The 49,277-nt window shown below is 46.4% G+C and carries 57 protein-coding genes, 1 tRNA gene and 2 pseudogenes; 29 read left to right on the forward strand and 31 right to left on the reverse strand.

Annotation, left to right across the window (positions count from 1 at the left end; translation table 11 throughout):
- Window positions 1-192: 192 nt before the first annotated feature.
- Window positions 193-1,239 (reverse strand): aliphatic sulfonate ABC transporter substrate-binding protein, encoded by a 1,047-nt coding sequence (locus QUB70_RS03290; RefSeq protein ID WP_332978305.1) that lies wholly within the window; start codon window positions 1,237-1,239, stop codon window positions 193-195.
- A gap of 357 nt (window positions 1,240-1,596) precedes the next feature.
- On the reverse strand, window positions 1,597-3,174 hold the full coding sequence (locus QUB70_RS03295) for an adenylate/guanylate cyclase domain-containing protein (RefSeq protein WP_332978306.1): 1,578 nt from the start codon (window positions 3,172-3,174) through the stop codon (window positions 1,597-1,599).
- Window positions 3,175-3,261: 87 nt separating this feature from the next.
- Here QUB70_RS03295 and QUB70_RS03300 point away from each other — a divergent pair, with 87 nt between their 5' ends.
- From QUB70_RS03300 to QUB70_RS03340, 9 genes are all read left to right on the forward strand, one after another.
- Entirely contained in the window at window positions 3,262-3,522 is a 261-nt protein-coding gene (locus QUB70_RS03300) for a hypothetical protein (RefSeq protein WP_332978307.1), read from the forward strand.
- Between the two features lie 294 nt (window positions 3,523-3,816).
- Complete coding sequence (locus QUB70_RS03305; protein ID WP_332978308.1) at window positions 3,817-4,647, forward strand: prepilin peptidase; 831 nt, start codon at window positions 3,817-3,819, stop codon at window positions 4,645-4,647.
- Between the two features lie 59 nt (window positions 4,648-4,706).
- On the forward strand, window positions 4,707-4,928 hold the full coding sequence (locus tag QUB70_RS03310) for a hypothetical protein (protein ID WP_332978309.1): 222 nt from the start codon (window positions 4,707-4,709) through the stop codon (window positions 4,926-4,928).
- A 206-nt stretch (window positions 4,929-5,134) separates the two neighbouring features.
- Window positions 5,135-6,085 (forward strand): acetyl-CoA carboxylase, carboxyltransferase subunit beta, encoded by a 951-nt coding sequence (gene accD, locus QUB70_RS03315; RefSeq protein ID WP_332978311.1) that lies wholly within the window; start codon window positions 5,135-5,137, stop codon window positions 6,083-6,085.
- 380 nt (window positions 6,086-6,465) lie between these two features.
- Complete coding sequence (locus tag QUB70_RS03320; protein WP_332978312.1) at window positions 6,466-6,657, forward strand: translation initiation factor IF-2; 192 nt, start codon at window positions 6,466-6,468, stop codon at window positions 6,655-6,657.
- A gap of 145 nt (window positions 6,658-6,802) precedes the next feature.
- Window positions 6,803-7,291, forward strand: coding sequence for a photosystem II cytochrome c-550 (gene psbV, locus QUB70_RS03325; RefSeq protein ID WP_332978313.1), 489 nt, complete (start codon window positions 6,803-6,805; stop codon window positions 7,289-7,291).
- A gap of 154 nt (window positions 7,292-7,445) precedes the next feature.
- Window positions 7,446-7,946, forward strand: a complete 501-nt coding sequence (psbV2, locus tag QUB70_RS03330) for a photosystem II cytochrome PsbV2 (RefSeq protein WP_332978314.1) — start codon at window positions 7,446-7,448, stop codon at window positions 7,944-7,946.
- A gap of 121 nt (window positions 7,947-8,067) precedes the next feature.
- Complete coding sequence (gene petJ, locus QUB70_RS03335; protein WP_332978315.1) at window positions 8,068-8,406, forward strand: cytochrome c6 PetJ; 339 nt, start codon at window positions 8,068-8,070, stop codon at window positions 8,404-8,406.
- A 398-nt stretch (window positions 8,407-8,804) separates the two neighbouring features.
- A complete protein-coding gene (locus QUB70_RS03340; RefSeq protein ID WP_332978316.1) occupies window positions 8,805-9,824 on the forward strand; it encodes a CHAD domain-containing protein in 1,020 nt (339 codons plus the stop codon).
- A 34-nt stretch (window positions 9,825-9,858) separates the two neighbouring features.
- Here the strand turns inward: QUB70_RS03340 and QUB70_RS03345 are convergent, their stop codons facing one another.
- On the reverse strand, window positions 9,859-10,035 hold the full coding sequence (locus QUB70_RS03345; RefSeq protein ID WP_332978317.1) for a hypothetical protein: 177 nt from the start codon (window positions 10,033-10,035) through the stop codon (window positions 9,859-9,861).
- 186 nt (window positions 10,036-10,221) lie between these two features.
- Complete coding sequence (locus QUB70_RS03350) at window positions 10,222-10,719, reverse strand: 2TM domain-containing protein (RefSeq protein ID WP_332978318.1); 498 nt, start codon at window positions 10,717-10,719, stop codon at window positions 10,222-10,224.
- A 35-nt stretch (window positions 10,720-10,754) separates the two neighbouring features.
- Here QUB70_RS03350 and QUB70_RS03355 point away from each other — a divergent pair, with 35 nt between their 5' ends.
- Window positions 10,755-10,934, forward strand: coding sequence for a hypothetical protein (locus QUB70_RS03355; protein WP_332978320.1), 180 nt, complete (start codon window positions 10,755-10,757; stop codon window positions 10,932-10,934).
- Between the two features lie 113 nt (window positions 10,935-11,047).
- Here QUB70_RS03355 and QUB70_RS03360 read toward each other — a convergent pair whose 3' ends face one another.
- Window positions 11,048-12,622: an outer membrane protein assembly factor BamB family protein gene (locus tag QUB70_RS03360; protein ID WP_332978322.1), complete on the reverse strand. Its 1,575-nt coding sequence runs from the start codon at window positions 12,620-12,622 to the stop codon at window positions 11,048-11,050.
- Window positions 12,623-12,749: 127 nt separating this feature from the next.
- Between QUB70_RS03360 and QUB70_RS03365 the strand changes: the two genes are divergently transcribed.
- Window positions 12,750-14,837, forward strand: a complete 2,088-nt coding sequence (locus QUB70_RS03365; protein WP_332978323.1) for a thioredoxin domain-containing protein — start codon at window positions 12,750-12,752, stop codon at window positions 14,835-14,837.
- A gap of 143 nt (window positions 14,838-14,980) precedes the next feature.
- On the opposite strand, the gene QUB70_RS03370 is transcribed toward QUB70_RS03365, so the two are convergent.
- Complete coding sequence (locus QUB70_RS03370; protein WP_332978324.1) at window positions 14,981-15,193, reverse strand: helix-turn-helix domain-containing protein; 213 nt, start codon at window positions 15,191-15,193, stop codon at window positions 14,981-14,983.
- A 17-nt stretch (window positions 15,194-15,210) separates the two neighbouring features.
- Complete coding sequence (locus QUB70_RS03375; protein ID WP_190663558.1) at window positions 15,211-15,423, reverse strand: helix-turn-helix domain-containing protein; 213 nt, start codon at window positions 15,421-15,423, stop codon at window positions 15,211-15,213.
- A gap of 132 nt (window positions 15,424-15,555) precedes the next feature.
- Between QUB70_RS03375 and QUB70_RS03380 the strand changes: the two genes are divergently transcribed.
- The 5 genes from QUB70_RS03380 (at window position 15,556) to QUB70_RS03400 (ending at window position 19,274) form a co-directional block, all read left to right on the forward strand.
- Complete coding sequence (locus tag QUB70_RS03380; protein WP_332978326.1) at window positions 15,556-15,789, forward strand: hypothetical protein; 234 nt, start codon at window positions 15,556-15,558, stop codon at window positions 15,787-15,789.
- A gap of 441 nt (window positions 15,790-16,230) precedes the next feature.
- Window positions 16,231-18,138: a 1-deoxy-D-xylulose-5-phosphate synthase gene (gene dxs, locus QUB70_RS03385; RefSeq protein WP_332978328.1), complete on the forward strand. Its 1,908-nt coding sequence runs from the start codon at window positions 16,231-16,233 to the stop codon at window positions 18,136-18,138.
- Between the two features lie 69 nt (window positions 18,139-18,207).
- On the forward strand, window positions 18,208-18,525 hold the full coding sequence (locus tag QUB70_RS03390; protein WP_332978329.1) for a hypothetical protein: 318 nt from the start codon (window positions 18,208-18,210) through the stop codon (window positions 18,523-18,525).
- Between the two features lie 66 nt (window positions 18,526-18,591).
- Window positions 18,592-18,909 carry a hypothetical protein gene (locus tag QUB70_RS03395; protein ID WP_332978331.1) on the forward strand — a complete coding sequence of 106 codons (318 nt, stop codon included), beginning with the start codon at window positions 18,592-18,594 and terminating at the stop codon, window positions 18,907-18,909.
- Window positions 18,906-19,274, forward strand: coding sequence for an aspartyl protease (locus QUB70_RS03400; protein WP_332978332.1), 369 nt, complete (start codon window positions 18,906-18,908; stop codon window positions 19,272-19,274). Before QUB70_RS03395 ends, QUB70_RS03400 begins: the two co-directional genes overlap by 4 nt.
- A gap of 34 nt (window positions 19,275-19,308) precedes the next feature.
- Here QUB70_RS03400 and QUB70_RS03405 read toward each other — a convergent pair whose 3' ends face one another.
- The 7 genes from QUB70_RS03405 to QUB70_RS32620 form a co-directional block, all read right to left on the reverse strand.
- Window positions 19,309-21,687: a sulfotransferase gene (locus QUB70_RS03405; RefSeq protein WP_332978334.1), complete on the reverse strand. Its 2,379-nt coding sequence runs from the start codon at window positions 21,685-21,687 to the stop codon at window positions 19,309-19,311.
- A 174-nt stretch (window positions 21,688-21,861) separates the two neighbouring features.
- Window positions 21,862-23,934, reverse strand: coding sequence for a Wzt carbohydrate-binding domain-containing protein (locus tag QUB70_RS03410; protein WP_332978335.1), 2,073 nt, complete (start codon window positions 23,932-23,934; stop codon window positions 21,862-21,864).
- Window positions 23,935-24,729 carry an ABC transporter permease gene (locus QUB70_RS03415; protein ID WP_332978336.1) on the reverse strand — a complete coding sequence of 265 codons (795 nt, stop codon included), beginning with the start codon at window positions 24,727-24,729 and terminating at the stop codon, window positions 23,935-23,937.
- Entirely contained in the window at window positions 24,726-25,970 is a 1,245-nt protein-coding gene (locus QUB70_RS03420) for a glycosyltransferase (RefSeq protein ID WP_332978338.1), read from the reverse strand. The genes QUB70_RS03415 and QUB70_RS03420 overlap by 4 nt, the downstream gene beginning before the upstream one ends.
- Window positions 25,971-26,200: 230 nt before the next feature.
- Window positions 26,201-27,517: a glycosyltransferase family 2 protein gene (locus QUB70_RS03425; RefSeq protein WP_332978339.1), complete on the reverse strand. Its 1,317-nt coding sequence runs from the start codon at window positions 27,515-27,517 to the stop codon at window positions 26,201-26,203.
- A gap of 89 nt (window positions 27,518-27,606) precedes the next feature.
- Window positions 27,607-28,803, reverse strand: a complete 1,197-nt coding sequence (locus QUB70_RS03430) for a glycosyltransferase family 2 protein (protein WP_332978340.1) — start codon at window positions 28,801-28,803, stop codon at window positions 27,607-27,609.
- A 573-nt stretch (window positions 28,804-29,376) separates the two neighbouring features.
- Window positions 29,377-29,424: a hypothetical protein gene (locus QUB70_RS32620; protein ID WP_442927695.1), complete on the reverse strand. Its 48-nt coding sequence runs from the start codon at window positions 29,422-29,424 to the stop codon at window positions 29,377-29,379.
- A 652-nt stretch (window positions 29,425-30,076) separates the two neighbouring features.
- On the opposite strand from QUB70_RS32620, the gene QUB70_RS03435 reads away from it, so the two are divergent.
- On the forward strand, window positions 30,077-31,711 hold the full coding sequence (locus tag QUB70_RS03435; RefSeq protein WP_332978341.1) for an MBL fold metallo-hydrolase: 1,635 nt from the start codon (window positions 30,077-30,079) through the stop codon (window positions 31,709-31,711).
- A gap of 479 nt (window positions 31,712-32,190) precedes the next feature.
- On the opposite strand, the gene QUB70_RS03440 is transcribed toward QUB70_RS03435, so the two are convergent.
- Complete coding sequence (locus QUB70_RS03440) at window positions 32,191-32,502, reverse strand: DUF6679 family protein (RefSeq protein WP_006633466.1); 312 nt, start codon at window positions 32,500-32,502, stop codon at window positions 32,191-32,193.
- A gap of 132 nt (window positions 32,503-32,634) precedes the next feature.
- Between QUB70_RS03440 and QUB70_RS03445 the strand changes: the two genes are divergently transcribed.
- From QUB70_RS03445 to QUB70_RS03470, 6 genes are all read left to right on the forward strand, one after another.
- Window positions 32,635-32,784, forward strand: a complete 150-nt coding sequence (locus QUB70_RS03445; RefSeq protein ID WP_332978343.1) for a hypothetical protein — start codon at window positions 32,635-32,637, stop codon at window positions 32,782-32,784.
- Between the two features lie 504 nt (window positions 32,785-33,288).
- Complete coding sequence (locus QUB70_RS03450; RefSeq protein WP_332978344.1) at window positions 33,289-35,373, forward strand: CapA family protein; 2,085 nt, start codon at window positions 33,289-33,291, stop codon at window positions 35,371-35,373.
- Between the two features lie 133 nt (window positions 35,374-35,506).
- Window positions 35,507-36,376, forward strand: a complete 870-nt coding sequence (locus QUB70_RS03455) for an aldose epimerase family protein (protein WP_442927696.1) — start codon at window positions 35,507-35,509, stop codon at window positions 36,374-36,376.
- A 67-nt stretch (window positions 36,377-36,443) separates the two neighbouring features.
- Window positions 36,444-36,515, forward strand: a tRNA-Lys gene (locus tag QUB70_RS03460).
- A 242-nt stretch (window positions 36,516-36,757) separates the two neighbouring features.
- On the forward strand, window positions 36,758-37,837 hold the full coding sequence (gene fba, locus QUB70_RS03465) for a class II fructose-bisphosphate aldolase (protein ID WP_332978346.1): 1,080 nt from the start codon (window positions 36,758-36,760) through the stop codon (window positions 37,835-37,837).
- Between the two features lie 307 nt (window positions 37,838-38,144).
- A complete protein-coding gene (locus tag QUB70_RS03470) occupies window positions 38,145-38,780 on the forward strand; it encodes a type I restriction enzyme HsdR N-terminal domain-containing protein (protein WP_332978348.1) in 636 nt (211 codons plus the stop codon).
- Here the strand turns inward: QUB70_RS03470 and QUB70_RS03475 are convergent.
- The 4 genes from QUB70_RS03475 to QUB70_RS03490 all read right to left on the reverse strand — a co-directional run bounded on the left by QUB70_RS03475 (window position 38,773) and on the right by QUB70_RS03490 (window position 41,067).
- Entirely contained in the window at window positions 38,773-39,126 is a 354-nt protein-coding gene (locus QUB70_RS03475) for a DUF5615 family PIN-like protein (protein ID WP_332978349.1), read from the reverse strand. The genes QUB70_RS03470 and QUB70_RS03475 overlap by 8 nt on opposite strands.
- Window positions 39,127-39,129: 3 nt before the next feature.
- Window positions 39,130-39,471: a DUF433 domain-containing protein gene (locus QUB70_RS03480; protein WP_332978350.1), complete on the reverse strand. Its 342-nt coding sequence runs from the start codon at window positions 39,469-39,471 to the stop codon at window positions 39,130-39,132.
- Window positions 39,472-39,562: 91 nt separating this feature from the next.
- The gene (locus QUB70_RS03485; RefSeq protein WP_332978351.1) at window positions 39,563-40,927 is read right to left on the reverse strand and encodes an NB-ARC domain-containing protein; all 1,365 of its coding nucleotides are present in this window, start codon (window positions 40,925-40,927) and stop codon (window positions 39,563-39,565) included.
- Window positions 40,924-41,067: a hypothetical protein gene (locus QUB70_RS03490; protein ID WP_265239683.1), complete on the reverse strand. Its 144-nt coding sequence runs from the start codon at window positions 41,065-41,067 to the stop codon at window positions 40,924-40,926. Before QUB70_RS03490 ends, QUB70_RS03485 begins: the two co-directional genes overlap by 4 nt.
- A 111-nt stretch (window positions 41,068-41,178) precedes the next feature.
- Between QUB70_RS03490 and QUB70_RS03495 the strand changes: the two genes are divergently transcribed.
- On the forward strand, window positions 41,179-41,697 hold the full coding sequence (locus QUB70_RS03495; RefSeq protein ID WP_265239682.1) for a hypothetical protein: 519 nt from the start codon (window positions 41,179-41,181) through the stop codon (window positions 41,695-41,697).
- Window positions 41,684-42,268, forward strand: coding sequence for a hypothetical protein (locus QUB70_RS03500; RefSeq protein WP_332978352.1), 585 nt, complete (start codon window positions 41,684-41,686; stop codon window positions 42,266-42,268). Before QUB70_RS03495 ends, QUB70_RS03500 begins: the two co-directional genes overlap by 14 nt.
- Before the next feature lie 256 nt (window positions 42,269-42,524).
- Here QUB70_RS03500 and QUB70_RS03505 read toward each other — a convergent pair whose 3' ends face one another.
- From QUB70_RS03505 to QUB70_RS03540, 8 genes and pseudogenes are all read right to left on the reverse strand, one after another.
- The gene (locus QUB70_RS03505) at window positions 42,525-42,914 is read right to left on the reverse strand and encodes a type II toxin-antitoxin system VapC family toxin (RefSeq protein WP_332978353.1); all 390 of its coding nucleotides are present in this window, start codon (window positions 42,912-42,914) and stop codon (window positions 42,525-42,527) included.
- Complete coding sequence (locus QUB70_RS03510; RefSeq protein WP_332968836.1) at window positions 42,911-43,141, reverse strand: type II toxin-antitoxin system Phd/YefM family antitoxin; 231 nt, start codon at window positions 43,139-43,141, stop codon at window positions 42,911-42,913. Before QUB70_RS03510 ends, QUB70_RS03505 begins: the two co-directional genes overlap by 4 nt.
- A gap of 20 nt (window positions 43,142-43,161) precedes the next feature.
- Window positions 43,162-43,551 carry a hypothetical protein gene (locus QUB70_RS03515; protein ID WP_332978354.1) on the reverse strand — a complete coding sequence of 130 codons (390 nt, stop codon included), beginning with the start codon at window positions 43,549-43,551 and terminating at the stop codon, window positions 43,162-43,164.
- Window positions 43,548-43,844: pseudogene (locus tag QUB70_RS03520) on the reverse strand (DUF5674 family protein). The gene QUB70_RS03515 and the pseudogene QUB70_RS03520 overlap by 4 nt, the downstream one beginning before the upstream one ends.
- Before the next feature lie 158 nt (window positions 43,845-44,002).
- Window positions 44,003-44,194: a hypothetical protein gene (locus QUB70_RS03525; protein ID WP_332978355.1), complete on the reverse strand. Its 192-nt coding sequence runs from the start codon at window positions 44,192-44,194 to the stop codon at window positions 44,003-44,005.
- Between the two features lie 67 nt (window positions 44,195-44,261).
- Window positions 44,262-44,780, reverse strand: a complete 519-nt coding sequence (locus QUB70_RS03530; protein ID WP_332978356.1) for a DNA-binding protein — start codon at window positions 44,778-44,780, stop codon at window positions 44,262-44,264.
- Window positions 44,777-45,292: a DUF6932 family protein gene (locus tag QUB70_RS03535; protein ID WP_332978357.1), complete on the reverse strand. Its 516-nt coding sequence runs from the start codon at window positions 45,290-45,292 to the stop codon at window positions 44,777-44,779. The genes QUB70_RS03530 and QUB70_RS03535 overlap by 4 nt, the downstream gene beginning before the upstream one ends.
- Window positions 45,276-45,524, reverse strand: a complete 249-nt coding sequence (locus QUB70_RS03540; protein ID WP_332978358.1) for a hypothetical protein — start codon at window positions 45,522-45,524, stop codon at window positions 45,276-45,278. Before QUB70_RS03540 ends, QUB70_RS03535 begins: the two co-directional genes overlap by 17 nt.
- 76 nt (window positions 45,525-45,600) lie before the next feature.
- Between QUB70_RS03540 and vapB the strand changes: the two genes are divergently transcribed.
- Window positions 45,601-45,822, forward strand: a complete 222-nt coding sequence (gene vapB, locus QUB70_RS03545; protein WP_332978359.1) for a type II toxin-antitoxin system VapB family antitoxin — start codon at window positions 45,601-45,603, stop codon at window positions 45,820-45,822.
- A 1-nt stretch (window position 45,823) separates the two neighbouring features.
- Window positions 45,824-46,207 (forward strand): type II toxin-antitoxin system VapC family toxin, encoded by a 384-nt coding sequence (locus QUB70_RS03550; protein ID WP_332978360.1) that lies wholly within the window; start codon window positions 45,824-45,826, stop codon window positions 46,205-46,207.
- A gap of 300 nt (window positions 46,208-46,507) precedes the next feature.
- On the opposite strand, the gene QUB70_RS03555 is transcribed toward QUB70_RS03550, so the two are convergent.
- Window positions 46,508-46,927 carry a type II toxin-antitoxin system VapC family toxin gene (locus QUB70_RS03555; protein WP_332978361.1) on the reverse strand — a complete coding sequence of 140 codons (420 nt, stop codon included), beginning with the start codon at window positions 46,925-46,927 and terminating at the stop codon, window positions 46,508-46,510.
- Entirely contained in the window at window positions 46,909-47,154 is a 246-nt protein-coding gene (locus QUB70_RS03560; RefSeq protein WP_332978362.1) for a type II toxin-antitoxin system Phd/YefM family antitoxin, read from the reverse strand. The genes QUB70_RS03555 and QUB70_RS03560 overlap by 19 nt, the downstream gene beginning before the upstream one ends.
- A 381-nt stretch (window positions 47,155-47,535) precedes the next feature.
- Here QUB70_RS03560 and QUB70_RS03565 point away from each other — a divergent pair, with 381 nt between their 5' ends.
- Entirely contained in the window at window positions 47,536-47,802 is a 267-nt protein-coding gene (locus QUB70_RS03565) for a hypothetical protein (protein ID WP_332978363.1), read from the forward strand.
- Window positions 47,799-48,119: a type II toxin-antitoxin system RelE/ParE family toxin gene (locus QUB70_RS03570; protein ID WP_332978365.1), complete on the forward strand. Its 321-nt coding sequence runs from the start codon at window positions 47,799-47,801 to the stop codon at window positions 48,117-48,119. The genes QUB70_RS03565 and QUB70_RS03570 overlap by 4 nt, the downstream gene beginning before the upstream one ends.
- A 177-nt stretch (window positions 48,120-48,296) precedes the next feature.
- On the opposite strand, the pseudogene QUB70_RS03575 reads toward QUB70_RS03570, so the two are convergent.
- Window positions 48,297-48,521: pseudogene (locus QUB70_RS03575) on the reverse strand (Uma2 family endonuclease); the annotation flags it as partial.
- A 238-nt stretch (window positions 48,522-48,759) separates the two neighbouring features.
- On the reverse strand, window positions 48,760-49,277 hold a 518-nt coding region (locus tag QUB70_RS03580), incomplete at its 5' end, for an RNA-guided endonuclease InsQ/TnpB family protein (protein WP_332978367.1).

Genomic DNA, 49,277 nt, shown 5'->3' on the forward strand with positions numbered 1-49,277 from the left:
ATGTTCAACAGCTTACCTCACCTACTACATAAGCACAATTAAGAGGGCTAAAGCCCAACTACGTACCTCACTCGTTTTTAAATGTTCAACAGCTTACCTCACCTACTACATAAGCACAATTAAGAGGGCTAAAGCCCAACTACGTACCTCACTCGTTTGAGAATCGCTATATCCAAAGCAGATGTTTTTTACTTAGGATTTGGCAATCTTTGCTACATATTGCGGATCGATTAAATCGTTAACTACTGTAGTCACGTCAACGGAATCTTTGATTACGCCACTTTTTTTCAAGACATCTCCAGCAGCACTAATAACGGTTTTTTGTTCGTCACCAATTGATGAGTTTGAGAGATCGGTTCGCTCCTCTAATTGTTTAGTTGCTACCGCTTCTGTCAACTTCGATGCTTTAATTACCACTTGCTTGAGTTCGCTAGGATTCGCGATCGCCCATTTCCGTGCTTTCTCATAGGCGGTTAGCACTTGACTAACTTGTTCGGGATATTGTTTGGCAAATGCCTCGCGGACATTCAAAAAGCCTTGACTAATTAGTTTGGGATCGCGGAAGAAAAGTTTCGAGCCTTTTTCTACTTCTGTCTGTGCCATAAATGGATCGAGACCAGCCCAGGCATCGACATCGCCTTTCTCAAGGGCAGCTTTACCGTCAGCGTGGGGCAAAGGCACAATTTCCACATCTTTGGCAGTCAAACCGACTCGATCCAAGGCACGCAACAAGAAAATAAACGGATCTGTTCCGCGCGTTGCTGCAACTTTCTTGCCTTTTAGATCGGTGACTTTTTGAATGGAAGAATTCGCCGTAGTTACTAATGCTGTCCATTCGGGTTTGGAGTAAACATAAATAGATTTGATGGGATTGCCATTGGCTTTTGCAATCAGTGCGGAAGCACCAGAAGTAGAGCCAAAGTCAATGCTGCTGCCATTGAGAAACTCTAATGCCTTGTTACTACCTTGACTGAGCACCCATTCGACTTTGATATTGGTTTTGGCTAAGTCTTCCTCCAGCCAGCCTTTTTCTTTGAGTACGAGACTGACAGGATTGTAGTAGGCATAATCTAAACGTACTACTGTAGGAACTGCTGTAGGAGATGAGCCGGGAGATGCTGCTGTAGTGTTAGTTCCAGGAGAGGAAGAATTACAGGCATTGACTAATAGCGATAGAAACAGCCCAGAAATAAAAAATAGCAGTAACCTACGTCTGGCAATGGCAAACCATTTGCTCATGATTCGTCTCCTCAACTCCTTGGTGAATGTCTCGCTTAATTAGGACTTACGCAGTTTATACCATAAATCTATCGATTTACCGTAGTATACCTGAATTTTATCTTACAGCAAGGCACACTCAAGATCAATAGACCTCTTGCAAAAATCCTTTTAATCAAATTCTGGAACGGGCTCTGGGGCCCATTCCACAAGAAAAAAAATTTTGTGGGATGGGCCGGAGAGCCCGTCCTAGTTATTTTTGCAAGAGGTCTAATGTTTTAAGATTTTGGGGTACGATCGCGCCGCATAATAATGCGGTAATGGTTTGTCATGCTCTCAATTGACCAGTAGTATGCAATTATTACCCCGCAAAGTTATTTAAACGCCCCCTTTTCCCTTCTCCCCTTTTGCGCCTTGCAAAGCAAAAATCGGAGTTTGAGCAGATTTCCCCTTCAGAGCAACAGATCCCAAAGCCTTGCAAATGAAGTGCGGCTCGATCGCCTCAAACACCCTTTCACCAATCAAAATTTGGTTTTCCCCCGCCTTGCTCATCAACCGCGCAGCCGTATTCACCGTATCGCCGAGGATATTAAACTCCCTGCGCCCTCGCGGTTCCCCAACCTCAGCAGCAAACACCGGCCCCAGGGACAACCCAATTTGACAGCTTACTTTTACTTCTTCACCCGCAATAATTACCAGAGGCAAACCTGCAATGATATCTCGGATCGCAATCGCCGCACTAGCAGCGCGGCTGGCGTCATCCGTGTGAGCGTCGGGCACGCCAAAATAAATCAGCATATCCGAACCGTCTAAGTGCGCCGTTACTTTTTGCAACACGCCTCCTTTAGCTGAGACTACAGCATCGATCGACGCAAACACCCGAGAATAACCCACTACCAGATTGACTTCTTCCTGGGGCGAAGCTTTCTCCACAGACTCCGGTAAACCTATCAAGTTGACAAACATCACCGTCGGTTCGGGAAAATCCGGCGGTATTTTTCGCCTGTCTGCATTTTCCACCAGCAGTCTCAGGATAGTTTTGGGAATATAACTAGCAAGGGGTTCAAGCCGATTCACAGCTTCCCCGATTTCTTTTACCAAGCCCGCAACGCTGCGATCGAGCAATACCGAACTCGGCATCCGCCGCCGAGTCAAAGTGATATCATACTCTCCGAGTCGATCGTCCGTTAAATCGTCCGCCACCAACAAATAACCCGGTTTCCCGGGTTCAAAACGAAATTCCTCTCCCAAAGACAAACTAGCAGCTTCAGTCAAACACACCCGCCCCACAGTCCCAGAACCCTCAGCCTGCTTGGCTTGCTGAACTGAATGCCCCAGCAGTACGTGAGCCATCCGCAGCGGCGTACCGATGTCAGCACTAATATAGCGGCCGCAGTGGATGCCCACCCGCATCCTCAAAGACAAAACACCCCGCGCCGTTTCAATATTGGCAAATTCATCCATCGCCCGCTGCATCCGCAAACCCGCCCGCACCGCCCTCGCTGTATCCTCTTGGTAAACTCCTGACAGAAACTGCACCAGCATCGCATCTCCGGTAAACTCCAGCAAATCCCCGCCCGATTTGCTAACAATTTCAATCATCGAGGCAAAATAGTCGTTAATCACGCCCAGCAGGCTTTCAGCTCCCTTGCGCCCCTGGGTTGCATTCGCTTCCAACAGCGACGTAAACCCTGCCAAATCCGTGAACAGCAAGGTGCCTGTTTGCCACTGGTAGCGCACCTCGCCCGGGTTGGGCGGAGATTCGGACACGGGCCTGGGCACGTAGTCGTGGAGGATGTAGCGCAGAGTTCGCAGGTGATCGAAAACTCCCATTAGCGTTGCGGGGGAGGGATCTACCCACGCAGCAGCGTACAGTTGGGCCGAAAGGAGCGATCGCAGCCGCAGTTCGATCGCAGCCAAGGGAGGGTTGTAGGTTAATCTATTAATAATTTCCACCTAGTCTATTCTTAAAAAATAGGGTAAGTTCTATCGATCGAGAGGCAACACCAATAGCTCGACCAATACCATTATGATAAGTTTCCCGTGACTCCATACCAGCCAAACCCAGAACCCACTATAGAAACTTCCGAAAGTCACAGCTTGCTAGCTCCCGATTTGATCCGAGCTGCTCGATCGGCCTATGGTATGTATCTGAAAGTGCATTCCGAGCAGATCCAGCGTCCGGCGGGTGTAGTTGTCAGTCAAGGAAGCGATCGAGGGCAGCTAATTTTTGCTTCGCAGCCGATTTTATTGCCTGGTGAACGTTTTGTTACTTTTGACGAAATTGAATCTCAAATGTATTAATTGACAGTTGGCAGTTGGCAGTTGGCAGTTGACAGTTGGCAGTTGGCAGTTGACAGTTGATAGATAGTTAGAAATTGGGAATTGGTGATTGATGATTGATAATTAGTGATTTATCATTGGCAACGGCTTAAAAATCGCAACCACATCGCAATTGCCAAAGAAATTTGGTAGTCAGGGATTGAATTCTCATCCAAATCAGCAGGCTCGCATTTCTCACTACAAAAATGATTGGTAATTGACGGCACAAACTAACAACTGACAACTAATAAATCAGAACAGACAACAGACAACTTAATGGAAATTATCTTTAATTGCCTTGTCACGGCGATCGTCTTTGTTATCGGCTCGGCTATTGGCAGCTTTCTCAATGTGGTAATCTATCGGTTGCCTGCGGGTTTGTCGGTGATCCACCCTCCTTCTCGCTGTCCCAAATGTTTAAATCAACTCAGAAATTACGAAAATATACCCGTTTTCGGTTGGCTGTGGCTGCGGGGACGCTGCAATTACTGCCGCAGTCGGATTTCTGCCCGCTATCCGCTGGTGGAAGCAGCTACGGGTTTGCTGTTTTTGCTAATCTTCTGGCGGTTTGGCGTAACAGTGCAAACTCTTGGTTTTTGGGCTTTGTTTAGCTGGCTGTTGGCTTTGTCTTTGATTGATTGCGATACAATGACTTTGCCTAATTCTTTAACTCGATCGGGTTTGGTGGTCGGATTGGTTTTCCAAGTGGCTAAAGGTTGGTGGCCGACATTTAGTCCGATCGACTCGGTACACTATCTGGTACTCGACGGGATCGCGGGGGCAGTTGTCGGGTTGTGGCTGTTTGACGCGATCGGGTTCGCCGGGACGATCGGCTTGGGGCAGAATGCTATGGGCGCCGGAGATACCAAATTGGCCGCCTTGATGGGGGCTTGGCTGGGCTGGAAATACTTGCTGCTAGCCGGATTCATCGCCTGTGTAGCTGGGGCTTTTGCCGGTGGCGGGGCGATCGCCATCGGGTTGCTCGATCGGCGTCAACCTATGCCTTTTGGCCCGTTTCTGGCTCTCGGTGCAGCAATTACTGCTCTGTGGGGCGAAGCCATCTTATCTACTTACTTGCAGTTGTTTTTCCCGAATTTTAGTTTCTGATCGGCAGGTAGTCTAGCGATCGAACATAACATTGTCTCAAAAATTGGTAAAATTGTTCCGTGTCTTGGATTACACTTACAACTACTAGCTTTCGTTGGGAAGCCGAATTGATGCAGCAAATCCTCGCTGCTCATCAAATCCCAGCTCGGATTGTTGACTTGGGCGTAGCATCTTATCTGGGAGCGGGCAGTGCTACAGCCCTGCAAGTTCTTCCAGAACACCAGCGAACAGCATCGCTCCTCATCAGTCCAGTTGAAGATGAGCCAGAATCGGGTGATTAGTCATTAGTCATCAGTCATCAGTCATCAGTCATCAGTCATCAGTCATTAGTCATCAGTCATCAGTCATTAGTCATTAGTCATTAGTCACTAAACAACTAGCAATTGACAACTAGCAATTGACAACTAGCAACTGACAACTAACAACTAACAATTGCTAATTACCAATTCCCAATTCCCAATTTCCAATTACCAATTACCAAGTTTTAATGTCTCTATTTGATTGGTTTGCAAATCGACGAAAATCAGTACCGAACTCCCAAGAACGGCCGGAACGAGAAATTGCCGACGGACTTTGGAATAAATGCGAAGCTTGCGATGCCCTGAGTTATACCAAAGACCTGCGAGCAAATCAAATGGTTTGCTTGGAATGCGGGCATCATATCAGAGTTTACAGCGACGATCGCATCGAGCAGTTGATCGATCCCAATACCTGGATGCCCATTAACGAAGGACTGCACGCCACCGATCCCCTGAAATTTCGCGATCGAAAAAAATATAGCGATCGGCTCCGAGAATTTCAAGAAAAAACAGGCCACCTAGACGCCGTAGAAACAGGCATCGGCCAACTCGAAAATTTGCCAGTCGCCCTCGGAGTCATGGAATTTCAGTTCATCGGCGGCAGCATGGGCTCAGTAGTCGGAGAAAAACTGACTCGCCTCATCGAACACGCCACGCGGGAACGCTTGTCAGTTATCATTGTCTGCGCTTCTGGCGGTGCGAGAATGCAAGAAGGAATGCTCAGCTTGATGCAAATGGCTAAAATTTCCGGGGCTCTGGAACGCCACCGGGAAGCGAGACTGCTTTACATCCCGATTTTGACCCACCCGACGACCGGCGGCGTCACCGCCAGTTTTGCCATGCTGGGAGACATTATAATTGCAGAGCCAAAAGCTACTGTAGCCTTTACGGGCGGCCGGGTAATCGAGCAAACTCTGCGGGAAAAGCTGCCGGAAAATTATCAAACTTCCGAATACTCCTTCGCCCACGGTTTTGTAGACTTGATCGTACCCCGGACTCAATTAAAGAAAACTCTCGCTGGGCTCATCAGCCTCCACCAGCCCCAGCCTTTCTTGGCAGGCTCGGAATTTCCCGCCCTCGAAGCCAGCGACAACCACGCTTTGCCCCCGCAGACTCACGCTTTCAAGCTTGCTCCCTAAGCTGCTGCGCCGGATGATTGTCTGTTGGTGAGTCTGGGGCACAGAGGGAAATTTCTGAGGAATTGCGAAAAACCCGGGTTCTACCAAAAATATTTAGTTTGGTAACGAGACGTTAACGCTGACACCGGGTTTTGAACCCCGCCCGCGCAATTCCTATTGGTAATAACGACGCAGCAGTGGGATGATATTGATCGGAAGTTGATTGGCCCCTCTGTTTGGCTGGGCAAAAATGCCTAGTAGCAGTTAGCGGTTAGTTAGGTTGCGATCGAACAAAATCTCAGAACAAACTAACAGAACAAGCTAACAGCGCTTTGTGAAATTGTCCGGCTTTCAGTTAATAGCCGTCAACTGAATTTTGACCTGTCAGCGACCTAAAAATTATGGGTTTTGCAGACCTGTCCATCGCAGAAATAGCAGAGGACTTCAACGTCCCTGTTGAAGACGTGATCCGCTTGTGCGACGAGTTGGAAATTGCCTACAAGCACCCTCAAACCCGTTTGGCTTTGGAGGATGTTAAGGCAATTATGTCCGCTCTCGAAAAAAGGCGCGACTCAACACTTCTTGCAGATTAGATCGCAAAATTCCTCTACCTTTAAAGGTATGGCTGCACAAACTTGCGCCAGTTGTCGCACAAGGAGGGAATTTTGAACATAAATCTGTTTGCCAGCTACGATCTCTTAGCGTTCAATAATTTGCCGGATTTTTTTAAGGAGAACCATGCTTAAAAGATATTTCATTGCTCTGACCGCTGTATTCTTGACATTTCAGTTCTTTGTCAGCAGTGCGATGGCTGTCGAACTGAGTCCTGAACTTCGCACTGTGACTTTGAATGACAAGGGTGCTCCGGTGGTGCTGAGCCTCAAACAAGTTCAGCAAGGCAAACGCCTGTTCAACTCGGCTTGCGCTCAATGTCACGCTGCGGGAATGACGAAAACTGACCCGAACCTGAATTTGAGCCCGGAAACTCTGGCTTTGGCCAACCCGCCCCGCAATAATATTGAGTCGCTGGTGGACTTTATGAAAAATCCCACTACTTATGACGGGTTTGAGGAAATTTCGGAAGTGCATCCGAGCATGAAGAGTGCGGATATTTTTGCTGAGATGAGAAATCTCTCGGATGAGGATTTGTACGCGATTGCCGGTCACATTATGTTGCAGCCGAAAATTATCTCCAAGCAGTGGGCTGGCGGTAAAGGCGCTCGCTAATCGATTTTAGATTTTAGATTTTAGATTTTGGATTTTGGATTGGGAGGGGGCTGGGGTTTGGCAAAGATTGCTAGCTGGTCGTTTTTCGCTCTAAAATCTGAAATCTAAAATTTACCTCCTGCTCATTGATTATCGCAAAAGGTTGTAGTCCCTCATGCTGCGTCGTGGTGCTTTTGTCTGCTTTCTGTTGGGGATGTTAATTATTTTGCCGCTCCTGTTGTTGGCTCCTCAACCTGTTTTGGCTGCTGCCGATTCTTATGTGACTCGCTATTTAAAAGTCAGCGAACCTGTAGCACTGGAATTGGACGCTCAGGGACACACTCGGTTATTTTCCGCTGAGGATTTTTCCGCAGGTAAGCGGTTGTTCGAGCAAAACTGCCTCAACTGTCATGTCGGGGGATCGACTTTGCCCGATCCGACTGTATCTTTGTCTTTGACTGCTCTGAAGGGAGCAACGCCTCCCCGCACCAACATCAATAGTTTGGTGGCGTATCTGAGAAAACCGATGACTTATGACGGTAGTGAGGAAACTTTTTGGTGCCGCCAAGTGCCGGAAAGTTGGATGCAGCAGGCCGAGATCGAAAATTTGGCGGCTTTTGCGATCCGGGCAGCCCAGAAAGCTCCGGGCTGGGGCGTGGAGAATTTTGAGAGTTGAACTGCTCAAAAAAGTGGTAAATTACTCGGGAGAATGCGATGCGACTGCGCGATCGCGCCTGTTTCACCAGGTAAAATATCTAAAGAATCACCCTTTGAGTGTCCATTAGAGGAGAACTGTGTTGAAAAGACTCTTATCGATCGCCCTATTAGCGTTCGCAATTTTGACTGTCGGCTTTGGCCGCCCTGCTTTGGCAGGAGATGCCGCTAAAGGAGCTAAACTCTTTAGCGCCAACTGTGCTGCTTGTCACATCGGTGGCGGCAACGTGGTTATGGCCATGAAAACCTTGAAATCGGCTGCTCTTGAGAAGTACGGCATGAATTCTCTGGAAGCTATTACCACTCAGGTAACAAAGGGCAAAAATGCTATGCCTGCTTTCGCTGGCCGCTTGAAGCCCGAACAAATTGAGGATGTAGCAACCTACGTGCTCGAACAATCTGCGAAAGACTGGAAAGGCTAAATTGCCTCTTTGAAGTCGGACAAGCTGGGGTTGATTTAGTTTAAAACTTGTCCTCCCGACGATCGCACCCTCTCTCACCCTTTGGCGAATAAATATCGGTTTGCAGCGATCTTAACCTGTTTGGGAAAGCGCGCCAGAAATCTGATTTTTATTTGCTTGCAGGGCGAGGGAGGGACATTTTATTTTAGATTTGAGATTTGAGATTTTGGATTGAAGAATTGAATAATTGAAGGATTGCTAAATGCTGACTTTGTATAAATTGTCAAGCGCCTTATATTAAGATTTATGTTTGGGGCAGAGTCATAAAATTGCGTTGTGTGCTAGGATGTAAACCCTTTACTAGCAAAGCATTGAAATCAAAATTAAAGTCGATCGGGGATTTGAAATCTACACCTGCCATGAACGTAAAAACATCAGCAAAAGTTAAAACTCAAGTTAAGACTCTCGGAGACGCAGCATCAGGGGCGATCGAAAAATATTTTCGCAAAACTGTAGAGCACGAGGCTGAAGTTATCAAAGACAAAGACGCGGAAGAACTTCATCAAATGCGCGTGGGATTGAGGCGTTTGCGATCGGCTGTAACGGGTTTTGCTCCGGTTTTAGATTGGCCAAAAGAGGCTTCTGAACGTAAAATTGGTAAGGTGGGACGAATTCTGGGAACGCTCAGAGATTTGGATGTGATGCTCGAAAGTCTCCAAAACCGATATTACCCAAATTTGCCGGCGGATGAACAGGAAGTGTTGGATGAAGCTTTGTTAACTTTGCTCAAACAGCGACGCCGCGCTTTGAAGGGAGTGAGGGCGATTTTAGAACACAAAACCTACGAATTGCTGAAGAAGTCGATCGAGGAGTGGTTGGACAAACCGAAGTTTCGGGCGATCGAACATTTGCCAATTGCTGAGGTTTTGCCGGATTTACTGTTACCTCAAGTCAGCGAGTTTTTCCTGCATCCGGCTTGGCTGCTGGGTACGGAATATGAGGATGGCAAAGTTAAAGTTGCTGATGATTTGAATGAGTCTGCTGTGGAAGAGAAGTTAGCAGCGGAGGGAACTATGCTGCACGATTTGCGGAAGCAAGCGAAGCGGGTTCGCTATTTGATGAATCTGTTTGGGGATTTTTACGGCGAGACTTACGAAGTTTATGTAGAAGATGTGAAAGCTGTTCAGGAATGTTTGGGCGATATTCAAGATTGTGAAGTTCTAGGGGAATTTCTGACAGATTTTGTCGATCGCGATCTGAAAAAAGAGTTGCCGAAGTTGGCTGGTTTGTTGGCAGAAAATCGCTATGCAGCTTGGCAAAAATGGCAGGTTTTGCAGCGCAGGTATTTGAATTCGGAAATTCGGCAAGGTTTTCGATCGGCATTAATTCATCCTGCGGTTGAAGATGCTGCTAAGGGAGATGCGCCGCAGCAAAATTAGGTTTTTTGGGTGCAGAAAGTACGCGCGTGCGTAGCTATCCCGTAGGGAATCGACTGCGGGGACTAGAAGCCGCACACGGCAATTCCGTATCCCTACAAATATGACCTACAATCACAGGCGATCGCACTTTACTTAAGCAAGGGCGATCGCTCTTGGGATAGGCTAAAGAAAAAACCTTAACAATTACTCTGTTCAGTAAGCTGTTACGCATTTAAACCACTAACTAGGCCTGTAGGGTGCGTCAGCTAGAACACTTACGCTTACAAAGGAAACGAGAAAGGGCTGACGCACCCTACAATACTATTTTAAATGCGTAACAGCTTAACCAGTTAAAATCCGAATTACTTCACCAGTATGAAGTAAAAGAAAGGGCGATCGCGTTTTTTACCATAGCAAATCACGACTGCAACCACTTCATAAACTTATCCGCCGCCGTACCAAGAGACTCACCGACTTGTTTCTTCAAACGCCACCGCCCAAACGCTTGTTCGTAATCTTCCCCTTCAGTTTGATACACATTCCAAGCATTCAGCGACAATCCCAATCCCCACGTTAGTAAAATGAAAAGCGACCAAGAAAGCTCGTGCGATCCTGCTAGATTAAACAAAACTAAAAAAGTATTGATAATGCCGTACTTTGTCACATTTTTCTGCAATTTGCGACGGCGGTAAGTGTTAAAAACCAGTTTTTCTTGAAATTCTCCTCTAGTTGCTAACCATTGCTGTTCCGCCGCCACAATATCCTGTTCGGAAATGCCCAATTCCGCCGCAATCTCGAAAAGCTGCACTCTGGATAATTCCCCTTCATCCTGTCGGCGCGCGATCGCAATTTGCAGAATACCTTGAGCATCCTCTGAACCGTAAATTTGACTTATTTGACTTTCATTTGTCGCCATATAACAAGTTTCCTATAATTCCTGACATCCTTTCTATGATAGAGATAACCGCAGTTAAACGGCAGGTGGTGGCATTGGCGGATTTCAACACCCGGAAACTGGGCACGGGCAAGATGCCCGTTCCACAAGATAATTTATTTATTGTGGAACAGGCATCTTGCCTGTTCCTGATTTGTTGTGGAACAGGCATCTTGCCTGTTTCTGATTTGTTGTGAAACAGGCATCTTGCCTGTTCCTGATTTGTTGTGAAACAGGCATCTTGCCTGTTCCTGATTTGTTGTGAAACAGGCATCTTGCCTGTTCCTCAAAGATGTGCAAAATACCAATTTTAACCCAAAGTATACATCCAGCCATCCCTCGCGCAAATCCTCACAATTCCGTCCCAAACTACAGGCGTCGCCTCAAATGACAAACCTGGTTTAAATCTCCCAGATTCTTTTACTTTCAAACGGTAAAACTCGCCTTTAGCATTTCTCAAAGCTTTCTCATCCCCTGACTTTGCTCGTTCCCAATTCAAATTGAACAAATAAACACCGTTGTATCCCGCACTGATAAGTTTATTTCCATCGGTAAAAATCGGAGTCGAGATTGAAGAACCAATCGCTTTTTTAAATACTATTACCGGAGTATCGTAAGACTGGTTACGCCAAGGTACAGCAATTTTTTTACCTGTAATCATATCTTGGGAACCGATGTACAAATTGCCGTCGATCGCATTTGTGGCAAACAGCGCCGGAAACTCCCCTGGATTGTACTCATCATTCAACGCCACCGAGCCGATTATCCCGCCTTCCCAGCCAGAAACTCGGCGGTTTCCGGTAGGCAAAAACCATTCGACGCTGGCATTCGGTTCCTTGTTTGGATTCAGCTTCAGCACGCCGCCGTTGCCCTGTATGTACTGTTTTTCAATAGCACAAAACAGTTTTCCCGATTTAGAAATTACAGCAGTTCCGTCCAAATCTGAACCCGTATAAAAATCCCACACTATCTTTTTACTTTCAATACTAATACCGTAAATATGACCGGAACCAGCAGCTATAAATATTCTATCTTTGAGCCTCGATGGCGATGATTCCGCTACCAAGTTTCCGCCGTGCTTGCCGATATCTCCTGCTGCATAAAGCTGTACTTCCGACAATATTTGCGGTTGCTTGATTCCTTGTTTAACTTTGGCTTTGCTGGCAGAACTATTGAGAAAATAACCGATCGCATTTTCCCCCGCATTGAACAACACGCCACCGCCGAGGTCCAAAGCGCTGCTATCGTTATCCCGGCTGTAGCTGGGCGTTCTCCTGATGTCCAATTTCCAAAGTTCCTTGCCAGTTCTAAAAGATATTGCCCTAAAACTCGGCACAACATTTTTGCCACCACCGCCGCTGCGGCTGCCTTGCAAAATAACAATTCTGTTTTCGGCGCTGGCTTTTTCATCGATATAGATTGTTGATGAGCCTTTAATTATATCATCAAATTTATAGCGCCAAACTTCTTTATTCGTAGCAATATCTATTTTTCGCAAATTGTGGTCGAAAGAACCTATAATTAAATAAGTTTCCCCCCGGTCTCTGGTAATTGTTGGCTGTCCAGTCCAACCCGCGCCGCTCCAAACTACAGACCTCCTTCCCAGAAAAGTCCGTCCGCTTCCTAGCTCAAATTTGTTGATTAATTTCAAGCTTTTCGGAACACCTCTGCCGTAGAAACGGCGCTTGTCGTTACCTAAAAATGTCGGGACTAATAATTCTATTTCTGGCTCTGCTTTTGCTAAAACTTGGTTAATATTAGTTTGGGTAAAAGGTCGATCGGACGATTCAGCTTGGCACTGTTTGAGAACAGTAGGAGGAACCGCCGCACTCAGCAAAAATTGTCCGAGCCGTTGATTGAAGGTTCTCCGAGATGATAAACTCATGTTAGATAGAGATAATCAGCCCTTATATTAAAACATAATTATCAGCAACAACTCAATTAAAACATCTCGCGCTAAACTGCTAGAGAAGTGACAAGCTTACTCTGTACGAGTTAAAGTAGATTTGATTATGGTCAACCGTCTTGCTCAATCTCAAAGTCTTTACCTCCAGAAACACGCCGAAAATCCGATCGACTGGTGGCCCTGGTGCGACGAAGCCTTAGAAACGGCCCGGAGCGAAAATAAACCGATTTTCCTGTCAATTGGCTACTCTAGCTGCCACTGGTGTACGGTGATGGAAGGAGAAGCATTTTCCGATCGCGCGATCGCCCAATACATGAATTCGCACTTTATACCGATAAAAGTCGATCGCGAAGAACGCCCGGATATCGACAGCATTTATATGCAAACCTTGCAAATGATGACCGGTCAAGGCGGTTGGCCGCTCAACGTTTTTTTGACTCCCGACGAGCGAGTTCCGTTCTACGGAGGCACTTATTTCCCTGTAGAACCGCGCTACGGAAGACCCGGATTTCTAGAAGTTTTGCACGCAATTCGCCGCTTTTACGACACAGAAAAAGGCAAAGTAGAAGCATTCAAAGCAGAGATATTAGGCAACCTCCAACAGTCGGCAGCGCTGTCAGGATCAACCGCCGAATTAAATCGCGAAATCTTCCAAAAAGGCTTAGAACTCAACACCGGAATTATTGCCGGCAGCAACCCCGGGCCCAGTTTTCCGATGATGCCTTATGCTGAGCTAGCACTGCGGGGAACCCGATTCAATTTTGAATCAAAATACGACAGCAAACAAGTCTGCACTCAGCGCGGATTAGACTTAGCATTGGGCGGCATTTACGACCACGTAGCAGGCGGATTTCACCGCTACACTGTTGATGCGACTTGGACTGTGCCGCACTTTGAAAAAATGCTCTACGACAACGGTCAAATTGTTGAATATTTGGCTAATTTGTGGAGCGCGGGAATACAAGAACCTGCTTTTGAAAGTGCGATCGCGCGGACAGTAGAATGGTTGAAACGAGAAATGATTGCACCGACCGGCTATTTCTACGCTGCACAAGATGCTGACAGCTTTAACACTTCAGAGGAACTTGAGCCGGAAGAAGGAGCGTTTTATGTTTGGACTTACGCCGAACTGGAACAAGTGTTAACTGCTGAGGAATTGGCGGAAATTCAAGCACAGTTTACTGTTAGTCGCGCAGGCAATTTTGAAGGCAAAAATGTATTGCAGCGCCGCCATCCGGGAAAACTGAGCGAGACGGTAGAAAAGGCTTTGGCTAAACTCTTTCAAGTTCGCTACGGTGGCAATCCCGATACTGTAAAAACCTTTCCCCCAGCCCGCAACAATCAAGAAGCTAAAAATGACTGTTGGCCGGGTAGAATTCCCGCAGTTACTGACACGAAAATGATTGCTGCTTGGAATAGCTTAATGATTTCTGGTTTAGCCCGCGCTGCGGCTGTTTTTGGAAAATTGGAATATCTGGAATTAGCTGTGAAAGCAGCTAATTTTATTTTAGATAATCAGTGGACGGATGGGCGGTTTCAGCGGTTGAATTATGACGGACAATCTGCTGTAACCGCGCAGTCGGAAGATTATGCTTTGTTTGTGAAAGCATTGTTGGATTTGCATCAAGCGAGTTTGACTTTAGAAAACGGGGAAGAGGCCAAACAGTTGCCGAATTCTCAGTTTTGGTTCGAGAAAGCTGTGCAGGTGCAAGAAGAGTTTGATGAGTTTTTGTGGAGCGTCGAATTGGGAGGATATTACAATACTGCTAAGGATGCTAGCGGAGATTTGTTGGTGCGGGAACGCAGCTATATAGACAATGCAACTCCGGCGGCGAATGGAATTGCGATCGCCTCTTTGGTTCGCCTCGCGCTGTTGGGCCCGAATTTGGAATATCTCGATCGCGCGGAGCAAGGTTTGCAAGCTTTCAGCAGTATTGTACAAGATTCTCCGCAAGCTTGTCCGAGTTTGCTTTCTGCTCTGGATTGGTATCAGCATTCTACCCTAATTCGCACGACTCCCGACCAGATTTCCGGGTTGATTTCCCAGTATTATCCGACTGCTGTCTGTCAGATTGAGGCTGATTTACCTGAAGGTGTTATCGGGTTAGTTTGCGAGTGTTTGACTTGCAAAGAACCTGCGAAAAGTCAAGAGCGGCTGTTGGAGGAAATTTTGCAAAGTCAAACGCGAGGATAAAGACCGGGCGGTTGAAACCGCGTCTATACAAACAAAACCCGCCTCCGCGGGTTGAAGAACGGGCCCTTAAAATTACGTTATCTTCTTCAGTCCGCGGAGGCGGACATCGTTTGTGTAGACGCGGTTTCAACCGCCGTCCGATCTCAATCTTCCAAAATCTCGACCAAATCTTCCATACTCACATCGAAGGCGCGGGCTATTTTGCAGACAGCAGAAATATCGGCCGTGTTCAAAGCATCGCGTCTCCCGTAGCTTTTTACCGTGTTGTAATTGACTCCCGATCGATCGGCAACTTGCTTTAGAGTCCAACCCTTTTGCTCAGCTAGTTCTCGAATCCGCAGTCTAACGTAGCCCATTAGCGCGATCGCCCCTACTATTCCAAAAACTCGACCAAATCTTCAATCATTACATCAAAAGCAAGAGCGATTTTCTGAACGGCGCTAAGGTCAACCGTACTCATGCCGTCATCCCGTCTAGCATAGCCCTTAACCGTGTTGTAATTAACCCCTGACCGATCTGCCACATCTTGCAGCGTCCAGCCCTTTTCTTCTGCCAACTCTCGAATCTTTAGTCTAACTCGCCCCATTTTGCCCTTGACAACAGGTTAGTATCAACCTTAAATATAAGAATAACTGAAAACGATCGCCCACCTAGCCTCGAAAACTTAAGGGCGACCGCTTTCCTACCACACCCCGCAAACGCGGGGAACGATTACCCTATGATACCAACATCAAAGCCCAAATTAAACACTCATCCCTGGTGCATCGTGCGCCAACTGCCAAATATGCAGCGATTGGTAGTTGCTCGGTTCCACCGCCGGGGCGATGCTGAGGGATATATTCAGATTTTACGGCGGTTGTTACCTGCGACTAAACACGCGATCGTATTTGATACGACTGGGGCCGAGAAATTGCCAGAAGTTCGATCGGCCCAATTAGAGCGAATGCTGTAATTGATGAGAGCGAGCTCCTTTTTTGTTTTAACTGGAAAACCGATAAATAGAAAAGGGATCTCGTCCCTTCCTGACAAAAAGGAAGTAAGTCGCTCTAATTAAACGTCAAACGTTCTTCTCTTAGATACCCGACTTCTTTAAGAAGTCGGGTATCTGAGTATTCTATTTTTTTAGGTAGGCTTATTTAGCTTTAAATGCTTAAGAATCTCCATGCAGCTAACAATTAGCGATTAGCAACTAAGAACATAAGCTTTTTTTATATTGACTTTGTAATATTTGTTTACTATAATTACCAGGGCAAAAATAACAAAAATCTTACGGCTAACAGTTTTTCTCAAATAACCGTTAAACTATTCTAACGTTTGCGCGTACCCAACGTTGCAGGCACAACCTATATCTGTTAAGGATTCGTCCTAATTCACAGGAGCAAGATTTTAAAATATGCATCTGAGCGAACTGACTCATCCAAACCAATTACACGGCCTTTCGATTCATCAACTCGAACAAATTGCCCGACAAATTCGAGAAAAGCATTTAGAAACTGTAGCTGCTAGCGGCGGGCACCTCGGCCCCGGATTGGGTGTAGTCGAACTGACCTTAGCACTCTACCAGACACTCGACCTCGATCGCGACAAAGTTACCTGGGATGTCGGCCACCAAGCTTATCCTCACAAATTGATAACCGGCCGCTACAACCAATTCCACAGCCTGCGCCAAAAAGACGGCGTTGCAGGCTATCTCAAGCGCTGCGAGAGCAAATTTGACCATTTCGGCGCCGGTCACGCTTCTACGAGCATCTCAGCAGCATTAGGAATGGCAATGGCGCGGGATCTCAAAGGCGAAAACTTTAAAACTGTAGCAGTCATTGGCGACGGCGCATTGACTGGCGGCATGGCATTGGAAGCGATCAACCACGCAGGCCATATGCCGAAAACCAATGTGATGGTCGTGCTCAACGACAACGAGATGTCAATCTCGCCCAATGTCGGCGCGATTACCCGCTATTTGAACAAAATGCGACTCTCGCAGCCGGTGCAATTTCTCAAAGATAACTTAGAGGAACAATTCAAACAAATTCCGTTTGTTGGCGAAACATTTACGCCCGAAATGGAACGCCTCAAGGAAGGGATGAAACGGTTAGCTGTGTCGAAAGTTGGAGCCGTAATTGAAGAATTAGGCTTTACCTACATGGGGCCGGTAGACGGACATAATTTGGAAGAGTTAATTGCTACTTTCAAACAAGGTCATACCATCCAAGGGCCGGTGTTAGTTCACGTTGTGACGGTGAAGGGCAAAGGATATGCGATCGCCGAAAAAGACCAAGTAGGATATCACGCCCAAAACCCGTTTAATTTAGCCACCGGCAAAGGCATTCCTTCCACCAAACCCAAGCCTCCCGCTTACTCGAAAGTTTTTGCCCACTGTCTGGTGAAGCTAGCAGAAAATAATCCGAAAGTTGTCGGCATTACCGCCGCAATGGCAACCGGAACAGGCTTAGATAAACTTCAGGAAAAACTGCCGAAACAGTACATCGACGTGGGTATTGCCGAACAGCACGCCGTTACATTATCCGCTGGTTTAGCCTGTGAAGGAATGCGCCCGGTAGTGGCAATTTACTCGACATTTGTGCAGCGGGGATACGACCAAATAGTTCACGATGTCTGCATCCAAAACTTGCCTGTTTTCTTCTGTCTCGATCGAGCCGGAATCGTCGGCGCAGACGGCCCAACTCACCAAGGAATGTACGATATTTCCTTCTTGCGCTGTTTGCCAAACATGACAATCATGGCGCCAAAAGACGAGGCAGAATTGCAGCGGATGGTAGTCACGGGAATCAACCACACCAGCGGCCCGATCGCCATGCGTTACCCGCGCGGCAACGGTTACGGCGTGCCTTTGATGGAAGAAGGTTGGGAAGAATTGCCGATCGGCAAAGCCGAAATCCTCCGCAACGGCGACGACTTGCTAATCTTAGGTTACGGTTCAATGGTTTATCCGGCGATGCAAACCGCCGAGATTTTGAGCGAACACGGCATAGAAGCAACCGTCATCAACGCGCGTTTTGTCAAGCCTTTAGATACCGAATTAATCTTGCCTTTGGCACAGCGAATCGGCAAAGTTATCACAATGGAAGAAGGCTGTTTGATGGGCGGCTTTGGTTCAGCAGTAGCCGAAGCTTTGCTAGACAATAATGTTGTAGTCCCCGTGATGCGACTTGGCGTACCTGATACATTGGTAGATCATGCCACACCGGAACAATCCTTTGCCAGCTTGGGATTAAATCCGTCGCAAATGGCCGATCGCATCTTAGCGACATACAGCCGCCAACAGTCACCTGTTAGCGTCTAATTAGCTAGAATTGTAGGGTGGGTACTGCCCACCTTACTTAACTTTCACGGCACAAAAGGAGAATCAACAATGACTTATCTCAACCCAACTCGCACAGTACCCCGGAAAAGATTGCACCCAAAACGCACACTGTCTCCAGAAGAAATCACTCAATGGTACGCTGAAAGAGCTGCATTTCGCCAGCGGTGTCAACCTATATTCGATCGATTAAAACCAGAATTGATTAAAACCCACTACAACTGGTATATGGCAGTTGAACCAGACAGCGGAGAATATTTTATCGAAAAAGATTCGTTAGCTGCTGGAAAAATGTGTCGCCAAAAACATCCCAATGCGATCCCGCACGTCTTTAGGATCAATGAAACAGGAGTTTGTGGCACGATATGATGGAAGGAATATTTGGTGATGAGGACGAGCTAATATAGTACCATCTGACACAAAGGAGAATCAACAATGACTTATCTCAACCCAACTCGCACAGTACCCCGGAAAAGATTGCACCCAAAACGCACACGTTCTTCAGAAGAAATAGCCCAATGGTATGCTGAAAGAGAAGCATTTTATCAACGCTGCAAACCTATTTTCGATCGTCTCAAACCAGAATTGATTAAAACCCACTACAACTGGTACATGGCAGTTGAACCCGACAGCGGAGAACATTTTATCGACAAGGATGATATGCTAGTTGCAAACATAGCCCATGAGAAATACCCAAAAGCTAAATTGCACGTCTTTCGCATCAATGAAACCGGAGTTTGTGGCACGATATGATTCAAGGAACATTTGGTGATGAGGATGAGCTATTTTTTGAAGTTGAATTAATTGCTGATAACGGCTTAGAATTACCTGTTGATGCTCTGCTAGATACAGGTTTTTCTGGCTGGTTAGCTATGAACGATCAAGATTTAGACGGACTTGATTGGACATATGTCAAACAAGAAAAAATGCGAACAGCTAAGGGAGAATTTAATTTCGATCTTTATGTCGGAAAAGTGCGTATTGATGACCAAGAGTTTGATATTCCAGTTCATGTAGGTGCAGGAGTACCGGAAATTTTAATCGGCCGCCAGTGGCTGAAAACTCGGCGCTTAGTAGTGGATATGGCTGCGGGTGTTTTGACATTGGAAGCGAGTTAAAAGCAATAGGAATCAGTTATAATATAAAGTCCTGCTACAAACCTAATTGCCAGAAATTTTCTGCGGTGACTTGAATGCGGGGCAGCGACAATAAAGAATCATCAAAACTGCTAAATTCTGACCCGTAAGATACACCAAAAGTATACCCACTCGCTCCAATTAAATGCGCTACAATTGGATCGACATCCCCGTAGGGATAGGCAAAACATCTAACAGATTTCCCCAATCCCCGTTCCAAAATCTCGCGGGATTTCGCCCCCTCCCGCACAATTTCTGTCGGCGACAATGCAGTCAGAGGTTGATGAGTCGCAGACATAGAACCGAATTCAATCCCTGCATCCCGCAGTTGCCGAATTTCCTGCCATCCCATTAACTGCACTTCTTCAAATTCGGCTTTTTCCCAACTATTTGTCTTTCCTATTGACTCCGCTACTAGAAAAACAGTTGCTGTAAAATCAAAGCGTTTTAGCAGAGGCCAAACATATTGGAAAAAGTCGAGATAGCCGCCGTCAAAAGTCATCAATACAGCCTTACCGGGTAAAGGAGTTCGATCTCGTTTCGCACTTCGCCAATCTTCCCAACTTGCACTGTAATAACCATGCTGTTTGAGATATTGTAAGTGCTGTTCAAAAACCTGCGGAGTAATTGCCTCTAAACCGTCAGGAGAAATGCGGCGGTAGGCGAGAATCGGCAGCTTTTCTGTAACGCTATGATTGTCCAAAACTTGAGGTTTCACCGAGTGAGAAACTTCTCTATACGGCGCTTTTCGCCAAATGATTTCCGGTGCGTAAAATACTTGCTTTGGCAACTCGTTTTCTCGGGGAATTTGCATTGTCGGTTCCCCCGCGATTGCCGCCGCTGACGCGATTTCCCGCAGCGCCGCCGCCGGGAGTGCGGCCCGGCGGCTGGCACTCGTCCCGATCGCACCTTCGCGCCTGCCAAATATCACCGCATCTTGCGGGTAAATGCCCCCAGCACTCTCTGCATTCAACCCGTCGGGCAGATTCGACCTTTGTTGAGCCGCAGAGGCTAGGCGCGATCGCAGCGACATCTCGCCGTTGAGCGGTTTTCCCAGCAAAGCTTCTCGCACGGTGGCGACGCACAACTCAAAACCGCTATTTCGAGTAATTGTCGATCGCAATTTTTGAGCTGAAACAAAACTATCTTCAACCGAAACAGTTACAATCCCAACAGCAACGCCGCCTACTTTCACCAGCACGTCAATTTCTGAAAGCTCAACTTTTATATTAGATAATTCGTCGCTAACTTCCACAGCAATAAAGTCTCGATAGAGGCTAATTGTCGGTGCTTCATCGGCTGTTTCTGAATTGTAAAAATAAGCCTCAAGCCAATTCGGACGGTTCCAAATGTCCTGTAAAAATAGAGTCCAATCAAATTGCGGAGTTTCTGGATTATGTTGAAAGAAGCGATCGAGAATTGGCCAAGCAAACTGGGCTGCAACCGCATCAGCCAACACCGAAGCCGCAACCATGCCATCGCAGACTGGCAATTCAATAATACCGAGTTGAATTTCTTCTAATTGGATGGTACAGCAGAGGCGATCGCATATTTGCACAACGTAAATATCCGAAATTGGTTCGCTAACTTCCACCGCAACTTTCCAGGCAATTTCACCCTTGACTCGCTTAATGTCATCTAAAATATATCTGATTTCATTTCTGTTGAAAAATATATGATATTTGTGAACCTTATTACTTTTGATATCTCTCTCAATTCCTTTGTGCCAAGGGAGATTCAAACTTAGATTCGCGGCTTTTTCTTTGTAATGAAGGAGCATTTCGCCGTCATACTCAATGCCCATAAAATGACAAATTTCTCCTAAAATTTTTGTTTTGTTATCTAAAAGCTCCTCATATTTAATTAATATATGATTTGATTTATTAACATATTTGTGGCTAGTTAACATCGCGTGTTCCCAGCGATAGATACAGTGGTTTAAATCCCAACCAGCGCCCCACAAATTGTTAAAACTCTTAGTAGCCTCATACATAGAAGCTATTGTATCCATACCGTTTCGCAAAAGATGTATGAATTTAACATCCGGCAACAAACGCTCTATATCATCAATAAAATATATGTGTTCCGGCGTTTTTTCCAACCAAATGCTTTTGTTTTGTTCCGCAGCCAAACCATCCAAAACTCCGACAAACCAACTAGCTTTAGTTTCGACAGTTTGACTGTCATCAAAATCTTTCAAAAGTTCAGGACGCTTAATCTCATCCTTAAAAAAAGCTTCCATCCTACTTGGCAATTTTCCCGCAAACTGATCGTACAGCAAATAGTGAAAAAACTTAGATTCTGGAAAAGAAATAACTTCGGGATGAGCGGCTAATAAACTTTGAAGAATTGTTGTGCCGCTGCGAGGGGCTCCCACTAAAAATATCCGTTTCATTGTTAGATTTTATATTGATAAACGGGCGATCTAATTTATTTCGTTGGGTGGGGGCGGGTTTATCTAGATTGTTGATAAAAATTAAATATGGTGGGCGAACCCGCCCCTACAGAAATTATGTTTTACCGTATTTATCCGCGTTAATCCGCGTTCATCTGCGGTTTCAAAAACATCCTAACTCCAACTAAAATCCTCCTTCAACAACTCAGAAAGTTCCCGATTATAAGGTTCAAAATACCTGCTCAACTCTTGTTCGATCGCCTCCGGCATTTTACTATAATCCTCAACACTATTAACCTCGTATTCTTTAACTGCGCTAGCACTAATATCCAAGAAATCCAACACCTCAGAAAATACTTTCCCCGGATTTGCCTGAAAATCTTCACTCTTCAAAATTAGCAACTGTTCCCTTGGGAAATAATCCAGCCAATTCTTGATTTGTTCTACATAAATTCCCCGCGACAAATAGGAATAATGCTGGTGATTGAAACTGTAATAACCGTCATCAGATCGAATTTTCTCTATTTCACCTTTTAGCCGATCGGGTTCTGAAGCGATCGCTTTTTCAAAATCCAGCTTTTCGCAACCGATCGCCACTTCTAAATTATAGTGCAACCAAGCTCGTTTCACCGGATTTCGCAGCATTACAATCAGCTTAACATCCGGGAAACACTTGTAAACTCGCTCCGCCACCAAAGGATGATAAATATAGTAAGCAGTCATCTCCCCCAGCAAAACCTTGTCACCCGCTACACTCCGCGTTAACTGCTTGCTGTACCACTCAATTCCCCGGTCAAAATTCAGTTCAAAAAAGTGGATATCTCTCAGTCCTTCTTTAATAATTTGTAGGTGATTTTCCAGATAACCATACAAAGCTTCCGCGCTGCACTTTTGAGCGCCAATAATTAAAAAATCTGGGTTTTGTTTGTTTTTTAACTGAGTTGAAATTTTCGCATAGCTGGGATTGTTTTTATTCAAAGCGTGAGTGATTTTAGGTTTTTCTGGTAAATCTAGTACCTCCATTTGGCCCTGAAATTCCCAGCGGTAGGGCGGACAAAGAATCGTTTTTTGGTGTACAGTCGATCGCACGTACAGCGGATAAACGTGCCAGTGATAGTCGTAAGCATAGGCCCAACTCTTTTCGTAAACCCCAGCATTCACGTAATACTGACCGTTACCCAAATCTAACCTATCCAAATGCAGCCTAATCTTGCCTTCACCTTTAGCTAGGGGAACCAATCGACCCATTTGATTCGTATTGGTATCGAAACAATTTTGCCCATCTTCCCGGCTAATTGTCACCCCAAAAATAGCAGCAGGAATAGACTTTGGTACAGAATAATGAATCTCAATAGTAACAGAATCACCGCTGTCTATTTCCTCATCCGGCAACACTTTAACATCCGTAATTTCTACTTCCAAAGAACCGAATCTATTTTCATTGACTCGCAGTTGCGAACCCGTACTTGTAACTTCAGGAGGACGCATGGGAGTGCGTTTTTCGGTTTCCGATCGCATTTCCGACAAATACTGACCTGCCACCACTTCCGGCTCCCCGTAAGCCACGATTTCACCGGATTTTAGCCACAAAGCCCGATCGCACATTTTCTGAATTTGGGCCGCACTGTGAGAAATTAAAACAATCGCACAACCTTGAGTCTTAAATTCAGTTATCTTATTCAAACATTTAGCTTGAAAAGCCACATCACCAACCGACAAATGTTCATCAACTAAAAGCACTTCGGGATCGGTATGAATCGCCACCGAAAAACCCAGCCGCATTTGCATCCCCGTACTGTAAGTCCGCATCGGGCTGTCAATAAACTGTTGCAATTCTGCAAATTCAACAATATCATCAAACCTGCGGGCCGCTTCCCGGCGAGTCAAACCGGCCACCACCGCCCCCACAAACACATTTTCTCGCCCTGTTAAATCTGAGTGAAAACCCGCACCCAAATCCAACAAACCGCCAATTTTTCCGTTAACTTTAACAGTTCCTTCCTCAGCGCGACCGATACCGCCAATAAGTTGCAGTAGCGTCGATTTCCCTGCCCCGTTCTTGCCGAGAATTCCCAGCATTTCCCCTGGGGAAACACTAAAACTCACGTCTCGCAGCGCCCAAAAATAAGCTTGCGGTTTCATCCGCCGCCACCCCCACAAAGCCGCCTCCATAATCGTAAAAGGTCGATCGGCACTGTAGCGGTTGAAACGTTTCCCCAAACCCTTAACAACAATAGCTTGACGCATTTACAATTCCTCCACGAAACGATCGCTTTGCCGTGTAAAAATCCCCAATCCGAGCGGCAACAAAACTGCTACAATCAAGCTCACAACTAAAAGTGCTTGCCAGTCCGGCTGCGTACCTTTCAAAATTATGGCGCGGTAAGCTTCAATCAGCGGTACCATCGGATTCAAATGATATAAAGGCTGAAATTGTTTCGGGACGCTGTTGAGGTCGTAGAAAATCGGAGTCAGATAAAAAAGCATCTGCAAAACTACGCCCAAAGTGTGCTGAGTGTCGCGAAAAGTAACGTTAATGGCAGCGAGGGGATAAGCTAAACTCACCGTCAAAAAGAATTGAATCACCATCAAAACTGGCAGATATAACAGCACCGAATTCGGCTGAATGCCGTCAATTGCCAGAAAGATAATTAGCACCGGCAGCGCTAGCAAAAAGTGAATTAACCCAGTAGTGGTTGTCACGACAGGTAAAATCGCCGTCGGAAAGTTTGGCTGCCGAATTAAAGCCCGGTTGCTAGTAATTAGTCCCGTCGCTTGAAATAGCGCCGTTTGAGTCCAAGTCCAAATTAACAAACCGCTAAAAGCAAAGGAAGAAAACTGCGGAATATTAACCGGAATTACCGATCGAAATACAAAAGAAAATACCGCCAACTGCAACAGCGGATTGATCAAAGTCCAAGCAATCCCCAGGGCCGATCGCTTGTAAAGTAATTTCATATCGCGATCGACCAACTCCCGCAGCAAATCGAACAAATGAGCCATTCTGCGCCGTCGATAAACCAGCGTTTCCGTATTTCTCACCGCACACCCCCGGCTGCTACCTGCGGTTCAACCTGCTGCGGTTCAACATCAGGAATCAGCGCCAACCGCTGAGCCTGCAACTGCGCTTCCCTGTAAGCAAAAGGACTCTGTAAAGCCCCCAGCAGCTCGCTGACGACCAACTTGCGGGGAAACCACCCCGGACGAATCAAGCGGCGCAGCAGCCACCAGTTCAGCCAGTGAAACACCGCAAACTGCAAAAGCGCGCCGCGGCCCACAGTACGGTTGCGATCGCACGTCAGCAAATAAGCCCCAAAACCGCGCCCGTTATCCCTCAACTGCTTGCTCAAAGCCTCGCCGCTGCGTCGGTGTACGTGCCAAACAAAAGCTCTCGGCTCATAAAAAGTCGAGTATCCCTTCGCCAAAATCCGGTGAAACATCTCAATATCCCCAGCCCCCCGAGTCGGAGTCCCCACATCCAAAGCCGGGTCAAAAGTCCCAACTTCCGCGAACACTTGCCGCCGGAAAGCCATATTCGCCCCGACACCGTAAGCGCTCGACCACAACAACTCCCGCGCCGAGAGCTTGCTACCATCAACTTTAAAACTGTGGAGATATTGCAGCATTCCCCCGTAGCCGAATTCAAATTGAATTTGAGCCTCTGTTTCCAGTTCCGCCGGCGCAACCAAACCGCTAACGGCCATAATTTCCGGGTCAGCAAAGCCCGCAGCGATACCGCGCAGCCAACCTCGATCGGGCCGCACGTCATCGTCAGTAAAAGCAATAATCTCGTGGCGGGCTTCAGCGATGCCGCGATTGCGCGCCCAGTCCAATCCTGGCCGTTCTTCCTTCACGTAGCGTACCGGTAATCGCGCGACCAATTCAGCGGTGCTGCTGTTTGAAGGAGCGTTGTCTATAACGATAATTTCGCGATGGGGATAGTCTATGGCGAGAATTGCTTCCAGAGCGCCTTTGAGCAAGTCCGTGCGATCGCGCGTGCAGATGACCACGCTAATCGGCGGTAGCGGATAATTTGGCTCTGTTTGCAGGCCCAACTTTTCTGCCAGAATTGCTTTAGTCAATTCCTTGTCTATTCGATCGAAAATTGTCGATCGCACGCGATCGGCCGGAATAATTGCCAACCAAGGATTGTTGGATATTTCCACCCATTTGAGAGGAACTCCCCGGTAGCGCACCAAGATGCGAATTTTTTCGTATTTCTCAAGTCCACGAATCGGATTTATCGGTTCGGAAAACTCGATTTCAAGCAGTTTTATTGCCATAGATTGCTCCTAAAAATAGTGAGGAGAGGGGATAGAGGAAAAAATTTGACAGAAAGAATTGGGTCAGCAATTACCAATTCCCGATTACCAATTACCCGTTAAGCTGTTCGACATTTAAACCGCTAACGAGGCCTGTAGGGTGCGTCAGCTAGAACACTTACTAAGCAAGGGAAACAAGATAGGGCTGACGCACCCTACAATACTATTTTAAATGCGTAACAGCTTAGCAATTATTTAACTGCCAACTCATAATTATTTTCTAAAGCAATGAAAGGCTTTTCGATCGCCGTGTTGAGATTTTTGGGCATACCGTTAACTGCGATCGCAGCTAGCAATTTATCCGACACAGAACTGGCCAGAATCGGACGCAAGTGAACGCCCCGCAGCGGCTCGATACCGACTTTGGGAGTAACGTGACCGACCGTTAAAGAGCCGTAGCGCAGGTAAATTCCGTCGGGCCGGGCTGCGTCGATCGACATTTCTGCCGCTTCCCAACCTTCCATCAAATCTATTTCAATTTCGCGATCGCTCAAATCCTCTCGCGCCGCTCCTCCTTGCATAAAACTAGCAATTGCCGATCGAGTTTTCAACTCATCCATCACCCCCCGGAAATACCAGTAACCGCGCAATTTTGTCCGCAGCCACCGCCAAGTTGTCCGCATCCCCACACTTTCTAGAAAATCCAGAGATTTTCTCAGCCCAGCAGCCAGCAAATCCACCGCCGCAGGCCAAAAAAACGCGATCGCCGTCAAAATTTTATCTGCCAGCGAGTAAGGAGTTTCGTAGTCCTTTACGTGCAGGATCGGTCGCAGTTCCGGGTGTCGCTGACCGATTAAAACATCCGATCGCCCTTCTTGGCGAGCTCTGCGAAAAGAGCGGTCGAAATTGTTAGTTTCGTGTTCGTAATGATACCCAACTGCATCCGGTGCGACAACAAAAGATACCCCAGCTTTCAGCAAACGCACCCCCAATTCGTAATCTTCCCCGCCGCAGTTCCCAAAAGCCGAATCAAAGCCACCGAGACTAGCAAACAAATCTGCATCCAGAGAAAGATTGCCGCTGAGCAAATCTGTATAGCTAAATCTGTGAGTTTGCTGACTTATCTGGTAAAATTTTTCTTCCCACCAAGACCGCACTTCTACATCAAAAAATCTAGTTCCTCCTTGCAGCTTTGGCGGGTAAGAACCCATGACAGCGCAGCCGGAACGCTCTCGGTGAGCGCGCGCGTGGCTTTCCACCAGCAGCGGCATTGCTTCAATGTCATCGTCTAAAAATAACAGCAATTCTCCCGTAGCAGCCGCTGCTCCAGTGTTGCGGGCGATCGCCGCACTGCGACAAGTTACCTCAATAACGTGCAGTTTAAACGGAGCTTTGTAATCTTGTAACATTGCCAAAGTATCATCAATGCAGTTATCTGCGACTACCGTAACTTCCATGAGTTCGATCGGGTAAGTCTGCGATTGCAAAGCATCAAGAGCTCGCCGCAGCGAATAACTTCGGTTGTGACTGGGAATAATGACGCTGACAGTTGGATTTTCTTTGTTCATATTCGTAAAAAACAACTAATGACCGATCGCAAATAACCAACCAATGACCAATGACCAATGACTAATGACTAATGACTAATGACCAATGACTAATGACTAATCACTTCTTCCTTAACTTCTTCTAACCGCTTCCGAGACGTAAAATAAGCCATCGGCCCGCTGATGCAGCCCCGCAACCCAGCCAACAGCAAATCACTAGGGATAGAATCCGGTTGCTTTCGCAAAGAAGCAACCAACTCCGGCAATTGTTTGTGCCGCAGCCATCCCCAAGCTAACAGAGGCACGCTGAATTCTCTGTTGACCACAAATAGCCGCGTCCAGAAAGCATAGACTCCGATGCCGTAGCCTTGGAGCGTTTTTTGCAATTCTTCCCAAGTGCGGCGGTGGCGGTGCCAGCTCAAAGCCCTCGGATCGTAGACAATGCGGTAGCCCGATCGCAAAATGCGGGCAAACAGTTCGCAGTCTTCCCCGCCGACAGTCGGCGTTCCCGCCCCCAAAGCTTCGTCAAAAGAGCCGATAAAGTCGATCGAACTTTTACGCAAAGCCATACTCGCCGAAACTCCCACAGGAGCCACAATCAGCGGGTTCCACTGCGCCCCGTCGAAGACAACTCGCCCAAATCCCCGCCCGTGGGGGCTGTAGCGCTCAAACCATTCTTGGGCTTCGGTTTCGAGTTCGAGCGGCATCACTAGCCCGGTGACGCACATAACTCGCGGATCGCTGAAATTTTGCAAGAGCGATCGCAGCCAGTTCGGATCGGGGGCCGCATCGTCATCTGTAAACGCTACGAATTCGTGTTTAGCTTCCCGTAAAGCTCGGTTGCGGGCGGCGCTCGAACCCGGTACATTTTCGCGCACGTAGCGGACTTTTGGGTAATTTTTGATTAGTTCCTCGGTAGCGTCCGTGGCGGGACAATTGTCAATTACTAAGTATTCCTGACCGTCGTCGGGCAGCCGCATAAACGCTTCTAAACAGCGCTGTAAATCCTCCGGGCGATCGCGCGTGCAAACCGCTACTGTGGCGATCGGCACTGCCTGCACGGGCCCGCGTTCGTCCCATGCTAGGGCATCGTAGAGCCAGTTTTTCCAAAGGTTCTCGCCCGTAGCGTTCATCAGTGCGGACCGCAGTTCGTTGCCGCCAATGCGACCTCCGACTACGGTCAAAGTCGCTTGACCGATCGGCTTTCCGTGCAGTCTAATTAAAATCAAGGCTTTGCTGTAACGCTCCTCAACCGTAATTTCTGGCGGGAGTTTGGAGATTTCCAGGTCGAGAATAGCTGTTGCCATGAGTTATGCCATCTTAGATTTTAGATTTTAGATTTTAGGTTGCCAAAAACTCATAGATTCTCAGTATTTTACCGGATGTATTTTAGCCGCAATTATTTTATGGGATAGCAACTTATCAATGCCATACTTGCCGATCGCCGAGCGCGAATCAAACATAAAGCCTCATTTTTGTTATTGCTGTTATTTATTTTTACTTTCGATTACCCGCTGATGTCAAGTTTTTTTTCACAGAATTTTTACCGCCGCCAACGCTCGCCCGGATCGGCTTGTGTCAATTGCAGGTATTATTGGCGGCTGGCCCGCCACCAAGTCTCGCCATTCATGCCAAATCTAAAAACCCGATTTTTTGATAAAACCGGGTTTTTGCGATCGTTTCAGCATTAATAGGACTCGCGGCCAATTAGTTTCATATATTTCCCGAAACTCTTCCTTCATCTCCTACTTAATTCTCCAGCATTCTGATTTTTCAAGGTCGCTGCCAACCTTTGAATTTGCTCGGAATTAAGGTTGCTCCGATTACTCAACAATAAATATTTGCTGCCTCTATCTGTAATTCCTACTGCTCGACGCAAATTATTCAAGTTTTTTATTAACGGCTTTCATCACGTGGAAACAGTCAATAACAAGTTTCGCATTTGGGAATAGCGGTAATACGGCACTCTGTCTTCAAATAAGGTGACGCCCAATTGAGATGCAGATCCAAAAGCCATTTAAACTCTCTCCTAGACAGCCACAAGTTTTGCTTAAAAAATGTATCAAACTTTTACAAAAAAACTGCTCGAACTCATAAAGTCGCTATTTGCCCTGACAGCAGCAGTTAGCTAGCACGAGTCGGGTTCTCTCAGTTTTGATTGGACTGTACACCGCCCACAAAACCAGATAGATGAAGATTTGTAAAGTTTTGTCAACATCTTTGGGCTGCTGAATTAAAATCTTCTCATAAAAAAGACTAGCTTTTAGCGGGCGCAAATTGTGAAAAAAGGTGGAAAACTCAGAGTATAATATCGAGTTCGCTGCTCTTACAAGGTGCAATAAAATGTAACTTTTGAGGCAGAACCAGTAGCATTAACTTTGTCGAAGGCCGAATGCCCAAAAGCCTTTGATAAACCGGGTTTTTTTTACCGGGAGCGAGGGCGGCAACAAAGTTTTTTCGTCCATCTTTCCCCGGTTTCTGCGTCCGGGAGTGAACTCTATCGACTGAATGCAGTCGCGACCGATGTTTAAATCTGGCGATACTGCAAGTTTCGCGCAAAGCAGGGAGCTAACCGCAGTGATGGATCTCGATTGTTTACCTTACGGCGCAGGCCACGCACAGGAAGGGGTCTGTCTGCTAGTCCGAATGGGGCCGCACCGCATTTTACTCGACTGCGGTGTAGAGGATATCGCCCCCCTGTCAGCGACACTAAATCGATCGCTGCCAGCCGATTTCGTAGTGTGCAGCCACGCCCACTCCGACCACGCCAGAGGTTTGCTAGCACTCCATCAATCTTTCCCCCACTTGCCAATTTACGCCAGCGAAGTGACAGCGCGACTGCTACCGCTCAACTGGCCGTCTCTGGCTACTGAGCCGGAGTCCCGGTTCTGTCAGGCACTTCCCTGGCAGTCGCCGATCGAACTGCGCCGGGGACTGAGCGTGCAGTTGTTCCCGTCGGGCCATTTGCCCGGAGCGGCGACTGTGCTGCTGACTTATGCCGCCCCCCACCGCACCTACACCCTGGTTTACACCGGCGACTTTTTTCTGTCCAATTCTCGTTTGGTGGAAGGTTTGCCGCTGGGAGAACTCCGGGGTATGAAGCCGGACGTGTTAATTGTCGAAGGCAGTTACGGCACGGCGCGCCACCCTCACCGCCGACAACTGGAAAATCAGTTAGCCGATCGCATCCACCGCGCCATCGCCGACGGGTACTCGGTACTGCTGCCGGCGCCAGCCCTCGGTTTGGGTCAAGAACTGCTGATGCTACTCCGCAGCCACCACTACTTTACCGGCCGCGACTTGGATATTTGGGTGGACGGCACTGTCGCCGACGGGTGCGACGCCTATCTGGAACTGCTGCCCCAATTTCCCACCGCCGTCCAAAATTTTGCTCTGCACCAACCTTTGTTTTGGGACGAAAGGGTGAAACCCCGCGTCCGCCGGCTGTCTGCCGAACAGCGCCCCGGATTGGGCTCCACGCCGTGTATTGTGATTACTGACAAGTTTGCTGATTTGGGTTTGTACGTTGCCGATCGCACAATTCCTTGGATTTTGCTCGCACCTCAAAAACCCGGATATCCCGTCAGGGAATGGCTCGGCAACTGGTCCGAATCTGGAGTCAGAAGCGTTGAAACTTATCTGCTAGCCGAACACTGCGATGGCCCGGGGACTACGCAGCTTATCCACAATTTGCGTCCCCAGCACGTAATTTTGATCCACGGTTCCCCTGCATATTTGGCTGACTTGGCTAACTTGGACGAGCTGCGAAACCGCTACCAGTTGCACACTCCGGCAATCGGAACACTTGTCGAACTGCCGATCGGGGAAATGTTTTTGCAGCCCGCTATCGCGGAAACTAACTATGAAGGAGAACTCAGCGAATTGGGGACAGAGGTAGCAATTAGCTTGCCGAGTCCGATTACAGCCGATCCTCGGTGGGCCAATTTTGCCGATACCGGTTTGGTAGAAGCGCGCTGGCAAGGCGAAGAACTGGTACTGCGCGGCCTCTCCCAGCGGGAACTGCTTTTTCAAGGCGGTGCCGTTCAAGCCAACCTCGAATGCTGCGGCAATTGCCAGCACTACCGCGGCCAGCGCTGTTGGAACCAGTCCAGTGCTTTGTTTGGCTTTAAAGTTACCCCCGACGGTTTCTGTCCGGTGTTTGAAGCGATACCGGAGTCCGAACTTTTCCTAGATGGGGAAACAGACGGCGAATAAGCTGTCGGGCACCTCGAAACCAGCTAGCAGGCCTGTGATATCAAACCCGGTAGCATCGGAATTAATATTACCGAAATCAGGACACCGCGAGTGCCTGAGTCCCTACAATTAATCTGGGTAGTCCAAGGGCACGGCACCGTGTCCTCGGTATCATTCCGATGCAACCGGAAACGATAGGAAAACCACAGAACATTCCTGGACGCACCCAGACAAAAAACCCCGTTTAAGCAGGGGTAAGCTATCGCGCATTGAGTTTTTAAACTGCGAATTTTTAAACTACTGTGTACTTAAGCTTTTGTGGGGTGGGCAGGATAGCCCGCCATAAAGCTTAAATTTAAAGACAAAATAGCTTATTTGGCCACAAGCCAGAAGATTTTTGGCCTAAACCGGGTTTTTTGCGTAATTCCTCCAGAAAAAAGGGATAAAAGTCGTTTTCTTTTCTCTCAAGTTTTCCTTGTGCCTCAAGCGCGAGATCCAAACTATTCCAAATTCGAGTCCGGGTAGTGATTGCGAATTTGTTCGGCTTCGGGACAATCGTCAGAAACTAGGGGTTCGCAGTTAGTTCTGGACACCGAAGCCAACTTCTGGGACACAGCTCCAATACTTTCGAGACGCACCATTTCTTCCCAGGAGCTAATTTCATCTTCTTCGTCGGTTTCGTAGCGCAGCGTGACTAGATCCCCTTCAATATCTAGGATACGAGCGCGCTCTATCCAACGTTGCTGATCTCGAAGAAAAATAGAAACCTCACGACCATCACAACAGAGTTGATAGATTTTGCGCTGTAGCATTTGTCAGTTCTCCTGCGCAGTGTAACTTGCTTAAAATATGGTCTGTTTACAGTAACGTACTTTGGGTTTTACATCGGAAGGCACAGCCCTATAGACTAGCCAGTTTCACGTTTTCTCAAAACTTTGGCACCGATGGGAGTTACCAAATTTCATTTTACCACCAAATCTATCCAGTACGCCATTTATCCAATTACAGGTTGTGCAGCCGGTGGCATCCCTCGCGGGAGGCATTTGCCAGCACAGATCGAAGCATTAGGACTTGACGGACGCGATCGCGATTGACAGCGACAATAAAAACAGACTCTGCGCCTGATAAATCTCGCTCTCTTGTGCCTCAAGTCCCCCAGAAACAAGAGTGTTTCGACGGCGAGTTCGATCGCCCGCTAACGCCTCTTGACTCAATCTCAAATCTCCAATCTCAAAGCGAAAGCTCCAAAGCGACACTCAAACAGCGACAATAAAAACAGACTCTGCCTCATAAATTCAGAAATATCGCTCTCTTATGCCTCAAGTCCCCCAAAAACAAGAGTGTTTGGAGGTTATTTCTAGCCCCCAGTACCCCCTCTGAACTCAATGTAAAATCTAAAATCTAAAATTTAAAATCGATTGACCGGAATGTGATAAAAATCACTGACAGCAGGCAGCCCCTAAATGTAGAAAATGGTGGCGGCTAACAACTAGCTTCAAAACGGGCAGCGAAGTGGCGGTTAAGCTAAAAGAATTGCAGTTCCGTTCAAAACAAAACAAATTGGAGTCAGCACTCAAGCGTGTTAAGGAGGCTAATTGATGGTATACGCAGAAAATTGGTCGCAGCCGTCTATCTTGGAGCTAGCGCGATCGGGCAACTTTCAAGCCCTGAATTACTGGATTGACAGCTTGCTCAGACCCGAAGGGATTTATGCCCGCGTCGAACAGGAAAGGGCCGGCTGCGTCCAAATCCTAGTGGAATTCCAGCGCGAATTTGCGCCAGATACTACACTACTGGGGAGCACTCTCCGAGAAGGCTTAGTCAAATTTATTTGCCACCAACTCTGGAGACTCAACTCGCCAGCAGTAGAAGGGGTGCGAATTCACGCGCGCTTGGCTGGGGAACCAGAAATTCTCTGGAAACAGTCAGTCCGAATTGTCACTCCCGCAAACCGCCGACAGCGGCGTTACCGTTCCCTACTGGTCGTCGATTGGGTTAAATTTAAAACGTATCGTTCTCTGCTGCTAGTGGGATCTGCACTTGCATCATTTGTTTTAGGGTGTTGGGTCAGCTACCACGAGGCTCTGGCCATGCGGTTAGTATCCCCAGTATCCCCCTACCAGCAAGCTGCGGTAATGTCGGGGCCGCCCCCAAAACGTCCCGATGCGGTGCAAGCGGCTTTAGAAGTAGTACCCGTAGTGCAACAAAAGCAGGTTGCCAATCCCTATGACCCAACCGTAACGCTGATGTTCGGAGGAAATGTGAATCTATTGGATGCGCTCGCATCATCTACTGGCAGCGATTACCATTGGGCTTTCGCCAATATGGACGAGTACCGGCAAGCAGATGTGGCGATGGTTAACCTAGAAAACCCCTTGACTCGCTCTACCTTGGGCCGGGGCAAAAAACAATTAAATTTTAAAGCCGATCCAGAAGCGGTGAAAGTATTAACAGCAGGAGGAGTGGATATTGTCAATCTGGCAAATAACCACGCTATGGATTACGAGGAACCGGGGCTGGTGGAAACTATAAATACTTTAAATAATGCTGGGATTCAGCATCTGGGAGCTGGCCGAGATATTAAAGCAGCGAGGCGTCCAGATATTATTGAGGTTAAGGGTCAACGGATCGCGTACCTCGGTTATTACGATGCCGACCTTCACGCCGCCGACCAAGGGAAAGCGGGCACTAACCCCCGGCGCAACAATCGTGTTGCCGAGGATATTCGAGCTCTCAGGGGTCAGGTAGACTGGATTGTTGTCAATTACCACTGGGGAGTCGAATTGGCAGATTATCCGGGGGACTGGCAGATTGATTTGGCTCGGTTCACGATCGACCAAGGAGCAGATTTGGTAGTGGGACATCACCCCCACGTCCTGCAAGGTGCAGAAATTTACAAGGGCCGCCCGATTGTTTACTCGCTGGGTAATTTTATATTCGGCGGGAATGCTCGTAGCGATTACGATACCGCAGTCCTGAAAGTATCGCTCAAAGACAGGAATATGAAGGTAGAATTTTTGCCCGTGGAGGTGAAAAAGTTTCAGCCTTCGGTTGTGAACGGAGCCGCTGGGGAGCGCATCCTCAAACACGTCGAGCAAATTTCTAGTATTTTCGATCGGCCGATGCGATCTTCTGTAGTTCTCGATGCCCCAATCAACCCAGGAACAGCACCAAAGAGTCCAAATTCGACCTTGCCAGGAGCAGCAAAGAGCGGTACCTACGGGCCAGGGCGGGGTTCCCCAGTCCCCCTGACGGGTGAAAGCAATATGCCAGGCCCTGAACAACTCAAACCTAATTTGATTTTGCCCGCTTTGCCTGGTGCCCCCAAACAGCCGGACAACTCCTCATTTTTTCAGAACGGGACTGGGCCTGGAATTGAGTCAAGCCCGCCTCCGAGTCGAGATTTGCCGCCGCGCATCTACCGGACTCAACCTCAAAATCCCGGCCGGGAAGCAGAGCCGTTTACTAAAGAGCCATTCATCAAAGAACCGTTTATTTCGCCTCCATCTACCAGTCAAGGAGGGATGCCCAGTCCCCAAAGCTATCTTCCCCCGACTCGGGATCTATCTTTCAAAGTCTCTGTCAAAGAGCAGCGGACAAAGGCCACGATCGTTCCAAACACAATACGCGACCCCTCCGGGCCGCGGATCGCCCTGCCTCCTATAGCTGCCAGCATTGGTTAGCCGGTGGGTCGGAGCTTTTGATGCAGGGGGAGGATAGGGGCGGTAATGGGTGAACATCAACATACCAGCGACCAATTATTAACGACCGATTTACTGACAACCAATGATCGATGACCTACTACCGATGACAAATGTGTTTGCGATCGCGCTGAAGCAAAAGCAGTACAAAACCTATATCCTCTCCGACGAAACCGCTAACTCTACTCTAGAAGTTGTGCCGGAACGGGGCGGTATTGCCACTAGCTGGCTGGTTGAAGGCAAAGAAATCTTCTACTTGGACGCGGAACGGTTCGCCAATCCCGATCTGACTGTACGCGGCGGGATTCCCATCTTGTTTCCCATCTGCGGCAATCTCCCCGACAATACTTACACCCACAAGGGAGTGCAGCGAAAGCTCAAACAGCACGGCTTTGCTCGCGACTTGCCTTGGACTGCGACGGAACAAGTTACGGAGGGTTGCGCGGCTCTTACCCTGGTGCTTGAGAGCAGCCAGAAGACCCATCCTGTTTATCCCTTTGATTTTCAATTAGCTTTTACTTATCAAATTAAAGGCAATTCTTTGGAAATTGTGCAGCAATACACTAATCTTGGTGCCGAACCCATGCCTTTTTCTAGCGGCTTGCACCCTTACTTTTTAGCTCCAGACAAGACAAATCTGCGCTTTGAGATTCCCGGAATGCAGTACAGAGATCAGAAGACTCACTCTAAAGGTTATTTCACTGGGATTTTTGACCCGACGCTGGATGAAATTGATGTTTCTTTTGACGAGTTGACCGGCCTGGCTGCTACTGTCACTGACGCGGCGCGGGGTTTGCGGCTCACAGTCAGTTACAACTCCAGCTACGGGAAGTTAGTTTTCTGGATGGTGAAGGGCAAGGATTTTTACTGTTTGGAACCCTGGACTGCTCCTGGCAACGCCCTCAACACTGGCGCGCACTTGATTAATTTGCAGCCGGGAGCAACTTGCGAGATGCTGGTTCGCATGACTGCAACTTTTTTGTAAGAAAGACTTGCTATTTCAAATGATGGGTGCTACTATTAGAAATTGTGTGCGGTAACAGTGTTTTCGCGGGTCGCTAGCTCAGCGGTAGAGCATTCGGCTTTTAACCGATTGGTCTCGGGTTCAAATCCCGGGCGACCCATTTTTCAAGCCAGAAAGTAGAAAGTAGAAGGTAGAATTAATTCTAGCTTTCACAAGCAATTCTGGACAACCCCAGGGGAATTGGCCTGAATTTTGAGTTCGGGAATGTGGATTGTTTGAGGCTAAATTGAAATCTGGAAACATAATGCGCGATCGGCTACAAATTGTCTTAAGATTGTCGTAAGAATTGAACTTGTCCAAAATCCACTGTTTAGAAACCACAAATAACTAGGAGGAATATCTATGGCGCTTGTACCTATGCGACTGCTGCTCGACCACGCGGCTGAAAACGGTTACGGCCTACCGGCTTACAACGTCAACAACATGGAGCAAATCCAAGCGATCATGCGCGCTGCTGACGAAACCAACAGCCCTGTGATTTTGCAAGCTTCTCGCGGCGCTCGCTCCTACGCTGGCGAAAATTTCCTGCGCCACTTGATTTTGGCAGCAGTTGAAACCTATCCTCACATTCCTATTTCCATGCACCAAGACCACGGCAATGCCCCCGGCACTTGCTATTCTGCCATGCGCCAAGGTTTCACCAGCGTGATGATGGACGGTTCTCTGGAAGCGGATGCTAAGACTCCCGCTAGCTACGAGTACAATGTTCAAGTTACTCGCGATGTGGTGAATGTTGCTCATTCGATCGGCGTTAGCGTTGAAGGCGAACTGGGTTGCTTGGGTTCTCTGGAAACAGGAATGGGCGAAGCAGAAGACGGCCACGGCTTTGAAGGTGCTCTTTCTCACGATCAGTTGCTGACAGATCCCGAACAAGCTGTTGATTTCGTCGAGCAAACCGGCGTTGATGCTCTAGCAGTCGCGATCGGCACTTCTCACGGCGCTTACAAGTTCACTCGCAAGCCGACTGGCGAAATTTTGGCAATCAGCCGCATTGAAGAAATTCACCGCCGCTTGCCGAATACTCACTTGGTAATGCACGGTTCTTCTTCTGTTCCCCAAGAATTGCTGGAAATTATCAACAGCAACGGCGGCAAAATCCGCGAAACCTACGGCGTACCTGTGGAAGAAATCCAAAAGGGTATCAAGTGCGGCGTTCGCAAGATCAATATCGATACTGACAACCGTTTGGCGATTACCGCTGCGGTGCGCGAAGCTTTGTTTGCTAAGCCTGACGAGTTTGATCCCCGTCACTTCTTGAAGCCGTCGATCAAGTATATGCAGAAGGTTTGTAGCGATCGCTATAACTCTTTCGGTTGCGCGGGTCACGGTACAAAGATCAAGCAAATGTCTTTGGATGATTTTGCAGCTAAGTATGCTAAGGGCGAATTGAGCTCTTCTGCTAAGAAGACTGTAGCTGTTTAAGAATTTTAGGTTGAAGATTTTAGTTTTGTCTGAAGTCTAAAGTTAGGATTTCCGGGTAGCTGTGGAGTTGCCCGGTTTTTGTTTTTGGACACAAACCAATAGAAGCGATCTTGAAAACTGCGATCGCTATAGCTGTTTACCTATTTTTGCTTACAATAAGCTGTTGTGCATTTAATTTGTATGTTGAGGGCGGGCAGGATGCCCACCCCACAAGAGGAAAAATTTATTTGACTGTGCAATTTAAATGCGGATTAGCTTAAAGCTAATTTTCCTTGGAAATTCAACCGTTTGAATCAAAGGTGAACGAATGGCAAAGGTTATTGCAGTTACAGAAGCTATTAAAAGCCTTGCTGAGGCTGAATCAAGGTTGAATTTGAGCCGAACTGAGGATGAGGCTTTTTTTACAGAGTGGCAAGCCCAATTGCCCAGTCCCAGCGATTCTGAACAGACTGCTTTGGATACGCTACGACGTAGATTGCTATATCATAGAGCCGATGGAGAATTGTTAGAAGGGGCGGTGACATTGTTGGTGGCATCACCTTTGTTAGAACTGGCGGGATTCTACGATCCACCGTTTAGGATGAAGGCTGAAGCTGCAATCGAAATTGCGATCGACGATGGGGAAGAAACGCTGCGCGGACGCATTGATATTTTGATTTTGCAGAATCAGCTTTGGGTAATGGTTTTGGAGTGTAAGAAGACTATAATTTCGACGCGATCGGCATTACCCCAAGCATTAGCATACATGATGGCAAATCCCGATCTGGATAAACCGAGGTTTGGGATGTTGACGAATGGCGATGATGTGTTGTTTGTAAAACTTATGGCTCAACCTACGCCCGAATACGGGTTATCGCGGGCATTTTCGATCTATACTGTGCGTAGTGAATTGCGATCGGCATTTCAAGTGTTGAAGCATTTAGGGCAAAGCATCACTAGCTGATAAGTGACTTTGAAGGACGCACAACGCGAATCAGTTTGCCTTGCAAAGATTCTGCTGCTGTAATCGCAATGTGGATTCGGTTAGCCAGCGCTTCCCAATCGCGATCGTTCGTACAGGCTATAATACCGGCATGACTGGGCTGTATGCGGTGCAGCCGAAAGAAATCTTTTCGGTTCTCGGTAATGACGGCACGTTTTTCGCTACTAGCAAAAGCTAACACATCTGGGTCAGGAATTTTCTGATTCGCTCTACCTGCTTCTTGGACAGTCAAAACATCGTGTCCCAAAACCCGCAGTAATTCTACAACCGGATAGGGGTATTGCTCATCGGCATAGAGGCGTGCCATCTGCTACAAATCCTCGTCCATCACTTCATCGTTTTCCCGGATTTCTGTTTCAATTTCCTCGGGAAAGGCTTCGGCGTATGCCCAAGCGTTAGCAATATCAGTAGCAGAGAGGGCTCGATAGCTTGTGAGTAAATCGGCTTCGCTATACCCAATGCGACGAGCTTCTACAAGTCCCCAAACGGTGATGCGAGTTCCGGCAATGCAGGCACTTCCACCACAAACATCAGGCGTTTTTTCAATACCGCGCCCCAGGGTGATTTTGCCCTGAGATAGGAGTTGAACAACTTGAGCTTTTTCATCATCAGAGAGTGCCAGCAGTTGAGGCTCTAATTCTTTCAGCGTCATGGCAAACAATGGAATTGCGACTACTGATTATTCTATCGAATTTATTCTATTTAGTTTGCTTGGAGTGGACTTCGTTTGTATAGAAGCGGTTTCAACCACCGAGTCTTATCGCAGCATATTGCCTCAGTACAGGTGAAATTGTGTAAAATTTTGCTTGTTGTTCTATCAAACAGCGCCGCGATAAAGATTGCAGCGCATTTACCAAATCTGAGGCGGGAATTCGGCTATTTTCTAGCAATTGGGTGAGATTAATTGCATCCCTTGCTTTGGCTAACAAGGAGAGGACTTGTTTTTCGAGTTCGGATAGGCGGCTAAATTGCTGCTGTAAAACATCTTTCAAATCTTCGGGCAACAATATAGTATCATTTAATAATAACTCTGTGACGCATCCGCCCAACTCTTGCATCTGAGTGGCGACGCTTTTTAACCAGAGGGGATTGCCTTGGTAGCGGTGAATCAGTGCTGAGTAGTTGTCGATGTCTGCTAATCCATAATCTCTGAGTATTTCCCGTCCGGCGGCGCTGTCTAAACCTTTGAGTTGTAAGGTGTTAATTTGTGTATTTTGGTTTTTAATTTGAGTAAGTTCTCTTGGTTGTTCCCAACCGATTAGCAGGAAGCAACTTTGATGGGAGATTTTTTCTATTTTTTTGAATAAAGAGCGATATTCTTCGTATTCTGGTTGATATTTTCCTGCTAATTCGCCGCTGCTGAACAAATTGTGAATGTCATCTAAGATTACTAAGCAGCGATGTTTTTGTAAATATTTAATTAGGGGTAATGCTTTCTGGTTGGTTGTGGGTGAGTCTTGCTTTTGGTACTGGGAGAAAAACTGGATTAGGTTGGCTTCAAATTCCGGGAGGGTGGGGGATGTGTCGAGGTTGCACCAAATGACGCATTCAAACTCGTGTTTGATTTGTTGGATGAGTTGTACTGCTAGGGATGTTTTGCCGATGCCGCTGATGCCGGTGAGGGCTATGAGGCTGCTGTTTTGTTGTAGAATCCAGTTTTTGAGGGTTTGGAGTTGTGGGGTGCGATCGTAGAAAGCACCTAATTGTGGCATTTCGCTTAAGTCGTGATGGGATGTTTCTTGATTGGGTTGGTGTGGATTTGGTATGTTTGGCGGGTGTCTAGCTTCTCCGCAGGTGTTAAAACTACCGATGGTTACAACGTCGCCTTGTGCAAAATTTGAAGAATTAGAGACTTGGAATCTCTTAATTGCCGAGTGAAAATTCTTTTTATTAATATCTTCTCCCAACTCTTCTGAAAGTATCTGCCATAATTTTGAGCCAACATCCCTGACATAACTCTCGTTACAGTGAATCTCCTCTGCAATTTTGGTGTATTTCTCACCTTGCATTGTTCCTCGCAGAATCGCCTCTTGTAAGTTATCGAGGTGCTCACCTGTCTTGGCAAATACCATCTCGTCAGCCATTTGTAACACTTCCTTAAAATTCATGCGGCATCGCAGATGTTGTGATTTTCCGTATTATACCTAACTTTTTCCAACATTTTCTGGCATTTGCCAACATTTTTCATGTGGGGAGTTGGAGTAGCTAACAAAACTGCCAACAAAATCGAGCATTTTTTGCTTGACATTTTTTTGTTTTAAATTAATCATTGGTAAAAGTATTACAATGTTAATTTATAAATTAATCATCATAAGGTAGTCCCATTGTGTCTAGCTGCTTGCCGATACAGAGGTAAAATATGTCAGATCAAGAACCAAAAAAGATCGCTTTTCTGGGTAATCAACTCCAGGGTAGATCGATCGTAAAGCAGGAAACTCAATCTGATATCCAAGTTTATAAAGATACTCTTGCCGAAAGGTTTGCACTAGCGCCAACATCAGAAGAATTTGATAGGTTAATAGAACAGAGACGGAAAATTCAGGAATTAGATAGAGAAGCCAGCCAATTGAACTACGCAAAAGAATTGGGGGAAATCAAGATTCAAGATGCGAAACAAAAAGCTATTTTTCAACGCAGTCAACAAGTTGTAGCAAGTGTTGTTTCAATTATAATTGGTCTTTATTTTATGCAAGCTTTTCCTTTGGCATCTTTGTTGTTTGTGGTTTTAGGTTTAGCCAGACCTTTAGGCTATTCTTTAGGAGAGATAAGTGAGCTTTTCGGTGGATTGACAGGGTTTTCTAAAGAGTCAGATAAACTTTTATCTAATGATAACATACAGGAAATTCAGTCTAAGGAGCCTACAAATGACAGATCCTAAACTAGATTTAATCAGTACGTTCAAATTTGAAAAGCGACTTAAACTTTTTGTTGCGGTATATCTTTCATTAGTTTTGCTTGTAGTAACTGCTCTGTTAATCAAGATTGAGATGGCTACTGAGTTACAGCAGGCTTTGATAATTATTCTCGGCTTAATTACAATTGCTACTCTTGATGCGTTTAGAAAAGCTATAGATACTACACCATCTTCTTTAGCCAATCAGTTTAACCAGATAATTTTGCAGGACGTAGGGCTTTACGTTAGTGGTAATTATACTGGCGATTATTACTTTAATAGAGACATTAATCAAGGAGGTGAAAAAACTAAAACTCTTGCTGAAGCTGCTGCTGAAATTCAGGAGCTTCTAATACAACTAGAAAAGTCAAAACCTAATGCTACTGAAGATGAGAAGGTAGCCTACGTTAATGATGAAACCCCTCCTGATTTAAAGTCTCGTGTAGCTATTGCAGCCAAGGTTGGTGGTGAAGCGGCTATGGATACTATTTTGGAGAATAGTCCTTACGGTAAAATTGCTAGATCTGTTATCAGAGCTTGGATATCTCTTCCTTAGTTTAGTAGCTAGGGCAGAATAAGACGGACATTTTTTACTCACAATCTTATCTCTTGCTTTGATGTCCGATCGCCCCATCCGACATATTCCATTAACCCTCGTGTCACCCCAACCCCTGTTTCCACTGACAATCCGATTCATTTCCACCATCTCAAAGGGCGCTGATTGCACACAGGGGCGTGAAGCGTAGCTATCCCGTAGGTCGATCGCCCAAACAAACAAAAGGCCGATCGCCCACAGAAATATAGAATATTGCCTAACTGAGTGTTTGTACCACCGAATTACCTGTAAGATTGGCATCAACTGTAGCTAATTTTAACCCATAGTAAATGGCTGTGGCGGCAATAAATCGGTCTCCAGGGTCTTGATGAGGTAGTGCAATCTGGCGACTTAAAATGGCAATAGCGTTATTCATTGGGGCTTCACGAGTTTCCAAGGTTTTCAAAGCTAAGTTAACCCATGTAACCGGATCTGGCTGTAAAGATATCCTTCCTTTTTCTGCAAGAATGAGCGTCTCCCAAATGCTAATTGGACTGAGCCAAAGTTCAGTATTAGGATCGGAAATAGCCGTTTGAAGTTGCAGCGATAGGCGTTCTTCGCCGAGTAAATACCAAAGCCAAATGTGGGTATCGAGTAAAAGTTTCATTCTAAAACCTCCCACAGTTCGGCGACAGGAGTAATTAAATCTCCTAATATTTCACCACTTCCTTTCATTGTGCCAAATCCTGGGCGTAGGGTTTGGGTAGTAGCAGGATAGATAATCACTAATGGTTTTCCTTCATGGATGATGGTGAGGGGGGTTTTGGTACGTTCGACTTCTATAAATAGAGTCTGGAGGGTTTGAGGTAATTCAGTCGTGGTAATTTGTGTCATTTTTTTAAAGTAAATATTTTCTAATGGTTCATGTCCGAGCCTGAGCAATCAGCATTCGATTTAACAGCCAACAAACCGGACATATTCAGCACTTTCTCCGACCAAATCTTTGTTTCTTGGGCCACCATCATTCGTTGTTCTGCATCCTCCCAAATCCTTGTCCAACGATACTGCCAGCAAGCTAACTGAACTTGTAATTCAACTAAGTCAGCGGCTATTTCTACCTCTGCATCAAGAGCCGTCCACTCAATAAATATCTTACTTTCTTGCAGCAAACCTTCAACCAGTTCGCCATTAGCTGAATTTTGACAGCGAGATTTAATTCGTGCCAAATTCGATGCTAAATTGCCCAAACGGATGGGCAGTTCGTCTCGCAAATAGCGTTCCTTTAAAGCATTCCAATCTCTCATAATCCTCCTAATAACTGTTGAACGATTTGAGCAACCAGTTCGCGAATAACCGGATCTTGAATTTCCATTGAGCGATTGTTCTGACGCGGACGGATATTGATTAGAGATTCATAACCTACTTCTTGCGTCAGCGGATACCAGTCTGCTTCTCAGATATCTACCTGCTTGCTCCCGTTTTCCAACAACAAAGCTTCGCAATCAGCGTGAAGTTCTCCACCACCTGTCAGAATTCGCCGTTCGATATCCACTGCCAGTTTAATATAACTGCCAAGGATTTCTAGCATTTCTTCAATTTGCTCTTGAGTCCCACGCTATTGAATCAGATAAATCATCCCTGAATCAGCTTTAGATTTAATATAACGCTTCAATATTATACAGGTTAGCTGTTTGTCAATATTTTATCCGATCGATCGCTCTGATGGGCGTAGGCGAAGCCGGCCGCATCCCCCTTTCATACATATTCCATTAACCCTCGTGTCACCCCAACCTCTATTTCCACTGACAATCCGATCCATTTCCACCCTCTCAAAGGGCGACGATCGCACACAGGGGCGTGAAGCGTAGCTAATCCTGTAGGGCGATCGCCCAAGCAAGCAAACAAAGGGCGATCGCTCTTTGTTGTTTCTCGTGAGTGATCGCACACCTACTCATTTAATTGACAGCCAACAAACCCAACCTATTCAGCGCTTTGTTTTGAAACAAAGATATTCTTAAGATACTTTACTTGCCCTTTTTATTCTTTGTTCGTGCCATTTCTTTGCACTTTCTTTGAGTTCCTCTATCTGCTCAAAATCTACCTGCACCACAGCCATCTTAAACTCTACACCCAAAGCAAAGCTAATATCAAGGAGTTCTATAAAGCTAGCATATCGATAATTCTTAGCTTCATGCTCCTTAATCTGCTGTTCGTCAATTTCTAGCATTTCAGCTAGTTCTTTCTCGCTCATTTTGGCAGCGATCCGAGCTTTAATTAAGGCATCTGGCAGTTTATTCAAATTCTCAACTACAATTTCGATCGGTTCGCTTTTGTCACAATTAATCAATCTTTCATATTCCGCTATTTCTTCATGTAACTGATCCAAATGGCATTGTATCGCACCCCTACCTGCGTCCCATTTGAGAAAGTCTTTTCTTTTTGCTTCTTCATCCCGCTCCATTGCTGCTACAGTTTTGTTGAATTTTTCAACCCATTCTTTGCTGACTTCATACTGTAATTCATCTTTAATCATGGTTCCCACCTCATTACATCTATAGCTATGATTCCTTTCTTGTTTTTATTTCTATCCTTTTGAAAAAACTCAAAAGAATTCTCACCGTAATTACCTACAGGTTGATCTGCTGGGAAAACCTCGCCTTTATATTTAGCTTTTTGGGCATTTCGGTCGTAATGATTGAACAATCGAGGAGCATTCACTCTTAGATCGTCCATGTCTACAGTTTCGCGATCGTAACAAGCATCAAAGTCGTTAGGGTTTGGTTCAATGGTCACAAAACTACCATTAATATAAATAGTCCTACAACCTGCTGCTTTTAACTGAGTCATTGCTATTTTCAAGCCATCTATCATGTTATTTCTCTTGAAATTAGTACCAAATCTCTCGTTAAACTCCTCCCATTCACAAAAATGCACTCCTGGTGGTAGATTACCGTTTTCATCGAATTCTGGAATCACTCTTTCACACTCTTTCCACAAATTAATTATTCGTTTCTTAATATTATCATATTTATCTCGATCGCTCACCAGTACCCTCACAGCAGACTCCTCTCAATGCAATGGAAAAGTTGCGCGATCGCCTTTCTGATTTTTCCAACAAGGGCGATCGCCCCACCAAGCATATTCCATTAACCCTCGTGTCACCCCAACCTCTATTTCCACTGACAATCCGATCCATTTCCACCCTCTCAAAGGGCGACGATCGCACACAGGGGCGTGAAGCGTAGCTATCCCCTAGGGCGATCGCCCAAGCAAACAAAGGGCGATCGCCCCTTTGTTAGACTGTAATTATGGTATAATCTGTAAAATAACCTCCTCAATATTGCACAGAAATTATGCCTATTGACATAGAGATTTTTCAAACTATCGTCAAGATGCCAGAATCTCTAAAAACAGAGATATTGCATTATGCAAAATATCTACTTGAGAAACACGGAATAAGTGAATCATCTCAAGAAAATCTTGAAGAACTTCATGGTTATGGCAGTTGGGTAGGTCAGATATTTATGTCTGATGATTTCGACGAACCACTCGAAGATTTAAAGGAATATATGTAACATGAAATTCCTTTTAGATACTCATGCTTTTCTTTGGTATTTACTGGGCGATCGCAATCTAGGTAGTAAAGCGAAAGAAGCGATTGATACTAAAACAGATTTATATTTTAGTATTGCTAGCCTTTGGGAAATGTCCATTAAAATTAATATCGGTAAGCTTCAACTGAATCGACCATTTGAAGATTTGCCGAAGGAATTGCAATACCTGAACGTTCAGATTCTACCAATTACATTTGAAGACACTGAGTTTTATGTAAGTCTTCCTCTCCATCATCGAGATCCGTTCGATCGCATTCTGGTAGCACAGGGGATGAATCATTCTCTTGTTTTAATTAGTTGCGATTCGGCTTTTGATGCTTATCCCATTCAGCGGGTGTGGTCATAATCAAGGCGAAAATCTTGGAATCGCGATCGCCCCATCCGACATATTCCCTTAACCCTCGTCTCACCCAACCTCTCTTTCCACTGACAATCCGATCCATTTCCACCATTTCAAAGGGCGCTGATTACACACAAGGGCGTGAAGCGTAGCTATCCCGTAGGGAATCGCCCCACCGAAAAAAGTGCGATCGCCCACAGAAATATAGAATATTGCCTAATACCAATTCACTATGAAGATACACGCTCATGAGGCTGATCTCTCTCTGGTTGTAACTATATCCTTAGCGTTATATTAAGTGCAGCTTCATAATAAATTGGTATAACTAACTGTTTGTACCGCCGAATTACCTGTAAGGTTGGCATCAACTGTAGCTACTTTTAACCCATAGTAAATGGCTGTGGCGGCAATAAATCGGTCTCCGGGGTCTTGATGGGGTAGTGCAATCTCGCGACTTAAAATGGCAATGGCGTGATTCATTTGGGCTTCACGAGTTTCCAGAGTTTTTAAAGCTAAATTAACCCATGTAACCGGATCTGGCTGTAAAGATATCCTTCCTTTTTCTGCAAGAATGAGCGTCTCCCAAATGCTAATTGGACTCAGCCAAAGTTCAGTATTAGGATCGGCGAGATCCGTTTGAAGTTGAAGCGATAGGCGTTGATCGCCGAGTAAATACCAAAGCCAAATGCGGGTATCGAGTAAAAGTTTTATTCTAAAACTTCCCACAGTTCGGCGACAGGAGCAATTAAATCTCCTAAGATTTCACCGCTTCCTTTCATTGCACCAAAGCTGGGGCGTGGAGCTTGGGTAGTGGCAGGATAAATAATCACTAATGCTTTTCCTTCATGGATGATGGTGAGGGGCGTTTTAGTACGTTCGATCTCTATAAGTAGAGTCTGGAGGGTTTGGGGTAATTCAGTCGTGGTAATTTGTGCCATTTGTTGACCGTTCACAATCTTATTTTATTTCTACTATGATAAAACCAGGATTAGACGGAAAGCGATGCTTGAGTGAAAAAAAGAGCGATCTCCCTCGCACCAAATACCAAACACTGCGATGATTGTAGCCAGAGCTTTCGCCAGTTTCTTATACTCGGAAGCGTCAGGTTTTGCCGATAGTAAACCGGGTCGAGATCATTCGATTTTAGATTTTAGATTTTAGATTTTGGAGGCGACCCCACGCATAAATTCAGGGGCTTGAGGATTTTAGATTTTAGATTTTGGATTGATTCCACGGATAAATCACGTGGCGGGTACCATCAAGAAACTCTTGGTCAATAAGGGGCGATCGACACTCGTTATAATCAAAGTATCAATTCTCCACCAGATGTCGCGATGACCATCAAAGAACTCCTCATCCAAGAAATCGATAGCACCCCTGACGAACTGCTCGCAGATATTCTTAGCTTGCTACGATCGCTAAAATCCACTCCACACGGCCAACTCAATACCTACGAACAACTGCTAGAACGCATCGACTACCTCGAAGCCATCATCGGCATCCGTAAAGGACTCGAAAGCTTCGATCGAGGTGAAGGTATCCCAGCCGAGAGAGCCATGACAGCGCTACAGCAGCAGTTCAACATTCCTCCCCGTCTATGAGTTATCAAGTCCTAATCCAACCACCGGCCTTTCAAGAAATTGAAACCGCCTACCGTTGGATGTGCGATTATCTGAGTGCTGATGCAGCAAATCAGTGGTACTACGACCTCCAAGATGCGATCGCATCTTTGCAACAGTTTCCTTACCGTTGCTCACTTGCACCCGAAGCTGCCATCATTGGTCGGGAAATTAGACAACTTTGGGTTGGTAAAGGAAGAACCTATCGGATTCTGTTTGTGGTGGAGGGCGATACCATTGCGATATTACATATTCGTCACCGCCGTCAAGCCCCTGTCGATACTGCACCGCCAGAGTAATCGCATTAAATAGTCAATAAAAAGCGATCGCCCCTCACACCAAATACCACACAGTGCGATGATTGTACGGGTAGCGATCGCCAAATTACGCATAAAGAGCGATCGCTGATTCTCTAAAATCATTCCCCAGTGACAGCTAACGTGGCAAAGCATCAGATTATTCCTCTCCGATATCAATTACTGCGGCCGAATCCCCTGCATAAACTCCCTCCTGGCCTCAATCCTTGAAGGCATCAAAACACAGCGTACCAGCAATTATAAATCCAACTCCGGTAGCAATTCACTTCTTAAAATTTGCTCATAATCATCCTCGCGCAGCCCATAAACATCAAGTCTATTATTTTCCCAAAACCAGACTTCAGGAATGCGAAGTCGCAGATATTTAGCGAGTTTATTTGTACTAAGCTGTTCTGCATTTAAATTGGCTGTCAAAAAACAATCAAACTCTTGTGGTGTGGGCTTCTAGCCCGCCCCGAATATGCAATTTAAATGCGCGACAGCTTACCGCTAGTAATCGTTACCTCCACGGCTAGATCGGGATGCTCTTTTATTGAATTTATTTGACACTCTCAGCGAAGACAGCGACTGAGATTCTTAAGATTTCGCAACCTTAATATCCTGATTACTCAGGTTCCCAAACTCACCGCGTTTGCTCGCGTGAGCGCGGTGATATCTTTTGGGCGTTTAGATGACTAGCACCAAGTTTCGCGGAGTCCCCGCGTACTATTGTCAAAGCTCTATCTCTAATGGTTTTTGCAGCGCCAATATCAGCGTGTTCGTGATAGCCGCATTCGACACAGATGAACTTTTCTCCATCTCTATTCGACTTGTCAATATGACCGCAATTCCTGCATTCTTGGCTAGAGTGTTTGGGATTGATTTTAATTGTGATTTTTCCTTGCTTCACAGCAAGATACTCAATCTTCAAAATCAACTCACCCCAACCTGCATCAGAGATAGAACGATTCAAACCCTTCTTTCTAGATTGTCCATTTTTCAGGAATCTCCCATTGTCATTTTTCACCTTACATCGGCGCATCATCCCAGAGATGTTTAAATCTTCTAGGGCAATCACATCGGTGTTGCGAGACACAATCTTGTTAGCAACTTTCCATTGATACGCTTGGCGTTTATTACCAATCTTTTGATGAAATCTCC

The organism is Microcoleus sp. A003_D6 (genome assembly GCF_036702825.1).
GTDB lineage: Bacteria > Cyanobacteriota > Cyanobacteriia > Cyanobacteriales > Microcoleaceae > Microcoleus.

Bases quoted from the DNA above. Each gene is read 5' to 3' on its own strand.
- QUB70_RS03290 (WP_332978305.1), bottom strand. From the start codon at position 1,239: ATGAGCAAATGGTTTGCCATTGCCAGACGTAGGTTACTGCTATTTTTT.
- QUB70_RS03305 (WP_332978308.1), top strand. From the start codon at position 3,817: ATGGAAATTATCTTTAATTGCCTTGTCACGGCGATCGTCTTTGTTATC.
- accD (WP_332978311.1), top strand. From the start codon at position 5,135: ATGTCTCTATTTGATTGGTTTGCAAATCGACGAAAATCAGTACCGAAC.
- QUB70_RS03320 (WP_332978312.1), top strand. From the start codon at position 6,466: ATGGGTTTTGCAGACCTGTCCATCGCAGAAATAGCAGAGGACTTCAAC.
- psbV (WP_332978313.1), top strand. From the start codon at position 6,803: ATGCTTAAAAGATATTTCATTGCTCTGACCGCTGTATTCTTGACATTT.
- psbV2 (WP_332978314.1), top strand. From the start codon at position 7,446: ATGCTGCGTCGTGGTGCTTTTGTCTGCTTTCTGTTGGGGATGTTAATT.
- QUB70_RS03340 (WP_332978316.1), top strand. From the start codon at position 8,805: ATGAACGTAAAAACATCAGCAAAAGTTAAAACTCAAGTTAAGACTCTC.
- QUB70_RS03345 (WP_332978317.1), bottom strand. From the start codon at position 10,035: ATGCGTAACAGCTTACTGAACAGAGTAATTGTTAAGGTTTTTTCTTTA.
- QUB70_RS03350 (WP_332978318.1), bottom strand. From the start codon at position 10,719: ATGGCGACAAATGAAAGTCAAATAAGTCAAATTTACGGTTCAGAGGAT.
- QUB70_RS03355 (WP_332978320.1), top strand. From the start codon at position 10,755: ATGATAGAGATAACCGCAGTTAAACGGCAGGTGGTGGCATTGGCGGAT.
- QUB70_RS03360 (WP_332978322.1), bottom strand. From the start codon at position 12,622: ATGAGTTTATCATCTCGGAGAACCTTCAATCAACGGCTCGGACAATTT.
- QUB70_RS03365 (WP_332978323.1), top strand. From the start codon at position 12,750: ATGGTCAACCGTCTTGCTCAATCTCAAAGTCTTTACCTCCAGAAACAC.
- QUB70_RS03370 (WP_332978324.1), bottom strand. From the start codon at position 15,193: ATGGGCTACGTTAGACTGCGGATTCGAGAACTAGCTGAGCAAAAGGGT.
- QUB70_RS03375 (WP_190663558.1), bottom strand. From the start codon at position 15,423: ATGGGGCGAGTTAGACTAAAGATTCGAGAGTTGGCAGAAGAAAAGGGC.
- QUB70_RS03380 (WP_332978326.1), top strand. From the start codon at position 15,556: ATGATACCAACATCAAAGCCCAAATTAAACACTCATCCCTGGTGCATC.
- dxs (WP_332978328.1), top strand. From the start codon at position 16,231: ATGCATCTGAGCGAACTGACTCATCCAAACCAATTACACGGCCTTTCG.
- QUB70_RS03390 (WP_332978329.1), top strand. From the start codon at position 18,208: ATGACTTATCTCAACCCAACTCGCACAGTACCCCGGAAAAGATTGCAC.
- QUB70_RS03395 (WP_332978331.1), top strand. From the start codon at position 18,592: ATGACTTATCTCAACCCAACTCGCACAGTACCCCGGAAAAGATTGCAC.
- QUB70_RS03400 (WP_332978332.1), top strand. From the start codon at position 18,906: ATGATTCAAGGAACATTTGGTGATGAGGATGAGCTATTTTTTGAAGTT.
- QUB70_RS03405 (WP_332978334.1), bottom strand. From the start codon at position 21,687: ATGAAACGGATATTTTTAGTGGGAGCCCCTCGCAGCGGCACAACAATT.
- QUB70_RS03410 (WP_332978335.1), bottom strand. From the start codon at position 23,934: ATGCGTCAAGCTATTGTTGTTAAGGGTTTGGGGAAACGTTTCAACCGC.
- QUB70_RS03420 (WP_332978338.1), bottom strand. From the start codon at position 25,970: ATGGCAATAAAACTGCTTGAAATCGAGTTTTCCGAACCGATAAATCCG.
- QUB70_RS03425 (WP_332978339.1), bottom strand. From the start codon at position 27,517: ATGAACAAAGAAAATCCAACTGTCAGCGTCATTATTCCCAGTCACAAC.
- QUB70_RS03430 (WP_332978340.1), bottom strand. From the start codon at position 28,803: ATGGCAACAGCTATTCTCGACCTGGAAATCTCCAAACTCCCGCCAGAA.
- QUB70_RS03435 (WP_332978341.1), top strand. From the start codon at position 30,077: ATGGATCTCGATTGTTTACCTTACGGCGCAGGCCACGCACAGGAAGGG.
- QUB70_RS03440 (WP_006633466.1), bottom strand. From the start codon at position 32,502: ATGCTACAGCGCAAAATCTATCAACTCTGTTGTGATGGTCGTGAGGTT.
- QUB70_RS03445 (WP_332978343.1), top strand. From the start codon at position 32,635: ATGGGAGTTACCAAATTTCATTTTACCACCAAATCTATCCAGTACGCC.
- QUB70_RS03450 (WP_332978344.1), top strand. From the start codon at position 33,289: ATGGTATACGCAGAAAATTGGTCGCAGCCGTCTATCTTGGAGCTAGCG.
- fba (WP_332978346.1), top strand. From the start codon at position 36,758: ATGGCGCTTGTACCTATGCGACTGCTGCTCGACCACGCGGCTGAAAAC.
- QUB70_RS03470 (WP_332978348.1), top strand. From the start codon at position 38,145: ATGGCAAAGGTTATTGCAGTTACAGAAGCTATTAAAAGCCTTGCTGAG.
- QUB70_RS03475 (WP_332978349.1), bottom strand. From the start codon at position 39,126: ATGGCACGCCTCTATGCCGATGAGCAATACCCCTATCCGGTTGTAGAA.
- QUB70_RS03480 (WP_332978350.1), bottom strand. From the start codon at position 39,471: ATGACGCTGAAAGAATTAGAGCCTCAACTGCTGGCACTCTCTGATGAT.
- QUB70_RS03485 (WP_332978351.1), bottom strand. From the start codon at position 40,927: ATGAATTTTAAGGAAGTGTTACAAATGGCTGACGAGATGGTATTTGCC.
- QUB70_RS03490 (WP_265239683.1), bottom strand. From the start codon at position 41,067: ATGTCAAGCAAAAAATGCTCGATTTTGTTGGCAGTTTTGTTAGCTACT.
- QUB70_RS03495 (WP_265239682.1), top strand. From the start codon at position 41,179: ATGTCAGATCAAGAACCAAAAAAGATCGCTTTTCTGGGTAATCAACTC.
- QUB70_RS03500 (WP_332978352.1), top strand. From the start codon at position 41,684: ATGACAGATCCTAAACTAGATTTAATCAGTACGTTCAAATTTGAAAAG.
- QUB70_RS03505 (WP_332978353.1), bottom strand. From the start codon at position 42,914: ATGAAACTTTTACTCGATACCCACATTTGGCTTTGGTATTTACTCGGC.
- QUB70_RS03510 (WP_332968836.1), bottom strand. From the start codon at position 43,141: ATGACACAAATTACCACGACTGAATTACCTCAAACCCTCCAGACTCTA.
- QUB70_RS03515 (WP_332978354.1), bottom strand. From the start codon at position 43,551: ATGAGAGATTGGAATGCTTTAAAGGAACGCTATTTGCGAGACGAACTG.
- QUB70_RS03530 (WP_332978356.1), bottom strand. From the start codon at position 44,780: ATGATTAAAGATGAATTACAGTATGAAGTCAGCAAAGAATGGGTTGAA.
- vapB (WP_332978359.1), top strand. From the start codon at position 45,601: ATGCCTATTGACATAGAGATTTTTCAAACTATCGTCAAGATGCCAGAA.
- QUB70_RS03550 (WP_332978360.1), top strand. From the start codon at position 45,824: ATGAAATTCCTTTTAGATACTCATGCTTTTCTTTGGTATTTACTGGGC.
- QUB70_RS03565 (WP_332978363.1), top strand. From the start codon at position 47,536: ATGACCATCAAAGAACTCCTCATCCAAGAAATCGATAGCACCCCTGAC.
- QUB70_RS03570 (WP_332978365.1), top strand. From the start codon at position 47,799: ATGAGTTATCAAGTCCTAATCCAACCACCGGCCTTTCAAGAAATTGAA.